The following is a 55,915-nucleotide window of genomic DNA, read 5'->3' as shown; positions in this document are numbered from 1 at the left end:
CGATGCCCGCGCCGATGGCGACCGGGGCGCCGTCGTTGATGATGTACTTGGCGGCGGTCGCCACGCCCATCAGGCCCGAGCTGCACTGGCGGTCGATGGTCATGCCCGAGACGGTGTTGGGCAGGCCGGCGCGCAGGGCGGCCTGGCGGGCGATGTTGTTGCCGGTCGTGCCCTGCTGGAGCGCGCAGCCCATGGCCACGTCGTCCACTTCGCCGGGATCGATCCCGGCCTGGGCCACGGCGGCGCGGATGGCTTCCGCGCCCAGCGTGGCGCCGTAGGTGTTGTTGAAGGCGCCGCGATACGCCTTGCCGATGGGAGTCCGCTTGGCGGCGACGATGACAGCTTCACGCATTCGAGAGAGGTCCTATTGACGTTGGGTGAGGGTGTGGCCGTGAAAAAGGGCGGGAGCCAAGTGGCCGCCCGCCCTTCGAAGTCTGATCAGCCCTTCAGGTCGCCGAACTTCTTGCCTTCGGCGGCCAGCTTCTCCAGCAGGGCCGCGGGCTTGAAGTCGTCGCCCATGGCGCCCTGGAATTCCTTCATCTTCTCCAGGACCTTGGCGGGGCCGCCGATCAGGTCGCCGTAGAACATCGGGCCGCCGCGGTAGACCGGCCAGCCGTAGCCGTTGACCCACACCACGTCGATGTCGGACGAGCGGATGGCCTTGCCCTCTTCGAGGATCTTCACGCCCTCGTTGATCATCGGGAAGATGCAGCGCTCCAGGATCTCCTCGTCGCTGATCTTGCGCGGGTTGCGGCCCGACTTGACGATGAAGTCGTTGATGGCCTTCTCGGTGAACTCGCTGGGCTTGGCGTTGCGGTTCTCATCGTAGTCGTAATAGCCCGCGCCGGTCTTCTGGCCGCGGCGATCGGCTTCACAGAGCACGTCGCGCAGGGTTTCGCCCTTCGAGTTCTCCTTCACCCAGCCGATGTCGAGGCCGGCCAGGTCGCTCATGGCGAACGGACCCATCGGGAAGCCGAAGTCGTAGAGCACCCGGTCCACGTCCCAGGGCATGGCGCCTTCCAGGATCAGCTTCTGGGCCTCGCGCTGGCGCTGGCTCAGCATGCGGTTGCCGATGAAGCCCGGGCACACGCCGGCCAGGGCCGCGATCTTGCCGATCTTCTTGGCCAGCTTCATCGAGGTGGCGATCACGTCCTTGCCGGTCTTCTCGCCGCGGATGACTTCCAGCAGCTTCATGACGTTGGCCGGCGAGAAGAAGTGCAGGCCGATCACATCCTCGGGACGCTTCGTGACCGAGGCGATCTCGTCGATGTTCAGGTAGCTGGTGTTCGAGGCCAGGATCGCGCCGGGCTTGCAGATCGCGTCCAGCTTCGTGAACACGTCCTTCTTGATGTCCATCCGCTCGAACACGGCCTCGATGACCAGGTCGCAGTCGGCGAAGTCGTTCATGTCGAGCGAGCCGGTCAGCAGGCCCATGCGCTTCTCGGTCACCGCCGGGTCGGCGCCGCGCGAGCGCTCGTAGTTCTTGCGGATGGTGGCCAGGCCGCGGTCCAGGGCGTCCTGCTTCAGCTCGACGATCACCACCGGGATGCCCACGTTGGCGAAGTTCATCGAGATGCCGCCGCCCATGGTGCCGGCGCCCAGGACGCCCACCTTCCTGATCTCGCGGACCGGGGTGTCGTCCGGCACGTCCGGGATCTTCTGGGCCTGGCGCTCGGCGAAGAAGTAGTAGCGCTGGGCCGCCGACTGGCTGCCGGCCATCAGGCCCATGAACAGCTTGCGCTCCTCGGCGAGGCCTTCCGCGAAGGTGGCCGAATTCACCGCCGCCTCGATGCACTTGATGTTGGCTTCCGGCGCGTCGAAGCCGCGGAACTTGCGGGCGTTCTTCTTGCGGAACTCGGCGAAGATCTCGGGCTTGCCCTTGGCCGCTTCGAGCTTCGAGTTATTCTCGCTGATCTTCACCAGCGGCTTGTTCTCGGCCACCGCCTTGTTCGCGAAGGCCAGAGCGCCTTCCTTCAGCTTGCCTTCCTCGACCAGCTCGTCGACCAGGCCCAGCCTGGCGGCTTCGGGCGCGGGGACGTGACGGCCCGACGTGACCATCTCCAGCGCGTTCTCGACGCCGGCCACGCGCGGCAGGCGCTGGGTGCCGCCGGCGCCGGGCAGGAGGCCCAGGGCCACTTCCGGCAGGCCCAGGCGGGCCGAGGGGACCGCGACGCGATAGTGGGCGCAGAGCGCCACTTCCAGCCCGCCGCCCAGGGCCGTGCCGTGGATCGCGGCGATCACCGGCTTGGGCGAGCTTTCGATCATGTTCTGGACGTCGGGGAGGCTGGCGCCCTTGGCCGCGCCGCCGAACTCGGTGATGTCGGCGCCGGCGATGAAGGTGCGGCCGTCGCAGATCAGCACGATGGCCTTGGCGTCACTGGCGATCGCCTGCTTGAAACCCTCGTAGAGGCCGTCGCGCACATTGAACGACAGCGCGTTCACCGGCGGCGAATTCAGCGTCACCACGGCGACGTCGCCCTCGCGGGTGAGGGTGGTCACCGAATTGATCTCGGTCATCTCGCTTCCTCGAAATTGATGGGCTGACCACTCGTTCAAAATCTGGCGGTCGTGAAATTCAAACGCGTGTTATAGGCCCCGCCGGACGAGGCCAAGTCAATTCCTGCAAGGGACTGCTCTCTCAAGGAACTGCGCTGTCGGCCTCCGGAAACCGGACAAAGGAAGGAAGCGTTCATGGCGTCCAATCTGTTCTCGCTCGACGGCAAGGTGGCGCTGGTCACGGGCGGTTCGCGCGGCATCGGCAAGATGATCGCGAAGGGCTTCCTCGAAGCCGGCTGCCGCAAGGTCTACATCACCGCCCGCAAGGCGGCGGCCTGCGACGCCACGGCCGAAGAACTGGGGCCGCAATGCGTCTCGATCCCGGTGGACATCTCCACCGTCGAGGGCTGCAAGATGCTGGCGGAACGGTACCTCAGCCACGAGGACAAGCTGGATGTCCTGCTCAACAACGCCGGCGCCGCGTGGGGCGCGCCGTTCGAGGAGTTCCCCGAGAGCGGCTGGGACAAGGTCGTGGACCTGAACCTGAAGTCGCCCTTCTTCCTCACCCAGGCCCTGCACAAGACCCTCAAGGCGAGCGGGTCGCACGAGCGGCCGGCCAAGGTGATCAACATCGCCTCGATCGACGGCATCCGGCTCAATCCGCAGGAGACCTACAGCTACCACGCGTCGAAATCCGGCCTGATCTACCTGACCCGGCGGATGGCGGCGCGGCTGATCGAGGACAACATCGTCATGAGCGCCATCGCGCCCGGCGCCTTCGCCTCGGACATGAACCGCGTGGCCCGCGATCAGAGCGACGAGGTGGCCAAGCGCATCCCTTCGCGCCGCATCGGGACCGACGAGGACATGCAGGGCGTCGCCATCTACCTGGCGAGCCGCGCCGGCGACTATGTGGTGGGCCAGACCATCGCGGTCGACGGCGGCGTCGCCCTGGCCCAGATGGGCGTCTGATCCCTCACGGAGCCGCCTCGCGGCCGGAGGGGCGGCTCCTACTATTCTTCGCCCTCTATTCTTCGCCGGGCGTCTTCACCGTGAAGCCCTGGCCCCGGAGGCGTTCCAGGACGCCGTTCCGCGCCAGGAGCGGCCGCAGGGGCACGAGCGCGATGGCGTGGCCGGGCTGCTTCAGGGCCGCGGCGATGGCCGCGGCGGTGTCGGCCTTGGTGCGTTCGTCATAGCTGCGGCCGCCGCTGATGGTGGCCAGGCACCGCTCGTAGGTGCGCTCGTTGGCCAGCGCGCCTTCGACGTCCCCCTGGGCCCAGGCGACAGCGGCGCCGCGGGTGACGCCCGGACCGGCCTCGACCTGCGCCAGCACCTCGTCGAAGCAGAGACGCCCCACCGACGCCGGCGTGCGCAGGATGCCGCCGAGCTGCGGCCCCAGGTCATAGCTCTTGTCCACCACCTTCACGCCGCGCTGCTGGGCGAGGTGGCGGACCAGCTTGGTCGGGTCCGAGTTGGTCAGTTCGTGGCCGTCCCGGTAGTCGATGGCGAGCTGCACGCCCGCGGCCAGCGGATTGTTCGTCGGATAATGGCGGGCGTCGTGGCCCAGGCGCGTGCGCGCCGCCACGAAACGGGCGCGGGTGGCGGGGTCCAGGCGCTCCTCGAACGGCCCGCCCGAGCGCAGGCGCACGAGATTGACCGCGGTTCCCAGGGACCCGGCCGCCTTGGCCCGCACGTTCACGAACGGCAGGATCACGACGTTGGCGCCGTCCAGCCGGCGCTCGAAGATCGCCCGGTCCCACTGCATCCGCTTGGGCGCCAGGGACGGCACGCCCAGGACGTAGACCGTGGTGTCGCCGTCGCTCACCCGCCACCAGGCCGGCCCCGGCAGCCGGCCCCGGACCACCAGTTCCTCGACCAGGGCGGCGTCGGGATCGTCCAGACGGGCGGGGCCCGAACCCGCGCCCGAACCTGCGCCGGGGGCTGGAACGGGCGTCTCGGCCGCCGCCGGCGCGGCGAGCGCGGCCAGGGCCGCGGCGATCGGGGCGAGACGGTTCAGCACGGTGTGATCATCACAGGGAAAGCGGCTCCTCGGAATCGTACTATGTAGGAGAGCCAGACGCCCATGCCGATCCACCGCCTCCCGACCGAACTCATCAACCGCATCGCCGCCGGCGAAGTGGTCGAACGTCCCGCCAGCGCGGTCAAGGAGCTGGTGGAGAACGCGCTCGACGCCGGCGCGTCCGAGATCCAGGTGCAGGCGGACGGCGGCGGGCTCACCCGCATCCTGGTGGCCGACGACGGCGGCGGTTTGACGGCGGAGGAGCTGCCGCTGGCGGTCGAGCGCCACGCCACCTCAAAGCTCGCTCCGGGCGAGGACGGCGGCTACGACCTGCTGCGCATCGCCACCCTGGGGTTCCGGGGCGAGGCCTTGCCCTCGATCGGCTCGGTGGCGCGGCTGTCGATCGCCAGCCGCGCCCGCGGAATGGCCGACGCGAATGCGATCTTCGTGGACGGTGGTGCGGTCGGAGCGGTGGCGCCCGCGGGCTTCCCCGGCCCGCACGGGGCGCGGGTGGAGGTGCGCGACCTCTTCTACGCCACGCCCGCGCGCCTGAAGTTCATGAAGTCCGAGCGTTCGGAAGCCCAGGCGATCACCGAGGAGATCAAGCGCCAGGCCATGGCCCACGAGGCGGTGGGCTTCGCCCTGGACGTCGACGGCCGCCGCACCCTGCGCCTGCCGGCCGAGGCGGCGGGCGACGCGGGCCGGCTGGCGCGCCTGGCCACCATCCTGGGCCGCGACTTCTCGGACAACGCCCTGCTCATCGACCATGAGCGTGAGGGCGTGCGGCTTTCGGGCTACGCCGGCCTCCCCACCTACAACCGGGGCAACGCGGCGCATCAGTACCTGTTCGTCAACGGCCGGCCGGTGCGTGACCGGCTGCTCCAGGGGGCGCTGCGCGGCGCCTACGCCGATTTCCTGGCCCGGGACCGGCACCCGGTGGCGGCGCTCTACGTCGAGCTGGACCCGTCGCTGGTGGACGTGAACGTGCACCCGGCCAAGGCGGAGGTGCGCTTCCGTGACCCGGGCCTGGTGCGTGGCCTGATCGTCAGCGGCCTGCGCCACAGCCTCGCCGCGGCCGGGCACAGGGCCTCGACCACCGTCGCCCAGGCGGCGCTGGGCGGCTTCCGGCCGCAATCGGCGCCGTTTCCGCCGCCGCGGCCTTCCGGCGCCGGCTTCTCGGCCTGGTCGCAGGGCGGCTGGACGCCCAACGCGGCGGTCGCGGCCGTGGCCCAGGCGATCCCGGGCCTCTCCGAGGTCTCGGCGCGGGCCGAACCGGCGTGGGCGCCGGACGCGCCGGGCCTGGCCGAGGCGCCGGCCGCCGCCTTCGATCCCGTGGACTATCCGCTGGGCGCCGCCCGGGCCCAGGTCCACGAAACCTACATCGTCGCCCAGACCCGCGACGGCGTGGTGATCGTGGACCAGCACGCCGCCCACGAGCGGCTGGTCTATGAGCGGATGAAGGCCGAGATGGCGCAGGGCGGCGTCGCCCGGCAGGCTCTGCTGCTGCCCGAAGTGGTCGAGCTGGACCCCGCCGAGGCCGAGCGGGTGGTCTCGCGCGCCGACGAACTGGCCGCCCTGGGCCTGGTGGTCGAGGCCTTCGGCGCCGGCGCGGTGCTGGTGCGCGAGGTTCCGGCCCTGCTGGGCGAGACCGACGCGGCCGGGCTGGTCCGGGACATCGCCGACGACCTGACCGAGAACGGCGCGGCGCTGGCGCTCAAGGAGCGCCTCGAAGATGTCTGCGGCACGATGGCCTGCCACGGCTCGGTGCGGGCCGGCCGCCGCCTGACCGCCCCCGAGATGAACGCCCTGCTGCGCCAGATGGAGGCCACCCCCCATTCCGGCCAGTGCAACCACGGCCGCCCGACCTACGTCGAGCTCAAGCTGGCCGATATCGAGCGGCTGTTCGGACGGCGCTGAGCGCCCGGCGCGCAAGCTCGGCCCTGGCTCCGCGGGGCTGGGACGCGGACACGGGGCTCGCCGTGGCGGGGTGAGGGGTTGACTCGCGCGGTCTCCCCCGAAAGAACGCCGGCCACACGGGAAAATTCGAAGGAGTTCCGCCTCATGGCTGTCCGCGTCGCCATCAACGGTTTCGGTCGCATCGGCCGCCTGGTCCTGCGCTCGATCGTCGAACACGGGCGCAAGGACATCCAGGTGGTCGCCATCAACGACCTGGGCCCGGTCGAGACCAACGCCCACCTGCTGCGCTACGACAGCGTGCACGGCCGCTTCCCGGCCGAGGTGAAGGTCGACGGCGACTTCATCGAGGTGGCGGGCCACGGCCGCATCAAGGTGACCGCCATCCGCGATCCCAAGGACCTTCCGCACAAGGACCTGGGCGTGGACATCGCCCTGGAGTGCACCGGCATCTTCGCCTCGAAGGACAAGGCCCAGGCGCACCTGGACGCCGGCGCCAAGCGGGTGATCATCTCGGCCCCCGGCGACAACGTGGACAAGACCATCGTCTACGGCGTGAACCACGCGAGCCTGACCAAGGACGACGTGATCATCTCGAACGCGTCGTGCACCACCAACTGCCTGGCGCCCGTCGCCCACGTGCTGCAGGACCTCTGCGGCATCGAACGCGGCTACATGACGACGATCCACTCCTACACCGGCGACCAGCCGACCCTGGATACGATGCACAAGGACCTGTACCGCGCCCGCGCCGCGGCCATGTCCATGATCCCGACCTCGACCGGCGCCGCCAAGGCGCTGGGGCTGGTGATCCCGGCCCTGGCCGGCAAGCTGGACGGCAGCTCGATCCGCGTGCCGACCCCCAACGTCTCGGTCGTCGACCTGAAGTTCGTGCCCACCCGCTCGACCACCGTGGCTGACATCAACGCCGCGCTGGAAGCGGCCGCCAACGGCGCGCTGAAGGGCGTGCTGGCGGTCACCAAGGACCCGCTGGTCTCCACCGACTTCAACCACAACCCCGCCTCGTCGACGGTGGCCCTGCCCCAGACGCAGATCGTGGACGGCGGCCTCTGCCGCGTCCTGAGCTGGTACGACAACGAGTGGGGCTTCTCGACCCGCATGAGCGACACCGCCGTCGCCATGGGCAAGCTGATCTGATGCGCGCCGGCCCTCTCGGGGGCCTGGCGTCCCTTCTGGTCTTCCTGACGAGCCTGCCGGCGGGCTTCCTGACGTCGATGATCTGGAAGAGCTTCCGCAAGGGCGGGACCTTCTGGGTGGATGCGACCGAAATGACGCTGCTCTTCGTCGTCCTGGCGTGGGCGCCCGTCTGGGCGGTCCGGATGGCCTTGGTGGGGCGGCGCGTCGTCGCCGGCCGGCCGGCGCCCGCGGGCTGGCTGGCGATCGCGGAGCTGGGGATGCTGATGTCGGCCAGCGGGCTGTTCGGCCTGGGGTTCGTCGCGGCGCCGGACTGGCTGAACTAGCTTGGATTGAATGAGGCAGGCATGAGCTTTCGCACGCTGGATCAGGCGGACCTCACCGGGAAGCGCGCGCTCGTGCGCGTGGATTTCAACGTCCCCATGCAGGACGGCGCCGTCAGCGACGACACGCGCCTGAGGGCGGCGCTGCCCACCATCGAGAAACTGCGCAAGGGGGGGGCGAAGACGATCCTGCTGGCCCACTTCGACCGGCCCAAGGGCAAGCGCGTGCCCGAGATGAGCCTGAAACCCGTCGTGGAGCCGCTGGCCCGGGTGCTGGGCGTTCCCGTGGCCTTCGCCGAGGACTGCATCGGCCCGAAGGCGCGCGAGGCGGTGAACGCGATGCAGCCCGGCGACGTGCTGCTGCTGGAGAACGTGCGCTTCCACGCCGGCGAGGAGGCCAACGACCGCGCCTTCGCCGACGCCCTGGCGGCGAACGGCGACCTCTATGTCAACGACGCCTTCTCGGCGGCGCACCGCGCGCACGCCTCGACCGAGGCCCTGGCCAAGCGCCTGCAGGCCTTTGCCGGCGAGCAGATGCGGCTGGAGCTCGAGGCCCTGGACGCGGCCCTGGGCAACCCCCAGCGGCCGGTGCTGGGCATCGTCGGCGGCTCGAAGGTCTCCACCAAGCTGGACCTGCTGCGCAACCTGGTGACCAAGCTGGACAAGCTGGCCATCGGCGGCGGCATGGCCAACACCTTCCTCTACGCCCAGGGCCACGACGTGGGCGCGTCGTACTGCGAGAAGGACCTCGCCGACACGGCGCGCGACATCATCCGCCTGGCCGGCCAGAACAACTGCAAGCTCTTCCTGCCGCTGGACGTGGTCGTGGCCGAGAAGATGGCCCCCGGCGCGCCGGCGCGGGTGCGCGACGCGGGCTCGATCGACGACGACGAGCGCATCCTGGACGCGGGCCCCGAGACGGTCGAGCGGCTGTGCCGCGCCATGAGCAACTCCAGGACGCTGATCTGGAACGGCCCGCTGGGCGTGTTCGAGATGCAACCCTTCGACAAGGGCACCGTTACGGCCGCGAAGCACGCCGCCGAACTGGCCAGATCGGGGAAGCTGGTGGCAGTCGCCGGCGGGGGTGATACCGTGGCGGCCCTCAACCTCGCCGGCGTGACCGGCGACTTCACCTTCGTGTCGACCGCCGGCGGCGCGTTTCTTGAATGGATGGAGGGAAAGGAGCTGCCCGGCGTGGCCGCTCTGACCCGATAGAAGACAGGTAGAACGAACATGGCCCGGATTACGCTGCGACAACTCCTCGACCACGCGGCCGAGCACGGTTACGGCGTGCCCGCGTTCAACATCAACAACATGGAACAGGCGCTGGCGATCATGGAGGCCGCCGAGGCCACCGACTCGCCCGTGATCATGCAGGCGTCGCGCGGCGCGCGGTCCTACGCCAACGACATCGTGCTGAAGCACCTGATCGACGCGATGGCCGAGATGTATCCGGCGATCCCGATCTGCATGCACCAGGACCACGGCAACAACGAGGCCACCTGCGCCACCGCGATCCAGTACGGCTTCACCTCGGTGATGATGGACGGCTCGCTGAAGGCCGACGGCAAGACGCCCGCCGACTACGACTACAACGTCGAGGTCACCCGCAACGTCGTGAACATGGCCCACTGGGTCGGCGCCAGCGTCGAGGGCGAGCTGGGCGTGCTGGGCAGCCTCGAGACCGGCATGGGCGAGAAGGAAGACGGCCACGGCTTCGAGGGCAAGCTGGGCCACGACCAGCTTCTGACCGACCCCGACCAGGCTGTGGACTTCGTGAAGGCCACCGAGGTCGACGCCCTCGCCATCGCCATGGGCACCAGCCACGGCGCCTACAAGTTCACCCGCCAGCCGGACGGCGACGTCCTGGCCATGAACGTGATCGAGGAGATCCACCGCCGCCTGCCCAACACCCACCTGGTGATGCACGGCAGCTCCTCGGTGCCGCAGGACCTGCAGGACCTGATCAACAAGTACGGCGGCGAGATGCCCCAGACCTGGGGCGTGCCGGTGGAGGAGATCCAGCGCGGCATCAAGCACGGCGTCCGCAAGATCAACATCGACACCGACAACCGCATGGCCATCACCGCCGCGATCCGGAAGGTGTTCGTCGAGAAGCCGGGCGAGTTCGATCCGCGCGGCTACCTGAAGCCCGCCAAGGAAGCCATGCGCACGGTCTGCCTCCAGCGCTTCGAGGAGTTCGGCACGGCGGGCCACGCGGGCAAGATCAAGCCGATCCCGCTGTCGGACATGGCCAAGCGCTATGCCGCCGGCGAGCTCGCGCCCAAGATCGGCATCACCCAGGTGGCGGCCGAGTAGCGGCCGCAGGCTCCGGCGGCCGCGCCGCCGGACCTATCCCGGAAGACTCGCATAGATCCGCTCGTAGAGGGGGCGGAAGGGATAGGCCCATATGTAGTCGGGGATCAGGCCGCCGAAGACCAGGCCACAGGCCTGAGGCCGCCCCGCCACCGTGCGGCAGAGCAGCGAACCCGACAGGCCTTTCCTGGCTCGCCCCTGCACGAGCCGGAGCTGCCAGAAGCCCCGGTAGTGGATTCGGACTCCGTCGACGTTGGCCTCGTTGTCGCCGTCGGCGGGCTCCGCCGAAACACATCGGAACAGTTCGCCGTTGGCGACGAACCAGTAGTCGTTCAGCCGCGGAGTGATGACGTCCATCTTCTCGAGAGCGGACGGAACGTTCCGGATCATCAAAGGCTCGACCGATCGCGGATCGTCGACCCGGATGACCGCCGCGTCGGCCGTGGCCACCACGCCCTGCCTGAGAGGGCTCCAGTAGATCACCGGACCCAGCGGACGCACCTGGCCGCCGTCACGCCATCTCATGCGGCCCGACGCGCCGTTGGCGGCGACATCACACGCCACATGGGCGTTGGTCAGCACATAGCCGACGCCGCCCTTGGAAAAGGAAACGCCGGCGATCCCGAGATCGTTGTCGAACGCCTGGAGGACATCGCCCGAGCAGACACCGAACCCTTCCGGAACGGCGCTGGTCTGGACGACGTCCGTCACGAGCGTTCCCAACGTGCGACCGTCCCCCTGCCGAACGGGGATTTCCTGCGGAACCCGCTGACCTGCCGGGACGCTGGTCTTCGTCTCCACATAGACCTTCGCGGCGATCCGCCCCGATGGAACGCCCCCGACCAGCTTCTCACCCAGAGTGACGTGGGTGACGTTGGGAAGCTGCCTCAAGGCCGCCGTGCCGCGGCGTATCGCCTGGCGGAGATGGCGGCGGGTCGGCGCCACGGCCTACTTCTTCTGGGCGCCGCCCGGCATTGAGACTGCGCCACCCTCGGGAATCGACGGCGGCGTGGAGTCGGGCCGGGCCTTCTGGCTGCGGATCGTTGTCAGCGCCGGCGCAGCCGCGCCGTTGCAGTCGACGCTCCAGATCGCGAACTCGTCACTCCCGCCGGCCGCCTTGTCGCTGAGACCATCCCCGAGTTGCTTTCCCGCCTTCGCCGCCTCGGTGACCGACTTGAGGAATTCCAGCGGAAGGGCCGTCGAATCCTCCTTGGCCGAGACTTCCGTCAGAATGCTGTTGGTCATCTTCAGCGTGACCTCGTTCTTGGCCAGGAAGGTGCCGAACTGAACGGCGAAGGGCTTCGAACAGTCTGGAATGACCACGCTAGAAACGCCCGAGCCCGTCGCCACCAGATACGTCTTCGGCGCAAAGACCCTGAAGCCCTTGGTGGTCATGTCGCCCACCTCGACAGGCGTCGCGGTAGTGTAGGCGCATCCCCCGAGAAGGATCCCGATACCCGCCGCAAGCCAAACAGATCGCGTTGTTCCCATAATCCGCCCCATTTCCCGTAACGACGATCTTCGAGATTCGAATGGGAGTCAATTAAGGTTGTATTGAAAAATTTAACAACCCGAAGGACCAGAACCCAACCGGCCGGTCACGCGTTAGCGCCGCCATGGCGAGGCGCGTTCGACAGGAAGAGAACTACCTCCGCGGTTTGGCGCGCGCGGCGGGCGGAGCGCTGCTCTTCGGATTCCCGCTGCTGATGACCATGGAGATGTGGGCCTTCGGCGCGCACATGGGGCGCTGGCGGCTCGCTCTGTTCGTCTTGGTCACGGCCTCGGTGGTCTATGGACTGAGCCGTTTCGCCGGGTTCCGCGAGGTCACCTCGCCGCTGGACGACCTGCTCGACACGGCGGCGGCCTTGCTGGTCGGCTTCGTCGTCGCCGCGGCGCTGCTGTGCATGTTCGGCCTGATCGGTCCGCAGACGGCCTTTCGCGAGGGCTTCGGCATGATCGCCATCCAGGCCGCGCCGGCCAGCATGGGGGCGATGCTGGCCAACAAGCAGCTCCAGCGTGACCGGCCCCGCGGAGACGACGAGGATCATGCCGGCTATCCCGGCCAGCTCTTCCTGATGGGAGCCGGGGCGCTGTTCCTGGGGTTCAATGTGGCGCCCACGGAGGAGATGCTGCTGATCGGCTTCCGGATGAGCGCCTGGCACGCCGTCGTCCTGGTGCTGGCCTCGCTCGCGGCGCTGCACGTCCTGGTGTTTACGGTGGGTTTCGCGGGTCAGCACGACTCGGAGAGCCATCTCAGGGCCTTCGCCCACTTCACCCTGGCCGGCTACGGCCTGGCCCTGCTGGTCAGCCTGTATGTGCTGTGGACCTTCGGGCGCCTGGACGGCGGATTGTCGGAGGCCGTGCGCGCCGTCGTGGTCCTGGGCTTCCCGGCGGCGATCGGCGCGGCGATCGCCCGGCTGGTGGTCTGACATGGCCCGCCGGAAAACATCGCCGCCCGCCGCGCCCGACACGCCCGTCCTGGAGTGGATCGCCGCCTCGGTCGGCGCCCTCCTGACCCTCGGTGTCCTCGGCTACTCGGCCTGGGAGGGCGTCAGCGATCCGGACGCGCCGCCCGACCTGTCGGCCCGCGCCGAGGCGTCGACGCCCGGCCGGTCGGGGTTCGTCACGCCCATCGTCGTCCGCAACGCCGGCTTCGCCACGGCCGCCGATGTGGAGGTGGTCGCGCGCCTGGACCGCGCGGGACAGCCCTCGGAGACCCGCCGTGCGCGTTTCGCCTACGTGCCCGGCCGCGGCGAGGCGCGCGGGGGCGTGATCTTCCGGAGCGATCCCGCCGCCGGGCGCATCTCGGTGGAGATCGAGGGCTTCGAGGAGCCCTGATCAGGCCTTGGCGAGCAGCTCGCCCATCCGGCGGTGCAGCAGGTTGATGGCCTTCAGGGGACGGATCATCACCTTGAAACGGGTGATCTGCCCCGCCTCGTTCCACCAGATCAGGTCGACGCCGTTGACGGTGATCCCCTCGATCTCGCAGGCGAACTCCAGCACCGCCGAGCGTTCGGCGCGCCATTCGCCGAGATAGCGGAAGGCCTCGTTGTTCAGCACCTGAAGGGAGCCCGACAGGTACGTCACGGTGATCGCCTTGCCCACCTGGGGCGTATGCACCACGGGACTCTCGAAGGTGGCCTCGTCGGCGATCAGCGACGCCATGACGGCGACGTCCTTGGTCTTCACCACCTCGTGCCAGCGGGCGATCGGGTCCATGCGGGTTTCCAGCCTTCGTTCTTCGTCGCGGGGCGGCGTCAGGCGTCGATGGGCTTCCCGCGCATCTCCTTGATGAACAGGAAGCCGACCACCGCGGTCCCGGCCGCCACCACGATCGGATACCAGAGGCCGTAGTAGATGTTGCCCGTGGCCGCCACCATGGCGAAGGCGGTGGTCGGCAGGAAGCCGCCCAGCCAGCCGTTGCCGAGATGGTAGGGCAGCGACATCGACGTGTAGCGGATGCGCGCGGGGAACATCTCCACCAGGGCCGCGGCGATCGGCCCGTAGACCATGGTGACGTAGAGCACCAGCAGCCAGAGCAGGCCCACCACCAGCGGCCTGTTCACCTGCGCCGGATCGGCCTTTGGCGGATAGCCGGCGGCGGCGAGCACCGTGCCGAGATCGTGGGTCCAGGCGGCCTTCCGGGCGTCGAATTCGGCCTTGGGCAGGCCCGCGCCCTCGAAGCTGGCCAGCTCGACCTGGCCCACCCGTACGACCGCCACGGCGCCGGCGGGCGCGGCGACGTTGTCGTAGCTGACGCCCGAGCCGGCCAGGGCCGACTTGGCGATGTCGCAGGAGCTGGTGAAGGCCGTCCGCCCCACGGGGTCGAACTGGAGCGCGCAGCGCGCGGGGTCGGCCGTCACCGTCACGGGCGCCGCCGCGCTGGCCGCCGCGAGCTGGGGATTGGCCGCCGCGGTCAGGGCCTTGAAGATCGGGAAGTAGGTGAAGGCCGCCAGGAGGCAGCCCGCCAGTATGATCGGCTTTCGTCCCACCTTGTCCGACAGCCAGCCGAACACGATGAAGAACGGCGTGCCCAGCGCCAGGGCGATGGCCACCAGGATGTTGGTGAGCGCCCCGTCCACCCGCAGCATCTTCTCGAGGAAGAAGAGAGCGTAGAACTGGCCCGTGTACCACACCACCGCCTGGCCGGCGGTGAGGCCCAGCAGCGCCAGGATCACCAGCTTGAGGTTGCTCCACTGGCCGAAGCTCTCGGCCAGGGGCTTCTTCGAGGTCTTCCCCTCGCTGACCATCCGCTGGAACACCGGGCTCTCGTTCAGCCGCAGGCGGATCCAGAGCGAGACGCCCAGGAGCAGGATCGAGGCCAGGAACGGGATGCGCCAGCCCCAGGCGCGGAACGCCTCCTCGCCGATCTGGGTGCGCACCACCAGGATCACGATCAGGCTCAGGAACAGGCCGGCCGTCGCGGTCGTCTGGATCCAGCTCGTGTAGAGGCCGCGCTGGCCGGGTGGCGCGTGTTCGGCGACGTAGGTGGCGGCCCCGCCGTACTCGCCGCCCAGGGCCAGGCCCTGGATCAGCCGCAGCGTGATCAGCAGGATCGGCGCCGCCACGCCGATGGTCTCGTAGCTGGGCAGCAGGCCCACGACGAAGGTCGAGACGCCCATCAGCAGCATGGTGACGAGGAAGGTGTTCTTGCGGCCCCAGAGGTCGCCCAGGCGGCCGAAGACGATGGCCCCGAACGGCCGCACCGCGAACCCCGCGGCGAAGGCCAGCAGGGCGAAGATGTAGCCCGTGACCTCGTTCACGCCCGAGAAGAAGTGGGCCGTGATGAAGCTGGCGAGCGAACCGTAGAGATAGAAGTCGTACCACTCGAAGACCGTGCCGACGGACGCGCCGGTCACGACCCCGGCATGCCCGCCCGTCTTCGGCTTCACCTCGGCCGCCGCCGCCATGCGTCCCTCCCCCTGTTCGCTTGGGGGACGGTAGGGCCAAACCGGCCGGTTCGTCACGGTGTCCTTCTCCCCAGAGGGAGAAGGACGGCGCGGCTAGCTGTCCGGCAGTTCGCCCATGGCGCTCTGGAGGTAGTTCGGCTCGCCCAGGCTCTTCACGAGGCTGAGCTGGGTTTCGAGGAAGTCGATGTGTTCCTCGGTGTCGGTCAGGATCTCGCGGAAGATCTGGCGGGTGACGTAGTCGGCCGACGCCTCGCACAGCCTGATGCCGTCGATCAGGGTCTGGCGACCGCCCACTTCGACGGCGAGGTCCGCGGCCAGGCACTCCGGCACGGTCTCGCCGATCTTCAGCTTGTGCAGATCCTGGAGGTTGGGCAGGCCGTCGAGGAACAGGATCCGGTTGATGAGCTTGTCGGCATGCTTCATTTCGCCGATGGACTCGTCATAGGTGATCTTGCCGAGGCGCTTGAAACCCCAGTTGTCGTACATCCGCGCATGCAGGAAATACTGGTTGACCGCGGTCAGCTCGTTGGTGAGCACCGCGTTCAAGAGCTTGATGATCGCCTTGTCGCCTTGCACGTCCGGCCCTCCGTCAAATCATTGAAGGCCCGAATGGCGTCCGAGGTTGCGCGATGTCAAAGACAATCTGTGCGAGTGATTTGCGGTTGCTCGGAAAACCGCAGAATCGTCTGAGAATGATTTGCGCTCGCCCTCAACGGGGTGAAAACGCCCCTATTCGGCGGCGTAGCGGAGCGCCTCGCGATCCTCGTCCAGCATCCGGCGCATGTCGCAGACGCAGCGCGCGCACTGGGCGGCCGAATCGCAAGCCTTGAAGATCTGCGCCGGACGGCTGGCCCCCGCGGCGATGGCCGCGCGGACGTCACGTTCCCGAATGCCGTTGCAGTTGCAGACGTACATGACGCGCGGAGAACTCCTGATCCGACCCTCTCTCGATAGCGGCCTGCGAACGCCTTTGCAAGTCATTCGCATTCGGCGAGATGTCGCAACCCGCGCTTAAACCGGTCGCGACCACCCGCTATAAGGGGTGTCGGCGGCGGCGGGCCGGCCGGCCGCGACGCTCAAGGGACGGTCATGGACCTCGACGCGCTCCTGCTCTCGCGACTCCAGTTCGCCTTCACGGTCGCGTTCCACATCATCTTCCCCAGCTTCACCATCGGCCTCGCCAGCTTCCTGGCGGTGCTGGAGGGCCTGTGGCTGCTGACCCGGAAGGAGGCGTTCAAGACGCTCTACCTCTTCTGGGTGAAGATCTTCGCGATCTCGTTCGGCATGGGCGTCGTCTCGGGGGTGGTGCTCAGCTACCAGCTCGGGACGAACTGGAGCGTCTTCGCCGCGGTGACCGCGCCGGTCATCGGTCCCCTCCTGGCCTTCGAGGTGCTGACGGCCTTCTTCCTGGAGGCGTCGTTCCTGGGGGTCATGCTGTTCGGCTGGCGGAAGGTGGGGCCCGGGCTGCATTTCGCCTCCACGGCGCTCGTGGCCGTGGGCACCCTGATATCCGCCTTCTGGATCATCTCGGCCAACAGCTGGATGCAGCACCCCACCGGCCACGAGGTGCTGGCCGACGGCTCGCTTCGCGCGGTGGACTGGTGGCAGGTGGTGTTCTCGCCGACGTTCCCCGAGCGCTTCGCCCACATGGCGCTGGCGGCCTATCTGACCACCTCGCTGGTGGTGGGGGCGGCGTCGGCCTGGCGCATCCTCCGGTCGGGGCCGTCGCCGGAATCGTCCATCGCGCTGCGCATGGCCATCGGCATGTTCGCGGTGGTGGCGCCGCTCCAGCTCGTGGTGGGCGACCTTTCGGGCAAGGATGTGCAGCGCCTTCAGCCGGCCAAGCTGGCCGCCATCGAGGGGTTCTGGGAGACCCGAACCGAACAGCCCTTCCACATCCTCGCCTGGCCCGACCGCGCACTGGAGGGCAATCGCTTCGAGCTTTCGATCCCCAAGGTGGGAAGCTGGATCACCGCCGGCAGCGTGGACGCCGAGGTCCAGGGCCTGAAGGCCTTCGCACCCGAGGATCGGCCGCCTGCGGCCATCGTCTTCTGGGCCTTCCGGGTGATGGTGGGTCTTGGCCTGCTGATGATCGCGCTGGGCGCCTGGGGCGCCTGGCTCATCTGGCGCGGCAGGCCCTGGCGTGGCAGGCCTGGGCGTGGGGGCCCCGAGCGGAGCCGCGCCTTCCTCTGGAGCGCCGTGGCGATGGGACCGGCGGGCTTCGTCGCCGTGATCGCGGGCTGGATCGTCGCCGAGGTGGGCCGCCAGCCCTACGTGGTCTACGGCGTCCTGCGCACCGCCGACGCCGTCTCGCCCGTGGGCGCCGGCCAGGTCTCGGCCTCACTGCTGGCCTTCATGGTGGTCTATGCGGTGATCTTCGTGGCCGGCATGCTCTACATCCTGCGGCTCATCGCCCAGGGTCCCCAGGGCGACGACGAGGACGCTCCCGTCGCCGATGGCCAGCCGCCGGGCAATGCGCTCGCCGCCGCCCCGCCGGAGCACCGCCCATGACCCTGGATCTGCCCCTCATCTGGGCGGTCGTGATCGCCACCGCCGTCCTGCTCTACGTGCTGCTCGACGGCTTCGACCTGGGCATCGGCATCCTGTTTCCCTTCGCGGCCTCCCCCCAGGAACGCGACGTGATGATGGAGACCATCGCGCCCGTGTGGGACGGCAACGAGACCTGGCTGGTCCTGGGCGGCGGCGGCCTCTTCGCGGCCTTTCCCTTCGCCTACGCCACCCTCATGCCGGCGCTGTACCTGCCGATCATCCTGATGCTGCTGGCGCTGATCCTGCGCGGCGTGGCGTTCGAGTTCCGCCACCACGGCCGGGTCCGCGGCAAGGCGTTCTGGACCGCGGCGTTCGCCGGCGGCTCGCTGGTCGCGACCCTGGCCCAGGGGCTGGTGCTGGGCGGTTTCATCCAGGGCGTGAAGCTGAACGGCCTGGCCTTCGGCGGCGGCCCGTTCGACTGGCTCACGCCCTACAGCGTGCTGGTCGCGGTGGGCCTTGCGGCGGGCTACGCGCTGCTGGGGGCGGCCTGGCTGGTCTGGAGGACCGAAGGCGAACTGCAGGCCCGCGCCCGCCGCTGGAGCTGGACGGCCACCGCGGCGGTGGCGGCGCTTCTGGCCCTGGTCAGCCTCGCCACCCTGTTCGTCCACCCGCGTGTCGCGGCGCGCTGGGGCTTCGGGGACGGCGCGCTGGAACTGACCACCCTGCTGCCGCTGCTGCCCATTCCGCTTGCTGGCCTCGGGGGGCTGGTGCTGGCCGCCTTCGGCCTGCGCCGCGGCCATCACGCCACGCCGCTTCTGGGGGCCTATGTGGTCTTCCTCTCCGGCTTCGTCGGCCTCGCCGTCGGCTTCTTCCCGCACATCGTCCCCTACGACATGACCTTCCGCCAGGCGGCCAATGCCGACAACGCGCTGGGCCTCATGCTGGTGGGCGTGGGGATCCTGCTGCCGGTGATCCTGGGCTACACCGTCTGGGTCTACTGGCTGTTCCGCGGCAAGGTGACGGCCGGTGCGTCGTATCATTGAGCCGCCGCCCGAGGACGGGGCCGCGCCTTCGCCGCTCTGGCGGCGGCTGGCGTGGTTCGTGGGCCTGGCCGTGGCGGGGACGTCGGCGACCGCGGCCGTGGCCTACGGCCTGCGATCCCTGCTGATGCCATAGGGAACCCGTGTATGTAGGCGCATGGCCGCGCCTCTCTGCCGACTCTATCTGATCACACCGCCCCGCCTGGACGACCTGGCCGGCTTCGCCCGCACCCTGGCCGGGGCGCTGGAGGCCGGCGACGTCGCCGCCCTGCAGATCCGCCTCAAGGACGTTCCCGACGACGTGGTCGCCGCCGCCGTGGCGGCGCTGACCCCCGTCTGCCACGCCCGGGACGTGGCGGTGATCCTGAACGACCGCCCGGACCTCGCCGCCCGCCTGGGGTGCGACGGCGTGCACGTGGGCCAGTCCGACGCCCGCTACGCCGACGCCCGCCGCGCCGTCGGCCCCGACCGGATGGTGGGCGTCACCTGCCACGACAGCCGGCACTTGGCGATGGAGGCGGCCGAGGCGGGGGCCGACTATGTGGCCTTCGGCGCCTTCTTCCCGACGACCACCAAGGACGCGCCGACCCGCGCCGATCCGGAGATCCTCGCGATCTGGCAGGAGACGATGCAGACCCCTTCGGTGGCCATCGGCGGGATCACGCCGCAGAACGCCCGCGGCCTGGCCGCCGCCGGCGCCGATTTCCTGGCGGTCTCGGCGGGGGTCTGGGCCCATCCGCAGGGGCCGGCCGCCGCCGTCGCCGCGCTGGAGGCCGAGATCGCCGCAGGCGTGGCCGAGCGGCCGGCCTGAATATCCCGCCTGAACCCCCCGCAACGCCATCGAGAGGCTTTCCTTGCGTTCGAAGAGGGCCGACACTAGGTTCCGCGCCCTCCAATCCGTCCGAGATCTTTTGACACCGTGAGCACCCAATCCGCCCTCCTGAAGGTGATGAGCGACGCTGCGCGCAAGGCCGCGCGCGGCCTCAACCGCGATTTCGGCGAACTCGCCGAGCTGCAGGTGGCCAGGAAGGCGCCCGCCGATTTCGTCTCGGCGGCCGACCTGAAGGCGGAACAGGTGCTCTTCGAGGCGCTCACCAAGGCCCGCCCGGGCTACAGCTTCCACGGCGAGGAGCGGGGTCTGGTCGAGGGCACGGACAAGACCCACACCTGGATCGTCGACCCGCTGGACGGCACCACCAACTTCCTGCACGCTATCCCGCACTTCGCCATCAACATCGCCCTGGAGCGCGAGGGCGCTGTGGTGGCCGCGGTCACCTACAACCCCATCACCAACGAGCTGTTCTGGGCCGAGAAGGGCAAGGGCTGCTACGTCAACGACCATCGCCTGCGCGTGGCGGCGCGCCAGCGGATGGACGAGGCGGTGCTGGCGACGGGCATTCCCTTCCTGGGCCACGGCCAGCACGCGAAGTTCCTGAAGGAGCTGCACCAGATGACGCAGCGGGTCGCCGGGGTGCGCCGGTTCGGCGCGGCCTCGCTGGACCTGGCCTGGGTGGCCGCCGGCCGCTTCGACGGCTTCTGGGAGCGTGACCTGAATCCGTGGGACCTCGCGGCGGGGGTGCTGCTGGTCACCGAGGCGGGCGGCAAGGTCACCGACGCCGAAGGCGGCGACGCGGTGCTGTCCCGGGGGTCGGTGGTGGCCTCGAACCTCGACCTGCACCCGCAGATCGTCAGTCGCCTCGCCGCCGCAAAATAGGGCTAGGCTGGCGGGCATGATGACCCGACGCCAAGCCGCCGCAACAACCCTGGCCGCAGCCGGCCTCGCCGCCACCCCCGCGACGGCCCGCGCTCCTATCGCGCGCCCCCTCGTCATCGCCCATCGGGGCGCCAGCGGCGAACGGCCCGAGCACACGCTCGCGGCGTATCGCCTGGCCATCGAGCAGGGCTGCGATTTCATCGAGCCCGACCTGGTGGCGACGAAAGACGGCCACCTCGTGGTCCGCCACGAGAACGAGATCTCGGGCACGACCGACGTCGCCGCCCGCCCCGAGTTCGCCGCGCGCAAGGCCGGGAAGCTCATCGACGGGGAAACGGTCTCGGGCTGGTTCACCGAGGACTTCACGCTGGCCGAGCTCAAGACCCTGCGCGCCCGCGAGCGGCTGCCGGCGCTCCGGCGGGGCAGCGCGGCGTTCGACGGGCAGGAGACGGTCCCGACCTATCAGGAGGTGATCGACCTGGCGAAGACCGAGGGTGAGCGGGTCGGCCGCGTCATCGGGACCTATCCCGAGATGAAGCATCCCACCTACTTTGCCGGGATCGGCCTTCCGCTCGAGGCCCGCCTCGCCGGGCTCCTGAAGGCCAACGGCCTCGACGCCCGCGACGCTCCCGTCTTCGTCCAGTGCTTCGAGGTCGAGCCGCTGAAGGCGTTCGCGAAGCTGTCCAGGGCGCGCCGCGTGATGCTGGTCGCCCGCGGACCGTCGCCGGTGGATGTCACGACGGCGTCGGGCCTGAAGGCCATCGCCGCCTTCGCCGACGGCGTCGGGCCCGAATGGCCGCTTGCGGTTCCGATCGTCGACGGCGCGCTGGGTCCGCCGACGGACCTCGTGCGCGACGCCCATGCGGTGGGACTGGCGGTGCATCCCTGGACGGTCCGCGCCGAGAACGCCTTCCTGCCCAAGGCCCTGCAACGGGGGGTCGGCCCCGCGGCGCACGGCGACGTGGCGGCGCTTCTGAAGGCGCTCTACGCGGCCGGCGTCGACGGCGTCTTCACCGACTTTCCGGCCGCGGCGGTGGCGGCGCGGGGCGTCTAGGCCGCTTCGAACTGAAGCGCCGCCAGCCGGGCGTAGAGGCCGTTCCGGGCCACGAGGTCGGCGTGGGTCCCTTCCTCGACCACGCGGCCCTCGTCCATGACCACGATGCGGTCGGCCTTCAGCACGGTGGCCAGGCGGTGGGCGATGACCAGGGTGGTGTGGCCCTTCATCGCCTCGTCCAGGGCGCGCTGGACCAGATGCTCGTTCTCGGCGTCGAGCGCGCTGGTGGCCTCGTCCAGCAGCAGGACCGGCGCCTGCCGCACCAGGGCGCGGGCGATGGCCAGCCGCTGGCGCTGGCCGCCCGAGAGGCTGCGCGCCCGGTCGCCGACCTCGGTGGCGGCGCCGTCGGGCAGGGCGGCCAGGAAACCCTCGGCCTGGGCGGCGCGCAGGGCGGCCTGGACGTCGAGGTCACTGGCTTCGGCGCGCCCGAACCGCACGTTGTCGGCGGCCGAGCCCGAGAACAGCGGGCTCTCCTGGGCCACCAGCGCCATGCGCGCGCGCACCTGGGCCGGATCGGCGTGGCGGATGTCGACCCCGTCCAGCAGGACACGCCCGGCCTGCGGGTCGTAGAAGCGCAGCAGCAGCCGGAAGACCGTGCTCTTGCCCGCGCCCGAAGGCCCCACCAGGGCGACCCGCTCGCCCGGCCGGACCGTCAGGGAGAAGCCGCGCAGCGCGGGCCGGTCCGCGCGGCCCGGATAGGCGAAGTCGACGCCTTCGAACGCCACCTCGCCGCGCGGCGGCGACGGAAGATCGACCGGATCGGCCGGCGCGGCCACGTCGGGCCGGGCGTCCAGAAGATCACCCACGCGCTCCATGGCCCCGGAGGCCTTCTGCACGTCGCCCCAGGTCTCGCCCAGGGTGCTGACCGACCCCGCCGCCAGCACCGAGAGGAAGGCGAACTGGAACAGCGCGCCCCACGAGATGTCGCCGCGCAGGCCCGCCTGGACCCCGAGCCAGAACACCCCCACGACGCCGCCGAAGACCAGTACGATGACCGCGGCGGTCATCACCGCGCGGGTGGAGATCCGTCGCATCTGGGCGCGGAAGGCCGTCTCGACCGCCTCGCCGAACCGGGCCGCGGCGGCGCGCTCGCGGCCGAACGCCTGCACCGTCTCGAGCGCGTCCAGGCTCTCCCCGGCCGAGCCCACGGCGTCGGCGAAGCGGTCCTGGGCCGAGGTGGTCAGCCGGCGCACCCGGCGTCCGAACAGGAACAGCGGCGCCAGCACGAACGGGAAGGTCAGGAGCACGAGGCCGGTGAGGTGCGCGCTCACGAACACCAGCAGGATCAGGGCGCCCACCAGGGTGATCAGGTTGCGCAGGGCGACCGAGACCGAGGTCGCCAGCAGGTTCTCGACGATGGCGACGTCCGTGGTCAGGCGCGACAGCACCTCGCCCGTGCGCGTCTTCAGGAAGAACGCCGGGTCCAGGGTCAGGATATGGGCGTAGACGGCCTTGCGCAGGTCGGCGACCACCCGCTCGCCCAGGGCGGTGACGAAGTAGAAGCGCATCGCGGTCGCCAGCGCCAGCACGCCCGCCACCGCGCCCACCACCAGGAACCGCCGGTTGACCGTCGCCGGGTCGAGGCCCGGGGCGGTGAGGTTGTCGACCACCAGCCGGATCGCGCCCGACATGCCCAGGGTGGCGCTGGACGACAGCAGCAGGAAGAGGAAGGCGGCCACGCCGTGGCCCCAGTGGGCGGCCAGGAAGGGGCGCAGGCGTCGCAGCGCGCCGACGTTGCGGCTCCGGTCCCGCTTCTGCGCGCCGTCGGCCAGGGTCTGGGCCAGGGCCTGGCCGGCGCTCGGGCGGCCCGGCGCGAAAGCGCCCCCGGCGGAAGCGCCCCCGACGGAAGACCCCGCGACGAAAGATCCGGGCGCGACTGACTGTGGCCCCGACTCGCTCATCCGCCTCGCACCTTGCAATCCCCCACGCGTTTCTCTATACGCGCGGCTTCCATTTTCGCCGCCCTCGCGGGCGGCCGGCCCCTATCGGCCGCTCCTTTACGTCAGGCGCCCGTTCGATGAAACAAGACATCCACCCCGACTACCACTTCATCACCGTGGTCATGACGGACGGCTCGACCTACAAGACCCGCTCGACCTATGGGAAGGAAGGCGACGTCCTGAACCTGGACATCGACCCCAAGACCCACCCGGCGTGGACCGGCGGCGGCCACCAGCTTCTGGATCGCGGCGGCCGCGTGTCGCGCTTCAACGCCAAGTTCGGCGCCTTCACCCGCAAGTGAGGCGACGCCGGTCGATCCCTGCGCTGGCGGGGGTCATGGCCGATACGAAATTCCAGGGCGCCGCGAGGGGAGACCTTCGCGGCGTTCGTCGTTCCGGGCCCGCCTACTGGAGCTTGAAGGCCCCCTGGAGCGTCACGCCGTAAATCGCCCCATCGCGGCCGATGCGCCAGCTCGGCCCCTGCGAGGCGCCGCCCCGGCCGTCCTGGATTCCCCACCGCCCGTCGAAGTCGAGGTTGTGGCCCGGCAGCACGGCGGACCAGAGCAGCACGCCCGTCTCGCCGTCGAAGCCCCGTAGCTGGAAGTCCTTCGCCGGCGTGCGCTCCGAGACGTAGAACACCCCGCCCGACGAGGCCAGCAGCCGCGCCCCGGGGGCCACGGGCCGCCGCCAGGCGAGGCGGCCGTCGGCCAGGCGATAGCCCCAGAGCTGCCGCGCGTTCCCCGTCTCGACCTCGACCGCCAGGATGTCGCCCACGGCCACGCGGTTGATGATGGTCTGCCCGGGGACCGGAGCCGTCGTCCAGAGCGTGGCGCCCGTGCGCGCATCCAGCGCCCGCAGGCCGTCCCCGACAGGGTCCAGGCCGATCCGGACCGGTCCCAGCAGGCCCCGGACCCGGATGATCACCTTGCCGTCCGCCACCATCGGCAGGCCGTCGTCCGAACGGTAGGCGGTCACGCCGGCCGACGTATTGCCCCGTTCGGTGACCGGCTGGGCGGTATGCCGCCAAAGGGTGCGCCCCGTCCGGAGGTCGATCGCGTGGAGCTGCCGCGTCGGCGGCTCGGGCTGATCCTTGCTTCGCGCGGTCTGGTACAGGACGCCGCCCGATGCCGCCGGCGCGCTGAACGTGGGCGTGTACCTGGGGTCCAGGTCGTTCGGCATGGCCAGGCGGAAGTCGAAATTCTGCCAGACGATCCGGTCCATCTCCGGGCTCAGCGCGCTGATGTAGCTGTGCCCGTTGGCCGTGGACTGGTTCACCACCGTGAACACCCCGCCCGGGCTGCGCGTCGGCCCGCGCCGGGCGGGCGTGAGCGTGCGGACGATGCGCCCGGCCTTGACGTCGATGACGTAGTGATCGGTCGGCTCGCCGTTCTCGCGGGGATAGATCAGCAGCACCTCGCCGGACGGGAGTTCGTGGAAGGCCACCTGCCCCATCGACCCGCGCCGGTTCCCCACGGCGCAGACGCTGGGGATACGCCAGACGAACCGGCCGGTCTTCGTGTCGAGCGCCGAGATTCCTTCGTTCCCGTCGTTGTTGCAGCTTCCCGTGAGCATCAGGTCGCCGACGAGAAAGGGCGACCATGCGCCCCACCAGCCCGGCTTCACCTCCCAGGCCTTGCGGGGCGCGGCCAGGATCGGCGGGGCCGGGAATTCGCGGCCGGCGCAGCTCGTGCCGAAGGTGCGGCTCATCGCCGATGTCTCGGCGCAGACCTCGCGCGGCGCCGCGGCGCGCAGACGGGAGATGGCGGCGTCGCGCGCCGCCGGCGAGTCGTCGGGAATCACAGCCGCGGCCAGCGGCGAGGCCGACAGCAGGGCCGATAGGCCGAGCAGTCCGGCGCAGCGGCCGAAGCGTTTCATCACGGATGACGGTCCCTGCTTGCCGAATCCGGCCGAGCCTATCCGGAGACGCGGGATCCGGGCCAGGAGACTTTCGATCTCCAGGCCCAGGCGGCTCTAGCCGCCGAAGGCGCTCTTCAGCCGGTCCAGGTGGCCCAGCACGGGATTCGCCGGCTCGGCGGTCCGGCTTTCCAGATACATGCGCCGGTCGAGATGGCGCACGCGCTCGTAGAGGCGTTCCGCGCGGTCGGCGAGGCCGGTCAGGCCGTGCGGCAGTTCGCTCCGGGCGGCTTCGGTCTCGGTGCTGCGCGCGACGTCGTCGGGGTTCAGCCGGTAGCGGTCCTCGCAGGCCGCCGCCGGCGCCATGTCGCCCTCGCGCACGGCGCGCTGGACGAGCAGCCACGACGCCACCTGCATCAGCCGCGTGGTCAGCCGCATGCTCTCGGCCGCGTAGGCCAGGGCCGCGTTGCGCGACAGGAGCTTGGATTCCTGGCGGCCCTCGCCGTCCAGGTAGGTGGCGGTCTGCTCGACCAGATCCATGCCTTCCTGAAAGGTCCGCTCGAAGAGCTCCGAGCGGGCGAAGTCCTGGATCACGCCGTTGCGCCAGTCCGGCGCGCCCGCGCCGTGGAAGTTCGGAGCCTGAAACTCGTGCATCCGCTCACCCTACCTCGAAACGGGTTTCCGCGCGCTGAACGAAACGTCGCGGACGATACCGGCGGTGCAACCTCCGTGCCATGTGGCCCTGAAGTCACGACCGGGGCGCGAACAGGGCGTCGGCCGCCGCGCGGCCGGATCTCTTCCTGTCGATCTGGGCGCGGACCCGCGCGATCTCGGTCTCCAGGATGCTCAGCCGCTCTTCGAGTTCGGCCACGCCGTAGAGTTCGAGATCCTCGCGCGTGGCCTCGATAAGCCGCTGGCCGCGTCCCATCCGGACGTCTGCAGGCTCGTCCATCACCGGACCCTCCCTTTGCGTCCCCCGATCCGACAGCTATCTGAACGCCAGTCCGGATTTCCGCAAGCGCCCGAAAGGCCCGCCATGACCAGTCCCCTCGAGAACGAGACCATGACCGCCATCGCCATAGAAGGCGGCCGGGGGCCGGCCTCGGCGCTCCATCCCGTGCAGTCGCCCCTGCCCGAGCCCAAGGCCGGCGAGATCCTGATCCAGGTGCGCGCCGCGGGCGTGAACCGGCCAGACATCGCCCAGCGGCTCGGCGCCTATCCGCCGCCGCCCGGCGCGCCCGAGACGTTGGGCCTGGAAGTGGCGGGGGTGGTGGCCCGCGCCGCAGGGCCGTGGAAGGTGGGCGACAAGGTCTGCGCCCTGCTGGGCGGGGGCGGCTACGCCGAGTACGCGGTGGTCGACGCCCGGCATGCCCTGCCGATCCCCGACGGCCTCGACTTCGTGCAGGCGGCGGGGCTGCCGGAGACCGTGTTCACCGTCTATGCCAACGTGTTCGAGCACGGCGCGCTGAAGGCGGGTGAGACCCTTCTGCTCCACGGCGCCACCTCCGGTATCGGCGTCACGGCCATCCAGATGGCCAAGGCCGCCGGCGCGAAAGTGATCGCCACCGGCCGGGGCGCCGACAAGGCGAAGACGGCCCTGGCGCTGGGCGCCGACGTGGCCGTCGACGTGACCGCCGAGGACTTCGGCGAGGTCGCCAAGCACGAGGGCGGCGTGGACGTCGTGCTCGACATGGTGGGCGGCAACTATGTGGCGAAGAACCTGGACGCGCTGAACACCGGCGGGCGGATCGTCTTCATCGCCGCCCAGGGCGGTGGCCAGCTCGACCTGCCGATCTTCCGCATCATGATGAAGCGCGCGGTCATCACCGGCTCCACCCTGCGGCCGCGTGACGCCGACGAGAAGGCGCGGCTGGCCGCCGAGGTCGAGCGGGTGGTCTGGCCCTGGATCGCCGCCGGCAAGGTGAAGCCTCAGGTCGACCGCACCTTCCCGCTGGAAGAGGCCGCCGCCGCCCACGCCCATCTGGAAGGCGGGTCGCACGTCGGGAAGGTGATCCTCGTCCCCGGCTGACGCCCGGGGGGGGGTATGTGTCCATACCGAAAAATCTAAAACGTTGACGCCTGGGAGCTCCGCCTCCACCGTCATGGCGTCGGAGGAGACGGCGAAGATCGTCCCGCGCGGCCACGATGGGAGGAAACCGGATGACCGCCGCTGGCGGCGCAGCCCCAGCGCCGCGCCTGGGATACCTCACCAAGACGGCCTATGCGGTCGGAGCGACGGCGACAGCCCTCAAGCTCCGGGCTTTCTCCACCTTCCTGGTCATCTTCTACAATCAGGTGGTGGGCCTGCCGCCGCAGATGGTGGGGTCCATCCTGGCCGCGGCGCTGCTGTTCGACGCCTTCCTGGACCCCATCCTGGGCCAGATCTCGGACAACTTCCGCTCTCGCTGGGGCCGGCGTCACCCGTTCATGCTGGCTGCGGCCCTTCCCTATGCGCTCTGCTTCTTCCTGGTCTGGAATCCGCCGATCGGGTGGAGCCACGAGGCGCTGGGCCTCTACCTGATGGTGCTGATCTTCGCGGTGCGGTTCTTCGACACCTTCTTCGAGGTGCCGCACCAGGCGCTCGCGCCCGAGCTGGCCAAGGGCTACGACGAGCGCACCAACCTCATGGCGCTGCGCCACTTCTTCCTCGTGATCGGCGGCCTGGGAATGACCATCATGGCCTATCAGGTGTTCCTCAGGGAGCAGCCTGACGGCACCGGGGGCGTCCTGGATCGCGACGGCTACTTCGGCTACTCGCTGGTCGGCGCGCTCATCATCTTCGGTACGATCCTGGTCTCGGTGTTCGGCACCGCGCACCGCATCCCCGAACTCGCGCAGGCCCCGACGCGGCGCATCACGCTGAAGGGCATGGTCGTCGAGATCGTGCAGACGCTGAACAACCGCTCGTTCGTGGCGATGGTGATCGCCAGCATGTTCGCGGCCGTCGCGGTGGGCGCGCGGAACGGGCTGGAAATCTACTTCGGTCTCTATTTCTGGGAACTGCGGCAGGTCGAGCTGGCCGGCCTGGCCACCATGAGCGTGGTCGGCGGCTTCATCGGCGTGTTCCTGGCGCCCGTCGTCGCCCGACTGTTCGGAAAGAAGTGGGGCGCCCTCGCGCTCTGGGTGCTGGGCGTGGCCGTCCACATCACCCCCGTCTCGCTCCGCCTGCTGGGCCTCGCGCCCGAGAACGGGACGCCCCAGCTCCTGTGGCTGCTCTACGGCGAGGAGATCATCAATGCGACCCTCGCGGCGGCGGTCGCCATCCTGCTGGCCTCGCTGATCGCCGACATCGTCGAGGATGCCGAGGTCAAGACGGGCCGCCGGTCCGAAGGCCTCCTGATGTCGGCCAACGCCCTGCTGCGCAAGGCGGTCTCAGGCGGCGGCATCCTGGTCGCCACCACCGTCCTGGCCTTCGTGGGTTTCCCCGAAAAGGCCGAGCGCGGCCAGGTGTCGGCCGAGGCGCTGACCAACCTGGGGCTGGCCTACATCCCCATGATCGTGGGCTTCTACGCCGTGGCGATCCTCGCCATCGTCGCCTACGGCATCGACCGCAGGAAGCACGACGCCAACCTCGAGGCCCTGCGCGCGCGGGTGGGCGAACAGGCCGCCGCCGAAGCCGGCCCCGGCATCGGGTCGGGCGAACTGCCGCCGACGCGGGGCCCGTAGGCCGCCTCTACCGCTCGAAGACGCCCATCAGCAGGGGGCGCACGAAGACCGCGGCCGCCGCCTTGGGCCGGACGTCGGGCACCAGATAGCCCAGGTCGGCGCAGGAATTCAGCGTCGCGTTCAGCATCTGCGAGGCGATGAACGGATCCACCGGCCGGATCGAGCCCTCGGCGATCCCGTCCGAGATCATCGAGGCGAAGCGGTCCGACACCCGGTTGGCGTGCTCCACCATCGTCTTGCGCATCTGTTCCGGCAGGGCGGTCAGGGCGTTGGTCCGCAGGAGCGGGCCGTGGTCCGAGAGCTGGAACTCGCCCAGGGCCGCGGCGCAGGACGAGACCTTCAGCCACTGGTCGCCGGGCAGCTCCATCGCCAGGCGCTGGGCGCGCGTCACCACCTCGAAGCTGCGCTCGAAGCAGGCCACCACCAGGTCGTCCTTGGCGTCGTTGTGGTGGTAGAAGCTGCCCTTGGTGACGTTGAGTTCCGCCGAGATCTTGTCGACGGAAGCCCCCCGATAGCCCCGCTTGTTGATCAGCCGGGTCGCCGCCAGCAGGAAGGTCTCGCGCGCCAGCTCGGGCCCCTCGCGCGCCGCCAGCGCCTCGGTGGCGATCGGCGTGGGCGACCAGGCGGCGCCCTCGATCGCCAGGCCGTGGAGCAGGATGTCCACCATCCGGTCGCGGATGCGCGGATAGTCCTCGGTGTCGTACTTCGACAGCCAGGCGCCGCCCCAGAACACGTGCTCCAGCAGCATGCGCGTGCGCGCCGTGCGCCGGCCGCGCGACATCCACATCAGGTCGGGATGGTCGAAGATCTGCCGCGCCTTGCGGAACAGCCGGCCATAGGCGCTGGCCACCTCCTCGCGCCGCGGCGAGGTGAGCGCGCGCAGTTCCGAGATGATCGGCAGGGGCGGGGCCTGGCCGGTCTCGGTCCGTTTCAGGATGTCGAGATACTGGGTGATGAAGGCGTGCAGGCGCTCGGGCGGCGTGGGCGCCCGCGCGGCCTGCTCCGCCAGGTCGGTCAGGGTCTCGATGCCGCGGGTGATGCAGGCCGCCGCGAGGTCGTCCTTGCGCCGGAAGTAGTAGGTGACGCTGGTGGTGGAGAGGTCCACCGCCGCCGCCGTGTCGCCCAGCGTGAGGCCTCTGATTCCCTTGCGGTTCAGGATGCGGGTGGCGGCGTCCAGGATGGTCTCCCGCTTGCGCTCGAACCGGTCCGTGGATCTTGCCGCGGCGCTGCGTGGAGGCATCGATAGACCATCTCTCTCTGAAGCGTGACCTTGGCCTGGAATCTCCCGGGCCGCCAAGATTTACCTTACGTCATTTCGTCGCCGCCAGCGCAGCCTCAACTGTCCGAGAATCCGAACGGGGCGGTGGTGCGGCGGATGTCGTCGGCCAGGATCTGACGCCCGATCGGCGGCGCGGAGCGGGCGGTGCATTCCGTACGGTGGCAGATGCGGCAAGTCACACCGATCGGGGTGGCGCCCTCGGGTCCGCCGGGATGGCCGTCGGCGTAGATCAGCCGCGGCGCGTGTTCCGCGGCGCAGCCCAGGGCGATGGCGCGCTCGATCCGCGGCTTGCCGTAGCCGCCGCCGCCGGCGGTCACGGTTCGGGCCACCGAGAAGAAGCGCTGGCCGTCCGGCAGCTCCAGCCACTGGGTCACGATCTGGCGCGGCGTCCGGAAGGCCTGGTGGACGTTCCACAGCGGGCAGCCCCCGCCGTGCCGCGCGAAGGGGAAGCCGGCGCCGTCCAGGCGCTTCGAGACGTTGCCCGCCTCGTCCACCCGGATGAAGAAGAAGGGCACGCGCTCGTGCCCCGGCTTCTGGAGCGTCGTCAGCCGGTGGGCCACCTGCTCGAAACTGGCCCCGAACTGGCGCGACAGGGCCTCCAGGTCGTACCGCCGCGCCTCCGCCGCCCGGGCGAAGGCGGTGTAGGGCATCAGGAGCGCCGCGGCCGCATAGCTGGCGAGCGCCCGCCGCGTCAGCCGCTCGCCGCTGTCGGTGGCGAAGCCGCCCTGCGACATGATGAAGTCCAGGTCGGCGTCCAACTCCAGATAGGTGAGTTGCAGGGCGAGCTGGAAGGTCTGGCTGGCGTTGTCCAGCTCGTCGCTGAGCAGCAGCTCCCGCCGGTGGCGGTCGAGGCGGCGGATCGAGCCCACCATCACCTCGGGCGGCAGGCGCCGGACGCGCAGGCCGTGGCGTTCCCTGAAATAGCCGGCCGGGCTGTCGTAGGCGGCCACGCGCTGCGCCAGCCGCTCGGCGGCGTCGTCGAGCATCGGGAAGCTGTTGCGCCGGGCCTCCAGGAAGCGGCGCGACTCCGCCACGGGGTCCGAGGCGTCCGCCGCCGCCCCGCCCGTCTCGCCGTCGGCCCGCCGGTCGGCCAGCGCCAGATGCTCCTCGCGGTACGACGTGTAGAGCCGCAGCAGGGCCTCGGTGATCCCCGGATAGTTGGTGGCGGCGTCGGCGGCTTCCAGCGAGGGCAGGTCGATGTCGGCGAACATCGGGTCCTTCAGCACCGCCTGCAGCCGCGCGACGTCGTCGGCCGCGCCCTCGCGGGTGAGCGCGGCCATGTCCATCTTGTAGGTGCGCGCCAGCCGCAGCAGCAGCTCGGCGCTGAGCGGCCGGTGGTTGCGCTCCAGCAGTGCGATGTAGGAGGCGGATACATCGAGATCGGCGGCCATGTCGGCCTGGGTCAGCCCCAGGTCCCGGCGCAGGCGGCGCAGGCTGGGCCCGACGTAGAGGCGGCGTTCGGCGGTCATGACAGGCCCCGGCGTATGCGGCCTTACAACATTACAAGGAAATTCTGTAAAGTCTTACATCCGCACCCCGGAAAGCCTTCTGCGCAAGGCGTCGGCCGCGTAAGCGCCCCGCAACTTCACCTCATTCCTGCAAGGGATCCGGGCAATGGCGTACCAAGACCACATCATCGAGATGGGCCAGCTCATCAAGAGCAAGAGCGGCCCCTGGGACGGGATCGACCCCGAGGCGGTGGCGCGGATGCGCCTCCAGAACCGGTTCAAGACCGGCCTCGAGATCGCCAAGTACACTGCCGACATCATGCGCAAGGACATGGCCGCGTATGACGCCGACCCGGCGAACTACACCCAGAGCCTCGGCTGCTGGCACGGGTTCGTGGCCCAGCAGAAGCTGATCTCGATCAAGAAGCACTTCGGCACCACCAAGCAGCGCTACATCTACCTGTCGGGCTGGATGGTCGCCGCGCTGCGGTCGGAGTTCGGCCCCCTGCCGGACCAGTCGATGCACGAGAAGACCTCGGTGCCGGCGCTGATCGAAGAGATCTACACCTTCCTGAAGCAGGCCGACGCCCGTGAACTGGGCGGCCTGTACCGTGACCTCGACGCCGCCCGCGCGGCCGGCGACAAGGCCAAGGAACAGAAGCTGGTCGACGCGATCGACAACTTCGAGACCCACGTCGTTCCGATCATCGCCGACATCGACGCCGGCTTCGGCAATGCGGAAGCCACCTATCTGCTGGCCAAGAAGATGATCGAGGCGGGCGCCTGCGCCCTGCAGATCGAGAACCAGGTCTCCGACGAGAAGCAGTGCGGCCACCAGGACGGCAAGGTCACCGTCCCGCACGAGGACTTCCTCGCGAAGATCCGCGCGCTGCGCTACGCCTTCCTCGAAATGGGCGTCGACAACGGGATCATCGTCGCCCGCACCGACAGCCTGGGCGCCGGCCTGACCAAGCAGATCGCCGTCAGCCACAAGCCGGGCGACATCGGCGACCAGTACAACAGCTTCCTCGACTGCGAGGAGATCGCGCCCGCCGACCTGAAGAACGGCGACGTGATCATCAACCGCGGCGGAAAGCTGCTGCGCCCGAAGCGCCTGCCGTCCAACCTGTTCCAGTTCCGCGAAGGCACCGGCGCCGACCGCTGCGTCCTGGACTGCATCACCTCGCTGCAGAACGGCGCCGACCTGCTGTGGATCGAGACCGAGAAGCCGCACATCGAGCAGATCGCCTCGATGGTCGACCGCATCCGCGAGGTCATCCCGAACGCCAAGCTGGCCTACAACAACAGCCCGTCGTTCAACTGGACGCTGAACTTCCGCCAGCAGGTCTATGACGCCTGGAAGGCGGCCGGCAAGGACGTGTCGGCCTACAGCCGCGACGGCCTGATGAGCGCTGACTACGACGCCACGGAACTGGCGGCCGAAGCCGACGAGCGTATCCGCACCTTCCAGCGCGACAGCGCCAAGCGCGCGGGCATCTTCCACCACCTGATCACGCTGCCGACCTACCACACGGCCGCGCTCAGCACGGACAACCTGGCCAAGGAATACTTCGGCGACGCCGGCATGCTCGGCTACGTCGCGGGCGTCCAGCGCAAGGAGATCCGCCAGGGCATCGCCTGCGTGAAGCACCAGAACATGTCCGGCTCGGACATCGGCGACGATCACAAGGAATACTTCGCCGGCGAAGCCGCCCTGAAGGCTGGCGGCGCCCACAACACGATGAACCAGTTCGCCTGAGCCAGCGCTCCGGTTCATTGTCTGCAGGGCGGCCTGGGTCTCTCGGGCCGCCCCTTTGCGTTTACAACGGCGCCGTGACGGCGGCGCCCGCCCTCCGTTCCGAGAGCCCGTAGTTCGAGAGCCTGCCATGAACATCAGCCCCAACCTGTCGGTCGACGACCTCCTGCACGCCTTCGTCGAGCGCGAGCTCCTGCCCGGTACGGGTGTGGAGGCTCCGGCGTTCTGGTCCGCCCTCGAGGCGGTCCTGGGCTATTTCGGTTCGCGCAACGCCGCCCTGCTGGACCGCCGTGACGCCCTGCAGGCGAAGATCGACGCCTGGTGGGCCGAGCGCCGGGGCAAGACGGTGGGCGTGGCCGAACAGACCGCCTTCCTGAAGGAGATCGGCTATCTCCTGCCCGAGCCGGCCGACTTCACCATCGGGACCCGGGGCGTCGATCCCGAGATCGCCCAGGTGGCCGGCCCGCAGCTCGTGGTCCCCGTCTCGAACGGCCGCTACGCGCTCAACGCGGCCAACGCGCGCTGGGGTAGCCTCTACGATGCGCTCTACGGCACCGACGCCATCGAGCCGCCGACGGGCGCCAAGGGCTACGATCCCGTGCGCGGGGGCAAGGTCATCGCCTATGCGCGGGCCTTCCTCGACCGTATCGCCCCGCTCACGCAGGGCCGTCACGCCGACGCCGTCCGCTACGCCGTCATCAACGGCGACCTGTCGGTGCAGTTCGCGAACGGCCAGGAGGCCGGCCTCGCGACGCCTGGCCAGCTCGCGGGCTGGCGGGGCGAGGCGGGCGATCCGCAGGGCGTGCTGCTGAAGCACAACGGCCTGCACGTGGAAATCCAGATCGACCGCGCCCACCCGGTGGGCAAGGATGATCCGGCCGGCGTCTCCGACCTGCTGGTCGAAGCGGCGCTCACCGCCATCCAGGACTGCGAGGACTCGGTCGCCGCCGTCGACGCCGAGGACAAGGTGGGCGTCTACCGGAACTGGCTGGGCCTGATGAAGGGCGACCTGGCCGCCACGTTCCAGAAGGGCGGGCGCACCGAGACCCGCCGCCTGGACGAGGATCGCACCTACGCCACCGCCGGCGGCCGGCCGCTGACGCTCAAGGGCCGATCGCTGCTGCTGGTGCGCAACGTGGGCCACCACATGCTGACCGACATGGTCCGCCTGGGCGGCCAGCCGGTCCACGAGACGGCGATCGACGCCCTGATCACCGTGGCCGCGGCCCTGCACGACCTGAAGGGCGCCCGGCGCAACAGCCCGGCCGGCTCGGTCTATGTGGTGAAGCCCAAGATGCATGGCCCCGACGAGGTGTCGCTGGCGGTCAGCCTGTTCGACCGGGTCGAGGACGCCCTGGGCCTGCCCCGCAACACCGTCAAGATCGGCATCATGGACGAGGAGCGCCGCACCAGCGCCAACCTCAAGGCCTGCATCTTCGCCGCCAGGGACCGGGTGGTGTTCATCAACACCGGCTTCCTCGACCGCACGGGCGACGAGATCCACACCGCCATGGAAGCCGGTCCCGTCATGCGCAAGGACGCCATCAAGGCCGAGCCCTGGCTCACCGCCTACGAGAAGCGCAACGTCGAGATCGGCCTGGCGGCTGGCTTCCCCGGCCGCGCCCAGATCGGCAAGGGCATGTGGGCCGCGCCCGACATGATGAAGGACATGCTGAACGCCAAGGTCGGCCACCCCAGGGCCGGGGCGAACACCGCCTGGGTGCCGTCGCCCACCGCCGCGGCGCTGCACGCCCTGCACTACCACGAGGTCGACGTGCCGGCCCTTCAGGCCCGGATGTCGGCCGAGGGCGCCCGCACCGGCACGGACGAGCTTCTCACCCCGCCGCTGGCGAAGTCGAACTGGAGCCCGTCGGACGTGCAGCAGGAGCTGGACAACAACGCCCAGGGCATCCTGGGCTACGTCGTCCGCTGGATCGACCAGGGTGTCGGCTGCTCCAAGGTGCCCGACATCCACGACGTGGGCCTGATGGAAGATCGCGCCACCCTGCGCATCTCCAGCCAGCACATCGCCAACTGGCTTCGCCACGGCGTGTGCAGCGAGGCCCAGGTGCGGGAGACGATGGCGCGCATGGCCAAGGTGGTGGATGGCCAGAACGCGGACGATCCCGCCTATACGCCGATGGCCGCCGATCTCGAGGGCAGCATCGCCTTCCAGGCGGCTCTGGACCTGGTGTTCGAAGGGCGCGTCCAGCCCAACGGCTATACCGAGCATATCCTCACGCGCCGCCGTCGCGAGCGGAAGGCCCAGCTCGCCCGGACGCCTGAACCGGCCTGACTCCTGAGCCGACCCGTTCCCGGCCCACTCACTCCTCGTCATCGCCCGGCCTGTCCCGGCGACCTGCAGGCGCGGGGCCGTGGGGGGAAGCGCAAAATCGCGGTCGGTCCCGACCCTACGTCCGATTCTGACGTAGCGGGGTGTTTGGATGTCCCCCATGTCCGAGGGACCCGACATCGACACGGTTTCGCTGGCCGCGCTCGACCGGCTGGCGGCGCTGGACCTCTCCGCCGCGGAGAAGGCCCACGGCGCCATCATGGCCGCCGAGCCCCAGGACATCCCCGAACTCTCCCGCGCCTACCGCGGCCTCGCCCGCTCCCTGCGCCAGACCCTGGCGCTCAAGGACCGCCTGCGCCGCGCCCGCCCCGAGCCCGCCCGGGGGCCGAGCCGGCTCGACCCTGACCGCATCGCCCGCGCCGAGCGGCTCGACGTCCTGGCCGACGCCGTCCGCGACGCCGCCGCCGGACAGGGCTGCGATCCCGCCGAACGCGAAGACCTCGCCGAGCGCTTCCACGCCGAGGCCTGGGACTGGATCGAAAGACCCGACTTCCTGGACGAGGACCTCGACACCCAGACCCGCCGCGCCCGCACCCTCATGGACCTCCACGACGAGGACCCCGAGGACGGCTCCGGAGACGGCCCTGACGAGGACGGCGACCTCATCGAGGGCGAAGCCCGCGAGGTCTTCCGCCCCGAACCCCAGCCGCCGCAGGCGTCCGAATCCCCGCCTGAATCTGTCCACGGATGCACACCGATCCACACGGATGACGCCGACACCCCCATCCGTGTGTCTCCGTGTGCATCCGTGGACCGCGCAACGCGCGAACCGATCTCCCCGCCCAGCCCCGACCCCTTCGCGAACTGGCCCCGGCGCGTCCCCGACCACCCCTTCAACTCGAGCTAAGCCCTCCCTTGCAGAGAGGGCTTTCGGGGCGGGAGCGCAGATTCCGCGCCCAACACACTGCCTCAACGCCGAAGCCGTCCTTATCCGTGTGCATCCGTGGACCACAAGGCGCCCACCGATCCCCGCCCGCAAGCCCGGGATGGCGTCGCCATGATCCTGTCGTCGCCCCGGTCAGGCCCACAATGAGAAAAGGGCGACCCGAGGGCCGCCCTTCGCTGAAGCTTGATATGGCTTGCGCCTACTTCTTCAGCATCGCCTTGATCTCGTCTTGCGTGGCGTTGACCGTGGCCGCGCCGTTCACGACCGCCAGCGCGCTCGTGTCCACCGCAAAGGTGTCGGCGCCCATCGCGATGGTGGCGGTCGTCTTGCCGTCCACGCCCGTCCGGACGTTGGCGACCTGGCCGATCGTGGCGCCGGTCTTGTCCTTCACCGCCATGCCGGTGGTGACGTCGGCCGCAGCCGCGGCGGACGGCGCGCTCGCGGCGTCGGTTTCGGTGTCCGCCGGCGGGGCCTGGCTGGCGGCGGGCGTCGGGTCCTGAGTCGTCTCCTGCGCGATGGCAGGCGCGGCGGCGGTCATCAGCAGGGCCGAAGAGGCGGCGAAGGCAAGGGTCTTGCGCATGTGTCTCTTTCCAGTCTGAGCGCCCCCGCGCCCGGCCCCTGAAAACCCTCGGCTCACGGAATTGTTCCCGGCGCGGTCCGGGGCGCCGTTCCGTCAGGCTCGCCCGCCGCAGCCGTTGTCCCTCGCGGCGGCGCTCTGTAGGTTGCCGCCACCGAGCGGATCAGCCCACGGATCGGTCTTGGGCTCGGGGGCAAGGACTTACATGGATCAGGTCGAGAAACGCACCTTCACCGACGAGGAGGCGCTGAGCTTCCACCGCTACCCCACCCCTGGCAAGATCGGCGTCCAGCCCACCAAGCCCATGGGCACCCAGAGAGACCTGAGCCTGGCCTATTCGCCGGGCGTGGCCGTCCCCGTGCTGGCCATCGCGAAGGATCCCGACGCGGTCTACGACTACACCTCCAAGGGCAATCTGGTGGCCGTGATCTCGAACGGCACCGCGATCCTCGGGCTGGGCGACCTGGGCCCTGCGGCCTCCAAGCCGGTGATGGAGGGCAAGGGCGTCCTCTTCAAGCGCTTCGCCGACGTCGACGCCATCGACGTGGAGATGAGCTCCACCGACCCCGACGAGATCATCACGGTGGTGAAGTCCATCGGCGTCACCTACGGCGGCATCAACCTCGAGGACATCAAGAGCCCCGACTGCTTCCGGATCGAGACCGAGCTGCAGGAACTGCTCGACATCCCGGTCTTCCACGACGACCAGCACGGCACCGCCATCATCTGCGCCGCCGGCCTCATCAACGCCTGCGAGATCACCGGGCGGAGGATCGAGGACGTGAAGGTCGTGCTGAACGGCCCGGGCGCCGCCGGCATCGCCACCCTGGGCCTGATCAAGGCCATGGGCGTCCGCCACGAGAACGTCATCGCGGTCGATCGCAAGGGCGTGCTCTGGCGCGGCCGGCCGGACGACATGAACCAGTGGAAGTCGGCCCACGCCATCGACACCGACAAGCGCACCCTGGCCGAGGCGGTGAACGGCGCCGACGTCTTCATCGGCGTGTCGGCGAAGGGGACGCTCACCCAGGAACACGTGAAGACCATGGCGCCTCAGCCGATCATCTTCGCCATGGCCAACCCGGATCCGGAGATCGCGCCGGAAGAGGTCTACGCCGTCCGTCCCGACGCCATCGTCGCCACGGGCCGCAGCGACTATCCGAACCAGGTCAACAACGTCCTGGCCTTCCCCTACCTGTTCCGGGGCGCCCTCGACGTGCGCGCCCGGCAGATCAACATGGACATGAAGATCGCCTGCGCCCGCGCGCTGGCGCAACTCGCCCGCGAGGACGTGCCCGACGAGGTGATCGCCGCCTACCACGGCGCCCAGCTCAAGTTCGGGCCGCAGTACATCATCCCGACGCCGTTCGACCCGCGGCTGCTGTCGTACATCCCGCCGTTCATCGCCCAGGCGGCCATGGACACCGGCGTGGCGCGCAAGCCCATCGCCGACATGGACGCCTATCGCGCCTCTCTGGCGCGCCGGCTCGACCCCACGGCGGCCTTCCTTCAGAAGCTCCAGGGCGCGGTGCTCTCGGGGCCCGAGCGCAAGATCGTCTTCGCCGAGGGCGAGGAGCAGAGCGTCATCCGCGCCGCCTACGCCTTCCAGGCGCAAGGGCTGGGCAAGGCCGTTCTGGTGGGGCGCGAGGACCTCGTGCACGAGAACATGCGGGCGGCGGGCATCGACCCGGCCGAAGCCGGCCTCGAGGTCCTGAACGCGCGGGTCTCGCACTGGAACGAGGCCTCGGTCGACCTGCTCTACGGCCGTCTCCAGCGCGAGGGCTACCTGCGCCGCGACGTCCAGCGGTTGATCAACCAGGACCGCAACGCCTTCGCGGCGGCGATGGTGGCCCTGGGCCATGCCGACGGCATGGTCACCGGCGTGACCCGCAACTTCGACCAGGTGCTGGAAGAGGTGCTCAACGTCGTCGATCCCGCGCCCGAGGGGCGGATCATCGGCATGAGCGTGGTGATGGCCAAGGGGCGCACGCTCTTCATCGCCGACACCAACGTCACCGAGATGCCCGAGGCCGAGGAACTGGTCGAGATCGCCATCGAGGCGGCCCGCGCGGTGAAGACCCTGGGCTATGAGCCCAAGGTGGCCTTCATGAGCTACTCCACCTTCGGCAATCCCATGGGCGACCGCTCCGAACGCATCCGCGAGGCGGTGCGGATGCTGGACGGGATGGAGGGGGTCGACTTCGAGTACGAGGGCGAGATGCCGCCCGGCCTGGCGCTCGATCCCGAGAGCCGCGGGGCCTATCCGTTCATGCGCCTGACGGGCCCCGCCAACGTCCTGATCATGCCCGCGATCCACTCGGCCGCGATCTCGACCCAGCTCATCACGTCGCTGGGAGGCGCCGAGGTGATCGGGCCGATCCTCCTGGGCCTCGACAAGCCGGTGCAGATCTGCCCGCTCGGCGCGTCGGTCTCGAAGATCCTCCAGATGGCCACGGTCTGCGCCTACGACCGCCCGCTCCTGGAACTTGCGGAGTAGGCGCAGGGGGCGGTGTCGTCAGTCGTCCGCGCGACGGCTGACGATCTCCAGCGAGCCGGGCTTCAGCTTCAGGTCGAACTTTCGCCCGTCCTTCGTCTTGGCGTCGTCCACCTCCCAGAGGCCGTTGTCGTCCTCGAGTTCGATGTCGTCCCACTGGACGTAGCCTTCCGCGCGCAGCTTGGCCTCGATCTGCGTCCGCTCCTGGGGGGTGGGGTCGCGGTCCTTGGCCTGGGCCGCGCCCGCCACCGCCAAGGCTGCGGTGACGGTCAGTGCGGTTGCGGTTGCGGCGAACAGTCTCATAGGTCTTCTCCTCGGTGAACGTCAGTGGCCTTTGCGGGTCGTGGTCTTGCCGAACGTCCTGTCCAGCGCCGTCGCCAGCTTGGTGAGGGCGCCGACCGTGGCCTGGTCGATGGTCTCGGCGGTCTCGGTCGCGGCGACGGGATCGAAGCCCGCCGGCCTCGCCTCGATGGCGCAGCGCTTGTCGGGGTTTCGCGTGGGCGGCGCGCTTTCGTCGACCACATGGACTTCCACCCGCGTCAGGCGATCCTCGAAACGGGCCAGCCGCTCGCGGACCATCGCTTCCACGCTGGCCGTCCAGGGTTCGGTTCCGACGACGTTGTTGGCGGTGTTGACGAGAACCTGCACCGTCAGCGCACCTTGCGGGAGCGTTCGAGGACCGGGCGATGGCCCTCGGCGTCCAGGGCGCCGGATGGAGCGATCCCGGGGTTGGGCAGGGGGTTCATGCCCGTGCCCGGCGTGCGGTCGACCGGATGGGCCGGGGGTTCGGCGTTCGCCTTCATCTCCTGTGCGCGCCGGGCGGGGCCTTCCTGCGCGGCCGGCTTACGGGCATCTTCATGGGACATGTCGGCCTCCTTCCGAGCTTCGGTCATACTGACCAACCCGCGGAGGCGGTTCCGGTTGCCGACGATCACGCCGGTTTCAGAGTCGGAGAAGGAGGGCCCGATCCAGACGCCGCGTTCCATTCCGGCCAAGGCGCCTTCCACAGGCGGACGGCTGGTCTATGCGATCGGCGACGTCCACGGCCACGCCGTCGTCCTGGACGACCTGCTCGGCCAGATCGCCGCCGACGTCGAGGCCTCGCGCCCGCACGAGGCGCCGCGACTGGTGTTTCTCGGCGACTATGTGGACCGCGGCCCCGACAGTCGGGCCGTCATCGACCGGATCCTGGCGCTTGTCGAAAGCGGTGGCTTCGAGGTGACGGCGCTCAAGGGCAATCACGAGGACGCCCTGCTCAAGTTCCTGGACGACCCCGCCTACGCCATGAGCTGGATCGAGAACTGGGGAGAGACGACCCTGCGCGCCTATGGGATCGATCCTCCCTGGCGCGCGGACGGCGGCGCGCAGGTCCGCGAACGGTTCGTGGCGGCCTTCCCGGACGCCCACAGGGCGTTCCTGCACGGGCTGTCGCTGCGATGCGAGATCGGTGACTACCTGTTCGTCCACGCGGGCGTGCGCCCCGACGTGCCGCTGGAGGCGCAGGCCGATCGCGACCTGATGTGGATTCGCTACGACTTCCTCGAGTCGGACGTCGACTTCGGCAAGGTGGTCGTCCACGGCCACACCCCCGCGCCCCGTCCCCAGATACGGGCGAACCGTATCGGCATCGACACGGGCGTCTACTACACGGGCGTCCTGACCGCCGTGCGACTGCAGGGCGAGACCCAGCGCCTGATCCAGGCCGTCGAGCGCTGACGCGCCGCGGAGGCCTTCAGTGCGCATCGTCCCAGTTGGCGGCGGCGCGCGCCTCGACGACCAGCGGAACCGAGATCGACACCGCCGGCTCGGCCGCGCGCTCCATCACCCGGCGGGCCACCGCGATCAGGGCCTCCGCCTCGGCCTCGGGCGCCTCGAAGACCAGTTCGTCGTGCACCTGCAGCAGCATCTTCGCCGTGAGGCCGGCCTGCGCCAGCGCCTCCGGCATGCGGATCATCGCGCGGCGCATCACGTCGGCGGCGGCGCCCTGGATCGGGGCGTTGATGGCGGCGCGGTCGGCGAAGGCGCGCTCGGCCTGGCTCTTGCCGCGCGCGGCGGGGATGTGGACCTTGCGCCCGAAGATGGTGGTGACGAACGCCTCGGCCCGCACCTGCTGCTGCATGCGGTCCATGTAGGTGCGGATGCCGGGGAAGCGTTCGAAGTAGGTCTTGATGTAGGCCCCGGCCTCGTCGCGCGGAATGCCGAGCTGGTTGGCCAGGCCGAAGGCCGAGATGCCGTAGATGATGCCGAAGTTGATCGCCTTGGCCCGCCGCCGGGTCTCGGCCGGCATGCCTTCGACCGGGACGCCGAACATCTCGGACGCCGTGGTGGCGTGGATGTCCTGGCCCTCGGCGAACGCCTTCTTGAGCTGGGGGATGTCGCCGATGTGGGCCAGCAGGCGCAGCTCGATCTGCGAATAGTCGGCGCTGATCAGCACATGGCCCGGCTCGGCGATGAAGCAGCGCCGGATCTTGCGCCCCTCCTCGGTCCGGATCGGGATGTTCTGGAGGTTGGGGTCCGACGAGGCCAGCCGCCCGGTGGTGGCCGCGGCCAGGCTGTAGGACGTGTGGACGCGGTGGGTGGCGGGGTTCATCGCCGCCACGAGGTTGTCGGTATAGGTGCCCTTCAGCTTCGAGAGCTGACGCCAGTCCAGCAGGATGCGCGGCAGCTCGTGGCCCTGGGCGGCCAGCTCCTCCAGCATCGAGGCGTCGGTGGACTGGGCGCCCGTCGCCGTCATCTTGCCCGAGGCCAGCCCCATCTCCTTGTAGAGGATGTCGCCGATCTGCTTGGGCGAGCCCAGGTTGAAGGGGCGGCCGGCCACGCGATGGGCCTCGGCCTCGAACTCGGCCATGCGCACCGAGAAGTCGTTGGAGAGCTGGCGCAGGCGCTCGGGGTCCACCTTGATCCCGGCCAGCTCCATGCTCGCCAGCACGCGCGGCATCGGCCGCTCGGTGGTCTCGTAGACGGTCAGCAGGCGCTCGTGCGCCAGGCGCGGCCGCAGGTGCTCGTAGAGCCGGAGCGTGACGTCGGCGTCCTCGGCCGCGTAGCAGGTGGCCGCGTTCAGCTCGACGTGCTTGAAGCTCTTCTGCGACTTGCCGGTCCCGGCCACGGTCTTGAAGGCGATCGGCGCATGGTCGAGCAGGCGCTTGGACAGCTCGTCCATGCCGTGGCTCTTGTGCAGCCCGCCCTCCAGGGCGAACGAGATCAGCATGGTGTCGTCCATCGGGCCGACCTCGATCCCGTAGCGCGACAGCACGGCCATGTCGTACTTGCCGTTCTGCGCCACCTTGAGCACCGCCGGGTCTTCCAGCAGGGGCTTCAGCCGGGCGAGCGCCTCCTCGATGGGGATCTGTGTCAGGTCGGACGGCGCCTCCAGCGCGAGGCCGTCCTCCGCCTCGTGGCCCAGGGGGATGTAGCAGGCCTGGCCGGGCGAGACGGCCAGGGACACGCCGCAGAGGTTGGCGCCGGCCGACGACAGGGCGTCGGTCTCGGTGTCGAAGGCCACGACGCCGGCGGAGAACGCGCGGGCGATCCAGTCGTCCAGCGCGGCCAGGTCACGGACGCAGACGTAGCCGTTCACATCGACGGGGCCGTGCGTCGGCGCGGCCGGCGCCCTGCCGTTGGGCGACGGGGTGTCCGAGGCCGGGGCGTCCGGCGCGCCGCCGACCACGGCCGCGGGTCCCTCGCCGCCATTGCCGTCGCCCACCCGGCGCGCCAGCGTCCGGAATTCCATCTTCTCGAGGAAGGCGTGCAGCTCGGCGGGATTCGGCGGATCGACTACCAGGGCGTCGAGCGGCTCGGGCAGGGGCGTCTCGCAATCGAGCTGGACGAGCTGGCGCGAAAGGCGGATCTGGTCGGCGTATTCGATCAGGGTCTCGCGGCGCTTCTGCTGCTTGATCTCGCCCGCGCGGGCCAGGAGCGTGTCGAGATCGCCATACTCGTTGATGAGCGCCGAGGCGGTCTTGATGCCGATGCCGGGCGCGCCGGGGACGTTGTCGACCGAATCGCCGCACAGTGCCTGCACATCGACGACCTTGTCCGGCGTTACGCCGAACTTCTCGACGACCTGATCGATTCCGATGCGGATGTTCTTCATGGTGTCGAGCATGAAGACCCGGTCGCCGACCAGCTGCATGAGGTCCTTGTCCGACGAGACGATGGTCACCTCGCCGCCCATGTCGCGCACCTTGCAGGCGTAGGCGGCGATGATGTCGTCGGCCTCGTAGCCGGGCAGCTCCAGGGAGGGCACGCCGAACGCCCGCGTCGCCTCGCGCACCAGCGGGAACTGCGGGATCAGGTCCTCGGGCGGCGGCGGGCGATGGGCCTTGTACTGGTCGTAGAGATCGTTGCGGAACGTCTTCTCGGAATGGTCGAACACGACGGCCAGGTGCGTGGGCGCGTCGGCCTGGGCGCGCATCTCGACCAGCAGCTTCCAGATCATGTTGCAGAAGCCGGCGACCGCCCCCACCGGCAGGCCGTCCGTCTTGCGCGTCAGCGGCGGCAGGGCGTGGAACGCCCGGAAGATGTAGCCCGAGCCGTCGACCAGATAGAGCCGCACGTTGGGTCCGTCCTGGGTCGGATCGCGCGGCAGGTCGGGCAGCGGGGCTTCGGCGGCGTCGAGCGTGTCGGTCATGACCCTAAGATAAGGCGGGGGCGGGCTGCGGTCATCCGCTCTTCCCCCGTGTCATCCCAGTCTCCCTCGGTCTCGACGTGTCCAGGACGCGGATATGGGGACCGCTGTGACACGCGGCTGGCGGAATCCGGGCGCGGTCAGGTAGAAAGCCGCGGCGAGGCGGGGACTGGACCATGGGCGAGTCGGTCTGGAGGCTGAAGGGGCCTGGAACCAACCTGGCCGTCCTCGCCGATTGCCACATCCATGAGGGCGGGCCCCAGCTCCCGTCAGCCCTGTTTCCGCGGCTTCAGGGCGCGGATTTGATCGTCACGCTGGGCGACATGGGCGACGCCTACGCCCTGGATCAGCTCGAGGAAATCGCACCTGTCATCGGCGTCCGGGGACGGGATGACGCCGATGACATTCGGACCCGGCGCGATGTCCTGCGCCTGGAGGGCGAGGGCTACGACATCGGCTGCGTGTTCGACGCCCAGGCGGCCGGCCTGGCCGTGTCGACGGACCCGTTCGTGGCGGCCTCGGACGCTGCCGAGGTGTCCCACCGGCTGTTCGGCCGCCATGTCGACATCCTGCTCCATGCCGCCACACACAGGGCCGACGAAGCGAAGTTCGGCGCCAAGGGTTCGGCCCTGAACCCCGGAAGCGCCGTCATGCCGTCCGAAGGGGAACGTCCGACGTTCCTGCGGTTGAAGGTCATGGCCGGCGGCGTTTTCGGACAGGTGATCCGGCTGGCTTAGTCCGCTCGTCGAAAACCGGCTAAGACCGCGCGGTGACCGCCGCGGCCCCCACACAGTTCAGCCTGACCCGTCTGGGCCTGACCGACTTCCGGTCGTACGACCGCGCGGAGCTGGCGCTGGACGGGCGGCCGGTTTGGCTGGCGGGGCCGAACGGGGCGGGCAAGACGAACCTGCTGGAGGCGGTGAGCTTCCTGATCCCGGGCCGGGGCCTGCGCGGCTCGGCGATCGCCGAGGTGGGGCGGCGGCTGCCGGGCGAGCACCAGGGGCGCGCCTGGGCCGTCTCGGTGACGGTGCGCGGGCCGCAGGGCGAGACGCGGCTGGGCACCGGCGTCGAACAGGCCGGCGCCGCCCGCCGCGTGGTGCGGGTGGAGGGCGAGCCCGCGCCGCCCGGCCGGCTGGCCGAACACATCCGGCAAGTCTGGCTGACTCCGGCCCAGGACAGGCTGTTCCTCGAGGGCGCGGCCGACCGGCGGCGCTTCTTCGACCGGCTGGTGTTCGCCGCCGAGCCGGCGCACGCGGCCCACGTCCAGGCCTACGAGAAGGCGATGCGCGAGCGGATGCGGCTGCTGACCGACGGTCCGGCCGACGCCGCCTGGCTGGACGCGCTGGAGGCCCGGCTGGCCGAGGCCGGGACGCTGATGGCCGAGGCCCGCGCGCGGACGCTGGCGGCGCTGGCGGCCGAGATCGCCACGCGGGGCGAGCGGCCGTTTCCCCAGGCGCGGCTTTCGCTGATGGGTGACTGGGAGCGGATGGCCGGCGAGGGCGTCGACTTCGCCGAGATCGAGGCGCGGCTGGCCCGGGCGCTGCGGCAGGCCCGCGACCGTGACGCCGCCGCCGGCCGGGCGCTGACCGGCCCCCACCGCGGCGACCTCTCGGTGCTCCATCTGGAGAAGGACCGTCCGGCCGCGGAGTGCTCCACCGGCGAGCAGAAGGCGCTGATCCTCAACCTGGTGCTGGCCCAGGCGGCGCGGCTGGCCCGCGCGCCGGACGCGCCGGCGCCCGTCCTGCTGCTGGACGAGGTGGCCGCCCACCTCGACGCCCGGCGCCGCGCGGCGCTGTTCGACGAGGTCGAGGCCCTGGGGCTCCAGGCCTTCCTGACCGGAACCGACGAGATGCTGTTCGAAGCTTTGGCAGGCCGCGCGCAGGGCTTCCGCGTCGAACCTTCGGGGGTTGCTCCGATCGCCTGAAGCGCGGCCACCTCATGGCCAGACCCGGACGGCGATTTGGGGGAGGGGGGCGATGAGGATCCTGCTGGTCTCGGACCTGCACTACGCCCTGAAGCAGTACGACTGGACGCTGGCGGCGGCGCCGGACTTCGACGTGGTGGTCATCGCCGGCGACCACCTCGACATCTCCAGCCCCCTGGACGGCTCGATCCAGGTGGTGGTGATCCTGAAGTACCTGCAACGGATCGCGCGGGCGACGCGCCTGATCGTCTCGTCCGGCAACCACGACCTCGACCGCCGCAACGGCCACGGCGAGCGGGTGGCCTCGTGGATGGACTGGGTCCGCCGGATGGGGATCGCCGCCGACGGCGACGCCGTGGACCTGGGGGACACCCTGCTGACCGTCTGCCCGTGGTGGGACGGCCCGCTCTCGCGCGAGGCGGTGGGCGCGCAGCTGGCGCGGGACGCGGCGCGGCGCCGGCGGTCGTGGATCTGGGTCTATCACGCCCCGCCCGAGGGCTCGCCGACGAGCTGGGATGGCCATCGCGACTGGGGCGACGCCGACCTGTCGGCCTGGATCGACACCTACCGCCCGGACATGGTCCTCGCCGGACACATCCACCAGGCGCCGTTCCGGCCCGAGGGCTCGTGGGTCGACCGGATCGGCGACACCTGGGTGTTCAACTGTGGCCGCCAGATCGGCCCGATTCCGCCGTACATCGTCATCGACACCGAGGCCCGCGCCGCCGCCTGGGTCTCGTTGGCGGGGATGGAGGCGGTGCGCCTGGACCGGCCGCTGGTCCGGCCGCTGGCAGCCCTGGATGCGCCGCCCGGCTGGCTGGCGGCCGGACCTATCCGGGATCGCGGTCCGATCCCGGCGTGAACCCGCCGGGCGGCTGGTGCAGCAGGCACTCCAGGATCTCGTCGACGAAGCCCAGGTGTCCCGCCTCGGCCTCGTACTGGGTCTTGAGGTCGACCAGATAGGCGGTCACCCCGTTCAGCCGGCGGGCGATGACCCGGGCCAGGTGGTGCGCGATCTGCGGGTGCGCGCGGATGAAGCCGCCGCCGTCCTCGCTCACATGGGCGCGGACCGGCCCCAGGGCGCGCACGGTGGCCATGTGCGGCGCCTCGAGCAGCACCGACATCTCGCCGAAGACGGCGCCTGGCTCGGCGACGGTGTTGATGCGGTGGTCGCCCTTGGCCACCTCGACCACGCCGTCGACCAGCACAAAGAGGCGCCCGGTCGTCGCGCCCTCGGTCAGCAGCGCCTCGCCGTCGGCGAACGTCACGACGGGCAGGTCTCGGCAGAGGTCCAGCAGGGGCTCGGACATGGGGCGAAGCTAGCACCCCCCGCCACGCGGGTCGCCTGATCGGCGCGGCGCCGGCGTCCGCCGCACATCGGCGCCCAGGGGATAGGCGCCTGGGGGATAGGCATCCCGGTCAGGGAGATGGGGTCCGGGGAGCCGGAGCGGCGTCGCTTCGGATCTTCGCGGGCTCCGGCGAGGGTCCGCAGGCCCGCTCGGCGCAGAACGCGGCGCGAGCATCCGCATTGATCCGGACGCCGACGTCGGTCCAGGCCTGGGCGAGAGCCTCGTTCAGCGCCTCGCGGCGCGCGATTTCGGCCTGACCGACCGCGGACTCCTGGTGCCGGATGGCTTCCCGCAACTGGGTTTCGGTGAAGAACGTGGCGAAGACGCCCGCCACGGCCGTCTCAACCGCCGTCACCGTCGCGGGCAGGGCCTCGATCAACGCGGCTGCGACCATCCTCTCGTGCGCGGACTCGACCTCGGCGGTGGGCTTGTAGGACGCCATGGCCGCCTCCAGCTGAGCCTTCGCGTCGAACGCGGTGATCAGCCTGCGGGCGAGCTCCAGGGTCTCGGGCGAACGCGGCAAGGGCGGCTCGAACGGCTCTGGAACTTCGTCCTCGGGAAACCCCAGGCGGACGAGCACTTCGTCCCCTGCGCCCAACATCCGGACCTGGAACGGATGGAGCCTGTAGCGCCCGGCGAGGCCGAGGGCCTTTTCGCCGAATCCGGCGCCAGCCGGGTGTTCCTCTTCGACCTGGCAGCTCTCCAGCCCGCCATCGGCCGTGAGCCGGCAGCCCATCCTGACGGCTCCGGGGAGATTCAGGATCGTGGCGCCCTGTGGACGGGCCGAACGCAGCTGGGCCAGGGAGGGCGCACCGATCCACTGTGGGTCGGTGAGCCGTGGCTTGCCGCGCCGGGTCGGCTTTTCCGGCCGCCACGCCGAGGCCAGATCCGCCGGCGTCATGCAGGGAGCGTCCGCACAGTAGCCCTCACGGGCGTGGGTTCTGAGCGACTGGAGAGCCGACGCCAGGATCAGCGGAAGCATGTCGCGCGCCGGACCGCCGCCGGCGAACGCCCGGGCTGTCGGCCCTTCGGCGTAGGCTGCGAGGACCGCGAGCTCCTCCTCGGTGAGCACCAGCGCGTAGGCGTTGGCATAGGCTTCGGCGACCTCCGCGCGGCGAGCCGCGAGCGCAGCCTTCAATGCATCGACTCCGGCCTCGCGGGTCGCCCTCGGCATGGCGTCGCCGCCCGTGAACTCCAACCGGCGGACTCCGGTCTCCAGCCTCTGAATGGCGAAGGCGTCGACGCCGCGGGCCTTCACGAGGCGGCGGGCGGGCGCCAGCCGGGCTTCGGACGCCCGTGGCGGCGGCGTGTGCGGATCCACCGCGGGCAGGGTAAAGCGAATGGGTATGCGGACCGTGCCGCCCGTCACGGGGACGCCGGCCAGGGTCTTGGGTCTCATCTCGAAGTGGACGCTCATGTCGCGGGCCGCGGCGCCGAAGCCCAGGCCGGCCGGCGCCTCGTCGGCCACCTTGCAGTCCGCGAGGCGGCCGCTCACCTCGACCATGCAGCTTATCGTGGCGCGCCCCTCCAGGCTGAGCCAGGCGGCCAGCCTGGGATAGTGGTGGGAAACGTCCTCCGCCGTGGGCCGTCTGGCCCAGTCCGGATTGGTTATGGCGTGGCCCGTCGCCGGCTGCGCGAGGCTCGTCGACGCCCCCGTCAGCAGGCACACCAGTCCAATGAGTGGTGCTCTCATCTTCCCCCCGCCCGCAACGCCGAATGACGTGCAGAATCAGCCCCGAACCCTATATATGAAACCTGACGACAGGCTCCGCGCGAAGCGCGCGGCTCCAACCTAGGGCGCCTGGGCGACATCGCCCAACCTCCGCGGGACGCGCCGAAGCTGGACACGAGATGAGCGAAGACAACGCGACGCCGGAAACCCCGGAGACCAACGGCGCAGCCGAGTACGGCGCGGACTCCATCAAGGTGCTGAAGGGCCTGGACGCGGTGCGCAAGCGGCCGGGTATGTACATCGGCGACACCGACGACGGCTCGGGCCTGCATCACATGGTCTACGAGGTGGTGGACAACGCCATCGACGAGGCGCTGGCCGACTACGCCACCCGCGTCGAGGTGATCCTGAACGCGGACGGGTCGTGCACCGTCACCGACGACGGCCGCGGCATCCCCACCGACATCCACGAGGGCGAAGGCGTCTCGGCGGCCGAGGTCATCATGACCCAGCTCCACGCGGGCGGGAAGTTCGACCAGAACAGCTACAAGGTCTCGGGCGGCCTGCACGGCGTGGGCGTGTCGGTGGTGAACGCGCTCTCCGATTTTCTCCGGTTGAAGATCTACCGTGGCGGGCTGGTCCACGAGATGGAGTTCCGGCGCGGCGACGCGGTCACGCCCCTGGCCGTCACGGGCGTGGCGCCCAAGCGCGAGAACGGCGAGTTCCTGACCGGCACCGAGGTCACCTTCCTGCCGTCGACCGAGACCTTCCGCTTCATCGAGTTCGACCTGAAGACCCTGGAGCACCGGCTGCGCGAGCTGGCGTTCCTGAACTCGGGCGTCACCATCTGGCTCAAGGACCACCGCGGCGCCGAGCCGTTCGAGGAGGTGATGAGCTACGAAGGCGGCATCGAGGCCTTCGTCCGCCACCTGGACAAGGCCAAGACGCCGCTGGTGAAGACGCCCCTGGTCATCCGCGGCCGGCGCGACACGGTGGAGGTGGACCTCGCGCTCTGGTGGAACGACGGCTACCACGAGAACGTCCTCTGCTTCACGAACAACATCCCCCAGCGTGACGGCGGCACCCACCTGGCGGCGTTCCGCTCGGCGCTGACGCGGGTCATCACGGGCTACGCCGAGAGTTCGGGGGCGGCCAAGCGTGAGAAGGTCAGCGTTTCGGGCGAGGACGCCCGCGAGGGCCTCACCTGCGTGCTTTCGGTGAAGGTGCCGGACCCCAAGTTTTCCTCCCAGACCAAGGACAAGCTGGTCAGCTCGGAAGTGCGTCCCGCGGTCGAGGGGCTGGTGAGCGACGGCCTGGCCACTTGGTTCGAGGAGCACCCGAACGAAGCCAGGATGATCGTCCAGAAGATCGCCGAAGCCGCCGCCGCCCGCGAGGCGGCGCGCAAGGCCCGCGAGCTGACGCGCCGGAAGTCGGCGCTGGACATCACCTCGCTGCCCGGAAAGCTGGCCGACTGTTCCGAGAAGGACCCGGCCAAGTCCGAGATCTTCCTGGTCGAGGGCGACTCGGCCGGCGGCTCGGCCAAGCAGGCGCGCAACCGCGAGAACCAGGCCATCCTGCCGCTGCGCGGCAAGATCCTGAACGTGGAGCGGGCGCGGTTCGACAAGATGCTGTCGTCGGACCAGGTCGGCACCCTGATCACCGCCCTGGGCGCCGGGATCGGGCGCGACGACTTCAACATCGAGAAGCTGCGCTACCACAAGATCGTCATCATGACGGACGCCGACGTCGACGGCGCCCACATCCGGACGCTGCTGCTCACCTTCTTCTACCGGCAGATGCCGGAGGTGATCGAGCGCGGCTACCTCTATATCGCCCAGCCGCCGCTGTATAAGGCCGCCAAGGGCAAGTCGGTGCGCTACCTCAAGGACGACGCCGAGCTCGAGGTCTACCTGATGGACGAGGGCGTCGACGGGGCGACCCTCGACCTGCCATCGGGCGAACGCCTGACGGGCCAGGACCTGCTGGCGCTGGTCCAGAACGCGCGGGGCGCGAAGGCCAATATCGAGCGCCTGGCCGCCCGTGCGCCGGCCTTCGCCATCGAACAGGCGGCGCTGGCCGGCCTGCTGGGCGAGAGCGGCGATCCGGCCGCGGCCGCGGCGCGCCTGGACCTCTACGCCGAGGAGGGCGACGGGCCCTGGTCGGGCGAGACGGCGGCCGGCGGGGGCTACGCCTTCAGCCGGGTGCGGCGCGGCGTGTCCGAGCGTGTGGTGCTGGACGACCTCCTGCTGCACGCCGCCGACGCGCGGCGGCTGGCCGAGCGGTCGAAGGATCTGGCCCAGGTTTTCTCGGGCGTCGGGACCTTCACGCGCCGCGACCGGACCGCCCCCGTGCGCGGGCCGCTCGACCTTGTGAACGCGGTGATGGACAACGGCCGGCGGGGCCTGACCATCCAGCGCTACAAGGGGCTGGGCGAGATGAACGCCGAGCAGCTCTGGGAGACGACGCTGGACGTCGACGCCCGCACCCTGCTGCAGGTCAAGGTGAACCACGCCGACGACGCCGACGACATGTTCACCCGCCTGATGGGCGACCTGGTCGAGCCGCGCCGCGAGTTCATCCAGGAGAATGCGCTGGACGCCGAGGTGGACGTCTGAGGCTTCGTCTGCCTGGGGAATGTCGCGTCCCGCCTTCCCCTGTCGGGTGAAGGCGTTCGCCGAATGGCCAGGCCGCAGCTACCCAGGACGGCGACGCTGCCTGGATGGGGCCGGACTGCGGAATTTTGGACAGTTCTGGGGCGACAGGGATGATCGGAAGAAAACTGCTGGCGGCCGCTGCGGCGGCGACGGTCCTGATGGGCGCCACCGCCGCCAATGCGGCGCTGGTCTTCGTGGGCGCGTGGAGCGTCTACCATGACGACGCTCCCGAATGGAGCGGCTCGCCGCCCAATGGCCCGCTGGCCTACACCGGGCAGGAAGCGGCGGCGCTGCTGTTCGGCGGCAATGCCGGGGACTATGTGATCTCGACGGTGAGCGACCAGGTGGCCGACATCGACTTCCTGGCCTGGTACGACGTGATCGGCGTCGGCGGGAACAAGTTCGCTCAGGACTACAGCAGCAAGTACCTGGGCCTCTACTACGGTCCGACGGACACCTACGGTTCCACGCTGGACGGCGCGGCGTCGGCCTTCATCCGCGACAACCTCGATGCGTCCTACATCAATTACGCCTTCCGGGACGACAGCCTGGGCGGCGGCGCTGGCGCCATTCCCGAGCCGGCGACCTGGGCGCTGATGATCGGCGGTTTCGGCCTGGCGGGCTCGGCGCTGCGCCGCCGCCGCGCCGCCTTCGCCTGACCCCGCCGGGTTCGGTCTCTGCGCGCCGCCCGTCTCGGACGGGCGGCGTTGCTATTTTCGCGGGTATTCTCGATTCAACCCGAGGGTGTCTTCGTTAGGCGGACGTTCACGGTTCGGAAACTCTGATGGTCCGCGCGCCGATGTGATTCGCGCGCTGCATCAAAGGGCTGGGTCCATGAAGCTTCGAAACGTCCTCGCCGCCGTCACCGCCGGCGCCGCCCTCGCCGCTGCGGGCGCCGCCCAGGCCGCCCTGGTGCTCGTCGGGAGCTGGGGGCTGAACAACGGGCCGACCCTGGATCTGGCTTCGCCGACGTCCGCGCAGCAGGTGGCTGCGCAGCTCTTCGGTGGCGCTCCCGAGGACTATGTGATCTCGACCGTGGACACCTCGGCCAACGCCCTGGCCTGGTACGCCGTGTTGGGCGTCCCAGGGGTCACGTTCATCGCCGAGCACGACGTCAGCAGTTCCGCGGGCTTCGACCTGTCGGCCTATGTCTACGATCCGGCCCTGGCCGGCGAGCAGGATCGCTTCGTGAACTACGCCTTCGCCGAGCGTGACGTGGGCCCGGGTATCCCCGAGCCGGCGACCTGGGCGCTGATGATCGGCGGCCTGGGCCTGACGGGCGCCGTCCTTCGTCGCCGTCGCCCGGCGGCCGCCTGACGGCAAGGCGGAGCGACCGCCTGCATCCGGTGTTGCGCCGCGGCGCCGACGTTCGCGTCGCAGCGAAGGGGCGATCGCTCAGCCGGCGAAGGCCGACACGACCTCGAGCACGGACTCGCCGTAGTGGGCCAGCTTGGCCTCGCCCACGCCGTTCAGGCGGGCGAGGGCGCCGCGGGAGCCCGGGCGGGCGGCGGCGATCTCGGCCAGGGTCCGGTCGTGGAAGATGACATAGGGCGGCACGTGCTGGGCCTTGGCCTCGGAAGCCCGCCAGGCGCGCAGCGCCTCGAACAGGGCCCGGTCGGCCGGCGGGACAACGGTGGCCTCTCGGCCCCTGCGCCGCGGACGTTCGCCCGCGCCAGCCCCGCCAGCCCCGGACCCGCCTTCCGCCGGCTTGCGCATCGCCACCGTGCGGTCGCCCCGGAAGACAGCCCGAACCGCCTCGGGATCGCCCGGTCCCACGAGGGGGCGGCCATCGTTGGGGTCCTCGCGCAGCAGGCCCTCGAACACGAGTTGCTCGGCCAGGTCCTTCCATTGGTGGGCCGACAGTTCGGCGCCGATCCCCCAGGTCGAGAGCCCGGCCTCCCAGTCGCTGACGTCCTTGGTGCGGCCCAGCAGGTGATCCACCAGCCGGCCGCGCCCGAAACGCCCGCCCAGGCGATGCGCCGCGCTGAGCGCCTTCTGGGCCGCCACCGTCACGTCGACGGTCTCCACGCCGCCGGCGCACAGGTCGCACTGGCCGCAGGGCTCCACTTCGGCCTCGCCGAAATAGCGGCGCACGGCGGCGGCGCGGCAGGCCACGCCGTCCAGCATGGCGTAGAGCTGGCGCACCTTGCGCGCCTGGACCTGCTTGACGCCCTCGTCCATCTCGCGCTCGTTCAGGCGGCGCAGCGCCCAGGCCATGTCGGCGGCGCCGTAGAGGGTGATCCCCTCGGCCGGCTCGCCGTCTCGTCCGGCGCGGCCCACCTCCTGCCAGTAGGCCTCGATGGCGGCGGGCGGATCGGCGTGGATCACGAAGCGGACGTCGGGCTTGTCCACCCCCATGCCGAAGGCGATGGTCGCCACCATCACCGCCGCGTCGGCCTCCAGGAACTCTTCCAGCCGCCGGGCGCGCAGGCCCTTCTCCAGGCCGGCGTGGTAGGCCAGCGCCGGGACGCCCGCGGCGCGCAGGGTTTCGGCCAGCCGCTCGGTCTTCTCGCGCGCGCCGGCGTAGACCACGCCCGAGCGGTTCGGCCGCGCGGTCACCAGCTCCACCACCCGCTTCTCGCCGGTGCCCCGCTTGCGCTCGGCCGACAGGATCAGCTCGGGGCGCGCGAAGCTGGCCACGAACTCGGCGGAGCCCGCGAGCCGCAGCTCGGCGCGGATGTCCTCGCGGGTGCGGTTGTCGGCGGTGGCGGTGACCGCCAGCCGCGGCACGTTCGGGAAGATGTCGGCCAGCCGGCCCAGCATCCGGTACTCGGGCCGGAAGTCGTGGCCCCACTGGCTCACGCAGTGCGCTTCGTCGATGGCCAGCAGCGCCAGCGGCACGCGCGACAGCCGCTCCAGCATCGAGGGCTGCATCAGGCCTTCCGGCGAGATGTAGAGCAGGTCCAGCTCGCCGCGGTCGATCTTCTCCCAGGTCTCGGCCCGCTCCCAGGCCTCGCCGGTGGAATCGAGCTTGGCGGCGGCGACGCCCGACTGCTGCAGGCCGGCGACCTGGTCGGTCATCAGCGCGATCAGCGGCGAGACCACTAGGCCGAGGCCCGGCCGCATCATCGCCGGGATCTGATAGCAGACGCTCTTGCCGCCGCCGGTCGGCAGCACGGCCATGGCGCTGCGCCCGGCCAGCACCTCGGCGATCACCTCGGCCTGGCGGCCTCGGAAATCGGGGTGCCCGAAGGTGCGGCGCAGAATCTCGCGCGCCCCGTCCAGGGTCGGCGTGTCGTCGAGGTCCATACGCGGCGCGAGGGAGGCGGCCATCCGGGGCTTATGGCCTGTGTCGCCGCCCAGGCCAAAGCGCTATTCCGCCGCGATCGCCGCAGGCGCCGCCTGCGCCCCGCGCAGCAGCCGGCCCGGCAGGGCGCCAGTCGGCTGGCCGTCGCGATAGGTCACCTGCCCTGCCACGATGGTCGCCACATAGCCGTCGGCCCGCTGCACCAGCCGCCGCCCGCCGGCCGGCAGGTCGTAGGCGACGCTCGGCGCGCCCAGGGTCAGGCCGTCATAGTCGATGACATTGAGGTCGGCCCGGTAGCCGGGGGCCACCAGCCCGCGATCGTGCAGACCGAGCGCCGCGGCGTTGTCGTGGCTTTGCATCCGCACCATCGCCTCCAGCGGCAGCTTCGGCCCGCGTGTGCGGTCGCGCGTCCACAGCGTCAGGTTCGAGGTCGGGAACGAGCCGTCGCAGATCATCCCCACATGCGCCCCACCGTCGGACAGGCCCGGCACCGTGTCCGGATGGGTCAGCATCTCGAACGACGGGTCCAGCGAGCCGTTCGCGTAGTTCAGGAACGGCAGGTAGAGCATGCCGCGCCCGCCGTTGGTCAGCATGTGATCGAGCGCCAGTTCCTCAGGCCGCACGCCGCGGGCGTTGGCCAGCGCCAGCACGGTACGGTCCGGCGTCTGCTCGTAGTCCGGCGTCTCGCCCATCAGGAACATGACCTTCCAGTTCTGGGTCATGTTGGCGGCGAAGGCGGCCGAGGCCTCGTTCCCTT

General features: G+C 70.2%; 52 protein-coding genes (1 of these 52 cut by a window edge). 28 read left to right on the top strand and 24 right to left on the bottom strand.

Annotated elements, in window-relative coordinates; all coding sequences use genetic code 11:
- On the bottom strand, positions 1-352 hold the 5' end (the start) of the coding sequence (locus WG212_RS12270) for an acetyl-CoA C-acyltransferase (protein ID WP_337187385.1). It extends 854 nt beyond the left edge of the window; the window shows 352 of its 1,206 coding nt (coding positions 1-352); its start codon is at positions 350-352; its stop codon lies off the left edge, out of view.
- A gap of 86 nt (positions 353-438) precedes the next feature.
- Complete coding sequence (locus tag WG212_RS12265; RefSeq protein WP_337187384.1) at positions 439-2,517, bottom strand: 3-hydroxyacyl-CoA dehydrogenase NAD-binding domain-containing protein; 2,079 nt, start codon at positions 2,515-2,517, stop codon at positions 439-441.
- A 174-nt stretch (positions 2,518-2,691) separates the two neighbouring features.
- Here WG212_RS12265 and WG212_RS12260 point away from each other — a divergent pair, with 174 nt between their 5' ends.
- Positions 2,692-3,468, top strand: coding sequence for an SDR family oxidoreductase (locus WG212_RS12260; protein WP_337187383.1), 777 nt, complete (start codon positions 2,692-2,694; stop codon positions 3,466-3,468).
- Between the two features lie 55 nt (positions 3,469-3,523).
- Here the strand turns inward: WG212_RS12260 and WG212_RS12255 are convergent, their stop codons facing one another.
- Positions 3,524-4,516 (bottom strand): TraB/GumN family protein, encoded by a 993-nt coding sequence (locus tag WG212_RS12255; RefSeq protein ID WP_337187382.1) that lies wholly within the window; start codon positions 4,514-4,516, stop codon positions 3,524-3,526.
- Positions 4,517-4,579: 63 nt separating this feature from the next.
- Between WG212_RS12255 and mutL the strand changes: the two genes are divergently transcribed.
- From mutL to fba, 5 genes are all read left to right on the top strand, one after another.
- Positions 4,580-6,433 (top strand): DNA mismatch repair endonuclease MutL, encoded by a 1,854-nt coding sequence (gene mutL, locus WG212_RS12250; protein ID WP_337187381.1) that lies wholly within the window; start codon positions 4,580-4,582, stop codon positions 6,431-6,433.
- A 144-nt stretch (positions 6,434-6,577) separates the two neighbouring features.
- The gene (gene gap / locus WG212_RS12245) at positions 6,578-7,588 is read left to right on the top strand and encodes a type I glyceraldehyde-3-phosphate dehydrogenase (RefSeq protein ID WP_337187380.1); all 1,011 of its coding nucleotides are present in this window, start codon (positions 6,578-6,580) and stop codon (positions 7,586-7,588) included.
- Positions 7,588-7,911, top strand: a complete 324-nt coding sequence (locus WG212_RS12240; protein ID WP_337187379.1) for a hypothetical protein — start codon at positions 7,588-7,590, stop codon at positions 7,909-7,911. Before gap ends, WG212_RS12240 begins: the two co-directional genes overlap by 1 nt.
- Before the next feature lie 21 nt (positions 7,912-7,932).
- On the top strand, positions 7,933-9,123 hold the full coding sequence (locus WG212_RS12235) for a phosphoglycerate kinase (protein ID WP_337187378.1): 1,191 nt from the start codon (positions 7,933-7,935) through the stop codon (positions 9,121-9,123).
- An 18-nt stretch (positions 9,124-9,141) separates the two neighbouring features.
- Entirely contained in the window at positions 9,142-10,227 is a 1,086-nt protein-coding gene (gene fba, locus WG212_RS12230) for a class II fructose-bisphosphate aldolase (RefSeq protein WP_337187377.1), read from the top strand.
- Between the two features lie 33 nt (positions 10,228-10,260).
- Here fba and WG212_RS12225 read toward each other — a convergent pair whose 3' ends face one another.
- Both WG212_RS12225 and WG212_RS12220 read right to left on the bottom strand, forming a co-directional pair.
- Positions 10,261-11,169 carry a hypothetical protein gene (locus WG212_RS12225; RefSeq protein WP_337187376.1) on the bottom strand — a complete coding sequence of 303 codons (909 nt, stop codon included), beginning with the start codon at positions 11,167-11,169 and terminating at the stop codon, positions 10,261-10,263.
- Positions 11,170-11,172: 3 nt separating this feature from the next.
- Positions 11,173-11,619, bottom strand: a complete 447-nt coding sequence (locus WG212_RS12220) for a hypothetical protein (RefSeq protein ID WP_337187375.1) — start codon at positions 11,617-11,619, stop codon at positions 11,173-11,175.
- 263 nt (positions 11,620-11,882) lie between these two features.
- On the opposite strand from WG212_RS12220, the gene WG212_RS12215 reads away from it, so the two are divergent.
- Together WG212_RS12215 and WG212_RS12210 are read left to right on the top strand one after the other, a co-directional pair.
- Positions 11,883-12,653, top strand: a complete 771-nt coding sequence (locus tag WG212_RS12215; protein ID WP_337187374.1) for a TIGR02587 family membrane protein — start codon at positions 11,883-11,885, stop codon at positions 12,651-12,653.
- A 1-nt stretch (position 12,654) separates the two neighbouring features.
- Entirely contained in the window at positions 12,655-13,062 is a 408-nt protein-coding gene (locus WG212_RS12210; RefSeq protein ID WP_337187373.1) for a hypothetical protein, read from the top strand.
- Here the strand turns inward: WG212_RS12210 and WG212_RS12205 are convergent, their stop codons facing one another.
- The 4 genes from WG212_RS12205 to WG212_RS12190 all read right to left on the bottom strand — a co-directional run bounded on the left by WG212_RS12205 (position 13,063) and on the right by WG212_RS12190 (position 16,049).
- Positions 13,063-13,443, bottom strand: coding sequence for a nuclear transport factor 2 family protein (locus tag WG212_RS12205; RefSeq protein WP_337187372.1), 381 nt, complete (start codon positions 13,441-13,443; stop codon positions 13,063-13,065).
- A gap of 38 nt (positions 13,444-13,481) precedes the next feature.
- A complete protein-coding gene (locus WG212_RS12200) occupies positions 13,482-15,134 on the bottom strand; it encodes an MFS transporter (protein WP_337187371.1) in 1,653 nt (550 codons plus the stop codon).
- A gap of 93 nt (positions 15,135-15,227) precedes the next feature.
- The gene (bfr, locus tag WG212_RS12195; RefSeq protein ID WP_337187370.1) at positions 15,228-15,710 is read right to left on the bottom strand and encodes a bacterioferritin; all 483 of its coding nucleotides are present in this window, start codon (positions 15,708-15,710) and stop codon (positions 15,228-15,230) included.
- A 153-nt stretch (positions 15,711-15,863) separates the two neighbouring features.
- On the bottom strand, positions 15,864-16,049 hold the full coding sequence (locus tag WG212_RS12190; protein ID WP_293374684.1) for a (2Fe-2S)-binding protein: 186 nt from the start codon (positions 16,047-16,049) through the stop codon (positions 15,864-15,866).
- A 174-nt stretch (positions 16,050-16,223) separates the two neighbouring features.
- Between WG212_RS12190 and WG212_RS12185 the strand changes: the two genes are divergently transcribed.
- The 6 genes from WG212_RS12185 (at position 16,224) to WG212_RS12160 (ending at position 21,432) form a co-directional block, all read left to right on the top strand.
- Positions 16,224-17,645 carry a cytochrome ubiquinol oxidase subunit I gene (locus WG212_RS12185; RefSeq protein WP_337187369.1) on the top strand — a complete coding sequence of 474 codons (1,422 nt, stop codon included), beginning with the start codon at positions 16,224-16,226 and terminating at the stop codon, positions 17,643-17,645.
- A complete protein-coding gene (cydB, locus tag WG212_RS12180; RefSeq protein WP_337187368.1) occupies positions 17,642-18,667 on the top strand; it encodes a cytochrome d ubiquinol oxidase subunit II in 1,026 nt (341 codons plus the stop codon). The genes WG212_RS12185 and cydB overlap by 4 nt, the downstream gene beginning before the upstream one ends.
- Positions 18,651-18,800 (top strand): hypothetical protein, encoded by a 150-nt coding sequence (locus WG212_RS12175; protein WP_337187367.1) that lies wholly within the window; start codon positions 18,651-18,653, stop codon positions 18,798-18,800. The genes cydB and WG212_RS12175 overlap by 17 nt, the downstream gene beginning before the upstream one ends.
- Before the next feature lie 21 nt (positions 18,801-18,821).
- Positions 18,822-19,475 (top strand): thiamine phosphate synthase, encoded by a 654-nt coding sequence (gene thiE / locus WG212_RS12170; RefSeq protein WP_337187366.1) that lies wholly within the window; start codon positions 18,822-18,824, stop codon positions 19,473-19,475.
- A 108-nt stretch (positions 19,476-19,583) separates the two neighbouring features.
- Entirely contained in the window at positions 19,584-20,378 is a 795-nt protein-coding gene (locus tag WG212_RS12165) for an inositol monophosphatase family protein (protein WP_337187365.1), read from the top strand.
- 16 nt (positions 20,379-20,394) lie between these two features.
- Positions 20,395-21,432, top strand: a complete 1,038-nt coding sequence (locus WG212_RS12160) for a glycerophosphodiester phosphodiesterase (RefSeq protein ID WP_337187364.1) — start codon at positions 20,395-20,397, stop codon at positions 21,430-21,432.
- Here the strand turns inward: WG212_RS12160 and WG212_RS12155 are convergent.
- Positions 21,429-23,333 (bottom strand): ABC transporter transmembrane domain-containing protein, encoded by a 1,905-nt coding sequence (locus WG212_RS12155; protein WP_337187363.1) that lies wholly within the window; start codon positions 23,331-23,333, stop codon positions 21,429-21,431. The two genes, WG212_RS12160 and WG212_RS12155, sit on opposite strands and share 4 nt — an antisense overlap.
- A gap of 116 nt (positions 23,334-23,449) precedes the next feature.
- On the opposite strand from WG212_RS12155, the gene rpmE reads away from it, so the two are divergent.
- Entirely contained in the window at positions 23,450-23,674 is a 225-nt protein-coding gene (gene rpmE, locus WG212_RS12150) for a 50S ribosomal protein L31 (RefSeq protein WP_337187362.1), read from the top strand.
- A 103-nt stretch (positions 23,675-23,777) separates the two neighbouring features.
- Here rpmE and WG212_RS12145 read toward each other — a convergent pair whose 3' ends face one another.
- The 3 genes from WG212_RS12145 to WG212_RS12135 all read right to left on the bottom strand — a co-directional run bounded on the left by WG212_RS12145 (position 23,778) and on the right by WG212_RS12135 (position 26,178).
- Positions 23,778-25,247 carry a PQQ-binding-like beta-propeller repeat protein gene (locus tag WG212_RS12145; protein ID WP_337187448.1) on the bottom strand — a complete coding sequence of 490 codons (1,470 nt, stop codon included), beginning with the start codon at positions 25,245-25,247 and terminating at the stop codon, positions 23,778-23,780.
- 96 nt (positions 25,248-25,343) lie between these two features.
- Entirely contained in the window at positions 25,344-25,880 is a 537-nt protein-coding gene (locus WG212_RS12140; RefSeq protein ID WP_337187361.1) for a DUF1465 family protein, read from the bottom strand.
- A gap of 94 nt (positions 25,881-25,974) precedes the next feature.
- On the bottom strand, positions 25,975-26,178 hold the full coding sequence (locus WG212_RS12135; RefSeq protein ID WP_337187360.1) for a DUF1192 domain-containing protein: 204 nt from the start codon (positions 26,176-26,178) through the stop codon (positions 25,975-25,977).
- 84 nt (positions 26,179-26,262) lie between these two features.
- On the opposite strand from WG212_RS12135, the gene WG212_RS12130 reads away from it, so the two are divergent.
- Positions 26,263-27,255, top strand: coding sequence for an NAD(P)H-quinone oxidoreductase (locus WG212_RS12130; protein WP_337187359.1), 993 nt, complete (start codon positions 26,263-26,265; stop codon positions 27,253-27,255).
- Positions 27,256-27,386: 131 nt separating this feature from the next.
- Complete coding sequence (locus tag WG212_RS12125; protein WP_337187358.1) at positions 27,387-28,892, top strand: MFS transporter; 1,506 nt, start codon at positions 27,387-27,389, stop codon at positions 28,890-28,892.
- 7 nt (positions 28,893-28,899) lie between these two features.
- Here the strand turns inward: WG212_RS12125 and WG212_RS12120 are convergent, their stop codons facing one another.
- Together WG212_RS12120 and WG212_RS12115 are read right to left on the bottom strand one after the other, a co-directional pair.
- The gene (locus tag WG212_RS12120) at positions 28,900-30,132 is read right to left on the bottom strand and encodes a TetR/AcrR family transcriptional regulator (RefSeq protein WP_337187357.1); all 1,233 of its coding nucleotides are present in this window, start codon (positions 30,130-30,132) and stop codon (positions 28,900-28,902) included.
- A 95-nt stretch (positions 30,133-30,227) separates the two neighbouring features.
- Entirely contained in the window at positions 30,228-31,640 is a 1,413-nt protein-coding gene (locus WG212_RS12115; RefSeq protein ID WP_337187356.1) for a short-chain fatty acyl-CoA regulator family protein, read from the bottom strand.
- Positions 31,641-31,785: 145 nt separating this feature from the next.
- Here WG212_RS12115 and WG212_RS12110 point away from each other — a divergent pair, with 145 nt between their 5' ends.
- From WG212_RS12110 to WG212_RS12100, 3 genes are all read left to right on the top strand, one after another.
- Positions 31,786-33,378 (top strand): isocitrate lyase, encoded by a 1,593-nt coding sequence (locus WG212_RS12110; protein WP_337187355.1) that lies wholly within the window; start codon positions 31,786-31,788, stop codon positions 33,376-33,378.
- A gap of 127 nt (positions 33,379-33,505) precedes the next feature.
- Entirely contained in the window at positions 33,506-35,671 is a 2,166-nt protein-coding gene (locus WG212_RS12105; protein WP_337187354.1) for a malate synthase G, read from the top strand.
- A 157-nt stretch (positions 35,672-35,828) separates the two neighbouring features.
- The gene (locus WG212_RS12100) at positions 35,829-36,575 is read left to right on the top strand and encodes a hypothetical protein (RefSeq protein ID WP_337187353.1); all 747 of its coding nucleotides are present in this window, start codon (positions 35,829-35,831) and stop codon (positions 36,573-36,575) included.
- A 238-nt stretch (positions 36,576-36,813) separates the two neighbouring features.
- On the opposite strand, the gene WG212_RS12095 is transcribed toward WG212_RS12100, so the two are convergent.
- Positions 36,814-37,194 carry a hypothetical protein gene (locus WG212_RS12095; RefSeq protein ID WP_337187352.1) on the bottom strand — a complete coding sequence of 127 codons (381 nt, stop codon included), beginning with the start codon at positions 37,192-37,194 and terminating at the stop codon, positions 36,814-36,816.
- A 202-nt stretch (positions 37,195-37,396) separates the two neighbouring features.
- On the opposite strand from WG212_RS12095, the gene WG212_RS12090 reads away from it, so the two are divergent.
- Positions 37,397-39,688, top strand: a complete 2,292-nt coding sequence (locus WG212_RS12090; RefSeq protein ID WP_337187351.1) for an NADP-dependent malic enzyme — start codon at positions 37,397-37,399, stop codon at positions 39,686-39,688.
- Between the two features lie 18 nt (positions 39,689-39,706).
- Here WG212_RS12090 and WG212_RS12085 read toward each other — a convergent pair whose 3' ends face one another.
- Genes WG212_RS12085 through WG212_RS12075 form a run of 3 tightly spaced genes read right to left on the bottom strand, consistent with a single transcriptional unit; the run spans position 39,707 to position 40,551 of the window.
- Positions 39,707-39,988 carry a PepSY domain-containing protein gene (locus tag WG212_RS12085; protein WP_337187350.1) on the bottom strand — a complete coding sequence of 94 codons (282 nt, stop codon included), beginning with the start codon at positions 39,986-39,988 and terminating at the stop codon, positions 39,707-39,709.
- Between the two features lie 21 nt (positions 39,989-40,009).
- Positions 40,010-40,333: an HPF/RaiA family ribosome-associated protein gene (locus WG212_RS12080; protein ID WP_337187349.1), complete on the bottom strand. Its 324-nt coding sequence runs from the start codon at positions 40,331-40,333 to the stop codon at positions 40,010-40,012.
- Positions 40,334-40,335: 2 nt separating this feature from the next.
- Positions 40,336-40,551 carry a hypothetical protein gene (locus WG212_RS12075; protein ID WP_337187348.1) on the bottom strand — a complete coding sequence of 72 codons (216 nt, stop codon included), beginning with the start codon at positions 40,549-40,551 and terminating at the stop codon, positions 40,336-40,338.
- 55 nt (positions 40,552-40,606) lie between these two features.
- On the opposite strand from WG212_RS12075, the gene WG212_RS12070 reads away from it, so the two are divergent.
- Positions 40,607-41,401, top strand: a complete 795-nt coding sequence (locus WG212_RS12070) for a metallophosphoesterase family protein (RefSeq protein WP_337187347.1) — start codon at positions 40,607-40,609, stop codon at positions 41,399-41,401.
- A gap of 16 nt (positions 41,402-41,417) precedes the next feature.
- Here the strand turns inward: WG212_RS12070 and polA are convergent, their stop codons facing one another.
- Positions 41,418-44,315 (bottom strand): DNA polymerase I, encoded by a 2,898-nt coding sequence (gene polA / locus WG212_RS12065; RefSeq protein WP_337187346.1) that lies wholly within the window; start codon positions 44,313-44,315, stop codon positions 41,418-41,420.
- A 173-nt stretch (positions 44,316-44,488) separates the two neighbouring features.
- Here polA and WG212_RS12060 point away from each other — a divergent pair, with 173 nt between their 5' ends.
- Genes WG212_RS12060 through WG212_RS12050 form a run of 3 tightly spaced genes read left to right on the top strand, consistent with a single transcriptional unit; the run spans position 44,489 to position 47,098 of the window.
- Positions 44,489-45,049 (top strand): metallophosphoesterase family protein, encoded by a 561-nt coding sequence (locus tag WG212_RS12060; protein WP_337187345.1) that lies wholly within the window; start codon positions 44,489-44,491, stop codon positions 45,047-45,049.
- Between the two features lie 32 nt (positions 45,050-45,081).
- Positions 45,082-46,236: a DNA replication/repair protein RecF gene (recF, locus tag WG212_RS12055; RefSeq protein WP_337187344.1), complete on the top strand. Its 1,155-nt coding sequence runs from the start codon at positions 45,082-45,084 to the stop codon at positions 46,234-46,236.
- A 52-nt stretch (positions 46,237-46,288) separates the two neighbouring features.
- Positions 46,289-47,098, top strand: a complete 810-nt coding sequence (locus WG212_RS12050; RefSeq protein ID WP_337187343.1) for a metallophosphoesterase — start codon at positions 46,289-46,291, stop codon at positions 47,096-47,098.
- On the opposite strand, the gene WG212_RS12045 is transcribed toward WG212_RS12050, so the two are convergent.
- Complete coding sequence (locus WG212_RS12045; protein ID WP_337187342.1) at positions 47,067-47,546, bottom strand: cyclic nucleotide-binding domain-containing protein; 480 nt, start codon at positions 47,544-47,546, stop codon at positions 47,067-47,069. The two genes, WG212_RS12050 and WG212_RS12045, sit on opposite strands and share 32 nt — an antisense overlap.
- Before the next feature lie 109 nt (positions 47,547-47,655).
- Positions 47,656-49,278 (bottom strand): TonB family protein, encoded by a 1,623-nt coding sequence (locus tag WG212_RS12040; protein WP_337187341.1) that lies wholly within the window; start codon positions 49,276-49,278, stop codon positions 47,656-47,658.
- A gap of 158 nt (positions 49,279-49,436) precedes the next feature.
- Here WG212_RS12040 and gyrB point away from each other — a divergent pair, with 158 nt between their 5' ends.
- From gyrB to WG212_RS12025, 3 genes are all read left to right on the top strand, one after another.
- Positions 49,437-51,872, top strand: a complete 2,436-nt coding sequence (gene gyrB, locus WG212_RS12035; protein WP_337187340.1) for a DNA topoisomerase (ATP-hydrolyzing) subunit B — start codon at positions 49,437-49,439, stop codon at positions 51,870-51,872.
- Between the two features lie 149 nt (positions 51,873-52,021).
- A complete protein-coding gene (locus WG212_RS12030) occupies positions 52,022-52,570 on the top strand; it encodes a PEPxxWA-CTERM sorting domain-containing protein (protein WP_337187339.1) in 549 nt (182 codons plus the stop codon).
- Between the two features lie 175 nt (positions 52,571-52,745).
- On the top strand, positions 52,746-53,228 hold the full coding sequence (locus WG212_RS12025; protein ID WP_337187338.1) for a PEPxxWA-CTERM sorting domain-containing protein: 483 nt from the start codon (positions 52,746-52,748) through the stop codon (positions 53,226-53,228).
- A 78-nt stretch (positions 53,229-53,306) separates the two neighbouring features.
- On the opposite strand, the gene recQ is transcribed toward WG212_RS12025, so the two are convergent.
- Both recQ and WG212_RS12015 read right to left on the bottom strand, forming a co-directional pair.
- The gene (gene recQ, locus WG212_RS12020; protein WP_337187447.1) at positions 53,307-55,160 is read right to left on the bottom strand and encodes a DNA helicase RecQ; all 1,854 of its coding nucleotides are present in this window, start codon (positions 55,158-55,160) and stop codon (positions 53,307-53,309) included.
- Between the two features lie 63 nt (positions 55,161-55,223).
- A partial coding sequence (locus tag WG212_RS12015) for an amidohydrolase family protein (RefSeq protein WP_337187337.1) occupies positions 55,224-55,915 on the bottom strand: 692 nt, incomplete at its 5' end.

Origin of the sequence: Phenylobacterium sp. (assembly GCF_037189685.1) — a bacterium.
Classification (GTDB): Bacteria; Pseudomonadota; Alphaproteobacteria; order Caulobacterales; family Caulobacteraceae; genus Phenylobacterium.
Note: the sequence above shows the minus strand (reverse complement) of the source record. Positions and strands in the feature narration are given on the sequence as shown.

What these genes read in the sequence shown, in the direction of transcription:
- WG212_RS12045 (WP_337187342.1), bottom strand. Translation starts at nt 47,546, where the DNA reads ATGTCCGAGCCCCTGCTGGACCTCTGCCGAGACCTGCCCGTCGTGACG.
- WG212_RS12095 (WP_337187352.1), bottom strand. Translation starts at nt 37,194, where the DNA reads ATGCGCAAGACCCTTGCCTTCGCCGCCTCTTCGGCCCTGCTGATGACC.
- WG212_RS12265 (WP_337187384.1), bottom strand. Translation starts at nt 2,517, where the DNA reads ATGACCGAGATCAATTCGGTGACCACCCTCACCCGCGAGGGCGACGTC.
- WG212_RS12105 (WP_337187354.1), top strand. Translation starts at nt 33,506, where the DNA reads ATGAACATCAGCCCCAACCTGTCGGTCGACGACCTCCTGCACGCCTTC.
- WG212_RS12200 (WP_337187371.1), bottom strand. Translation starts at nt 15,134, where the DNA reads ATGGCGGCGGCGGCCGAGGTGAAGCCGAAGACGGGCGGGCATGCCGGG.
- WG212_RS12050 (WP_337187343.1), top strand. Translation starts at nt 46,289, where the DNA reads ATGAGGATCCTGCTGGTCTCGGACCTGCACTACGCCCTGAAGCAGTAC.
- WG212_RS12100 (WP_337187353.1), top strand. Translation starts at nt 35,829, where the DNA reads ATGTCCGAGGGACCCGACATCGACACGGTTTCGCTGGCCGCGCTCGAC.
- WG212_RS12110 (WP_337187355.1), top strand. Translation starts at nt 31,786, where the DNA reads ATGGCGTACCAAGACCACATCATCGAGATGGGCCAGCTCATCAAGAGC.
- WG212_RS12140 (WP_337187361.1), bottom strand. Translation starts at nt 25,880, where the DNA reads ATGCACGAGTTTCAGGCTCCGAACTTCCACGGCGCGGGCGCGCCGGAC.
- thiE (WP_337187366.1), top strand. Translation starts at nt 18,822, where the DNA reads ATGGCCGCGCCTCTCTGCCGACTCTATCTGATCACACCGCCCCGCCTG.
- WG212_RS12075 (WP_337187348.1), bottom strand. Translation starts at nt 40,551, where the DNA reads ATGTCCCATGAAGATGCCCGTAAGCCGGCCGCGCAGGAAGGCCCCGCC.
- WG212_RS12185 (WP_337187369.1), top strand. Translation starts at nt 16,224, where the DNA reads ATGGACCTCGACGCGCTCCTGCTCTCGCGACTCCAGTTCGCCTTCACG.
- WG212_RS12135 (WP_337187360.1), bottom strand. Translation starts at nt 26,178, where the DNA reads ATGGACGAGCCTGCAGACGTCCGGATGGGACGCGGCCAGCGGCTTATC.
- WG212_RS12115 (WP_337187356.1), bottom strand. Translation starts at nt 31,640, where the DNA reads ATGACCGCCGAACGCCGCCTCTACGTCGGGCCCAGCCTGCGCCGCCTG.
- WG212_RS12030 (WP_337187339.1), top strand. Translation starts at nt 52,022, where the DNA reads ATGATCGGAAGAAAACTGCTGGCGGCCGCTGCGGCGGCGACGGTCCTG.
- WG212_RS12155 (WP_337187363.1), bottom strand. Translation starts at nt 23,333, where the DNA reads ATGAGCGAGTCGGGGCCACAGTCAGTCGCGCCCGGATCTTTCGTCGCG.
- gyrB (WP_337187340.1), top strand. Translation starts at nt 49,437, where the DNA reads ATGAGCGAAGACAACGCGACGCCGGAAACCCCGGAGACCAACGGCGCA.
- rpmE (WP_337187362.1), top strand. Translation starts at nt 23,450, where the DNA reads ATGAAACAAGACATCCACCCCGACTACCACTTCATCACCGTGGTCATG.
- WG212_RS12205 (WP_337187372.1), bottom strand. Translation starts at nt 13,443, where the DNA reads ATGGACCCGATCGCCCGCTGGCACGAGGTGGTGAAGACCAAGGACGTC.
- WG212_RS12085 (WP_337187350.1), bottom strand. Translation starts at nt 39,988, where the DNA reads ATGAGACTGTTCGCCGCAACCGCAACCGCACTGACCGTCACCGCAGCC.
- mutL (WP_337187381.1), top strand. Translation starts at nt 4,580, where the DNA reads ATGCCGATCCACCGCCTCCCGACCGAACTCATCAACCGCATCGCCGCC.
- WG212_RS12130 (WP_337187359.1), top strand. Translation starts at nt 26,263, where the DNA reads ATGACCAGTCCCCTCGAGAACGAGACCATGACCGCCATCGCCATAGAA.
- WG212_RS12240 (WP_337187379.1), top strand. Translation starts at nt 7,588, where the DNA reads ATGCGCGCCGGCCCTCTCGGGGGCCTGGCGTCCCTTCTGGTCTTCCTG.
- WG212_RS12190 (WP_293374684.1), bottom strand. Translation starts at nt 16,049, where the DNA reads ATGTACGTCTGCAACTGCAACGGCATTCGGGAACGTGACGTCCGCGCG.
- WG212_RS12145 (WP_337187448.1), bottom strand. Translation starts at nt 25,247, where the DNA reads ATGAAACGCTTCGGCCGCTGCGCCGGACTGCTCGGCCTATCGGCCCTG.
- WG212_RS12125 (WP_337187358.1), top strand. Translation starts at nt 27,387, where the DNA reads ATGACCGCCGCTGGCGGCGCAGCCCCAGCGCCGCGCCTGGGATACCTC.
- WG212_RS12025 (WP_337187338.1), top strand. Translation starts at nt 52,746, where the DNA reads ATGAAGCTTCGAAACGTCCTCGCCGCCGTCACCGCCGGCGCCGCCCTC.
- WG212_RS12160 (WP_337187364.1), top strand. Translation starts at nt 20,395, where the DNA reads ATGATGACCCGACGCCAAGCCGCCGCAACAACCCTGGCCGCAGCCGGC.
- polA (WP_337187346.1), bottom strand. Translation starts at nt 44,315, where the DNA reads ATGACCGACACGCTCGACGCCGCCGAAGCCCCGCTGCCCGACCTGCCG.
- WG212_RS12090 (WP_337187351.1), top strand. Translation starts at nt 37,397, where the DNA reads ATGGATCAGGTCGAGAAACGCACCTTCACCGACGAGGAGGCGCTGAGC.
- recQ (WP_337187447.1), bottom strand. Translation starts at nt 55,160, where the DNA reads ATGGACCTCGACGACACGCCGACCCTGGACGGGGCGCGCGAGATTCTG.
- WG212_RS12260 (WP_337187383.1), top strand. Translation starts at nt 2,692, where the DNA reads ATGGCGTCCAATCTGTTCTCGCTCGACGGCAAGGTGGCGCTGGTCACG.
- fba (WP_337187377.1), top strand. Translation starts at nt 9,142, where the DNA reads ATGGCCCGGATTACGCTGCGACAACTCCTCGACCACGCGGCCGAGCAC.
- cydB (WP_337187368.1), top strand. Translation starts at nt 17,642, where the DNA reads ATGACCCTGGATCTGCCCCTCATCTGGGCGGTCGTGATCGCCACCGCC.
- WG212_RS12120 (WP_337187357.1), bottom strand. Translation starts at nt 30,132, where the DNA reads ATGCCTCCACGCAGCGCCGCGGCAAGATCCACGGACCGGTTCGAGCGC.
- WG212_RS12210 (WP_337187373.1), top strand. Translation starts at nt 12,655, where the DNA reads ATGGCCCGCCGGAAAACATCGCCGCCCGCCGCGCCCGACACGCCCGTC.
- WG212_RS12040 (WP_337187341.1), bottom strand. Translation starts at nt 49,278, where the DNA reads ATGAGAGCACCACTCATTGGACTGGTGTGCCTGCTGACGGGGGCGTCG.
- gap (WP_337187380.1), top strand. Translation starts at nt 6,578, where the DNA reads ATGGCTGTCCGCGTCGCCATCAACGGTTTCGGTCGCATCGGCCGCCTG.
- WG212_RS12220 (WP_337187375.1), bottom strand. Translation starts at nt 11,619, where the DNA reads ATGACCACCAAGGGCTTCAGGGTCTTTGCGCCGAAGACGTATCTGGTG.
- WG212_RS12060 (WP_337187345.1), top strand. Translation starts at nt 44,489, where the DNA reads ATGGGCGAGTCGGTCTGGAGGCTGAAGGGGCCTGGAACCAACCTGGCC.
- WG212_RS12235 (WP_337187378.1), top strand. Translation starts at nt 7,933, where the DNA reads ATGAGCTTTCGCACGCTGGATCAGGCGGACCTCACCGGGAAGCGCGCG.